The 47996-nt window shown below is 65.1% G+C and carries 37 protein-coding genes, 4 pseudogenes and 1 riboswitch; of the genes and pseudogenes, 24 read left to right on the forward strand and 17 right to left on the reverse strand.

The genetic code is table 11. The annotated features are described in order from the left end of the window. From SB4_RS06190 to SB4_RS06200, 3 genes and pseudogenes are all read left to right on the forward strand, one after another. Nucleotides 1-189, forward strand: a pseudogene (locus SB4_RS06190) (IS5/IS1182 family transposase); the annotation flags it as partial. A 234-nt stretch (nucleotides 190-423) separates the two neighbouring features. Beyond that, nucleotides 424-2451: a S8 family serine peptidase gene (locus tag SB4_RS06195; protein WP_058751857.1), complete on the forward strand. Its 2028-nt coding sequence runs from the start codon at nucleotides 424-426 to the stop codon at nucleotides 2449-2451. A gap of 132 nt (nucleotides 2452-2583) precedes the next feature. Beyond that, complete coding sequence (locus SB4_RS06200; protein WP_058751858.1) at nucleotides 2584-3252, forward strand: hypothetical protein; 669 nt, start codon at nucleotides 2584-2586, stop codon at nucleotides 3250-3252. A 112-nt stretch (nucleotides 3253-3364) separates the two neighbouring features. Here the strand turns inward: SB4_RS06200 and SB4_RS06205 are convergent, their stop codons facing one another. Both SB4_RS06205 and SB4_RS06210 read right to left on the reverse strand, forming a co-directional pair. Further along, nucleotides 3365-3991 carry a hypothetical protein gene (locus SB4_RS06205; RefSeq protein ID WP_058751859.1) on the reverse strand — a complete coding sequence of 209 codons (627 nt, stop codon included), beginning with the start codon at nucleotides 3989-3991 and terminating at the stop codon, nucleotides 3365-3367. Then, on the reverse strand, nucleotides 3988-4494 hold the full coding sequence (locus SB4_RS06210) for a hypothetical protein (RefSeq protein WP_058751860.1): 507 nt from the start codon (nucleotides 4492-4494) through the stop codon (nucleotides 3988-3990). Before SB4_RS06210 ends, SB4_RS06205 begins: the two co-directional genes overlap by 4 nt. Nucleotides 4495-5013: 519 nt before the next feature. Between SB4_RS06210 and SB4_RS06215 the strand changes: the two genes are divergently transcribed. Genes SB4_RS06215 through SB4_RS06225 form a run of 3 tightly spaced genes read left to right on the forward strand, consistent with a single transcriptional unit; the run spans nucleotide 5014 to nucleotide 8458 of the window. After that, on the forward strand, nucleotides 5014-6354 hold the full coding sequence (locus SB4_RS06215) for a hypothetical protein (RefSeq protein ID WP_058751861.1): 1341 nt from the start codon (nucleotides 5014-5016) through the stop codon (nucleotides 6352-6354). A gap of 53 nt (nucleotides 6355-6407) precedes the next feature. Beyond that, entirely contained in the window at nucleotides 6408-7409 is a 1002-nt protein-coding gene (locus tag SB4_RS06220) for an alpha/beta fold hydrolase (RefSeq protein ID WP_058751862.1), read from the forward strand. After that, a complete protein-coding gene (locus SB4_RS06225; protein ID WP_082670016.1) occupies nucleotides 7406-8458 on the forward strand; it encodes a serine hydrolase domain-containing protein in 1053 nt (350 codons plus the stop codon). The genes SB4_RS06220 and SB4_RS06225 overlap by 4 nt, the downstream gene beginning before the upstream one ends. Nucleotides 8459-8471: 13 nt before the next feature. On the opposite strand, the gene SB4_RS06230 is transcribed toward SB4_RS06225, so the two are convergent. After that, nucleotides 8472-9644, reverse strand: a complete 1173-nt coding sequence (locus SB4_RS06230; protein ID WP_058751863.1) for a winged helix-turn-helix domain-containing protein — start codon at nucleotides 9642-9644, stop codon at nucleotides 8472-8474. A 52-nt stretch (nucleotides 9645-9696) separates the two neighbouring features. On the opposite strand from SB4_RS06230, the gene SB4_RS06235 reads away from it, so the two are divergent. Further along, the gene (locus SB4_RS06235) at nucleotides 9697-10524 is read left to right on the forward strand and encodes a metallophosphoesterase family protein (protein ID WP_241488505.1); all 828 of its coding nucleotides are present in this window, start codon (nucleotides 9697-9699) and stop codon (nucleotides 10522-10524) included. 72 nt (nucleotides 10525-10596) lie between these two features. Here SB4_RS06235 and SB4_RS06240 read toward each other — a convergent pair whose 3' ends face one another. Continuing rightward, nucleotides 10597-11613, reverse strand: a complete 1017-nt coding sequence (locus tag SB4_RS06240) for an aldo/keto reductase (RefSeq protein ID WP_058751864.1) — start codon at nucleotides 11611-11613, stop codon at nucleotides 10597-10599. A 149-nt stretch (nucleotides 11614-11762) separates the two neighbouring features. On the opposite strand from SB4_RS06240, the pseudogene SB4_RS06245 reads away from it, so the two are divergent. The 6 genes and pseudogenes from SB4_RS06245 to SB4_RS06265 form a co-directional block, all read left to right on the forward strand. Further along, nucleotides 11763-12221: pseudogene (locus tag SB4_RS06245) on the forward strand (AraC family transcriptional regulator); the annotation flags it as partial. 226 nt (nucleotides 12222-12447) lie between these two features. Further along, a complete protein-coding gene (locus tag SB4_RS18825) occupies nucleotides 12448-12813 on the forward strand; it encodes a helix-turn-helix domain-containing protein (protein WP_082670018.1) in 366 nt (121 codons plus the stop codon). Between the two features lie 40 nt (nucleotides 12814-12853). Further along, nucleotides 12854-13771, forward strand: coding sequence for a bifunctional helix-turn-helix transcriptional regulator/GNAT family N-acetyltransferase (locus SB4_RS06250; protein ID WP_058751865.1), 918 nt, complete (start codon nucleotides 12854-12856; stop codon nucleotides 13769-13771). Next, nucleotides 13768-14316, forward strand: a complete 549-nt coding sequence (locus SB4_RS06255; protein WP_058751866.1) for a GNAT family N-acetyltransferase — start codon at nucleotides 13768-13770, stop codon at nucleotides 14314-14316. The genes SB4_RS06250 and SB4_RS06255 overlap by 4 nt, the downstream gene beginning before the upstream one ends. A gap of 86 nt (nucleotides 14317-14402) precedes the next feature. Further along, nucleotides 14403-14855 (forward strand): carboxymuconolactone decarboxylase family protein, encoded by a 453-nt coding sequence (locus SB4_RS06260; protein WP_058751867.1) that lies wholly within the window; start codon nucleotides 14403-14405, stop codon nucleotides 14853-14855. Continuing rightward, the gene (locus SB4_RS06265; RefSeq protein WP_058751868.1) at nucleotides 14848-15729 is read left to right on the forward strand and encodes a sigma-70 family RNA polymerase sigma factor; all 882 of its coding nucleotides are present in this window, start codon (nucleotides 14848-14850) and stop codon (nucleotides 15727-15729) included. The genes SB4_RS06260 and SB4_RS06265 overlap by 8 nt, the downstream gene beginning before the upstream one ends. Here the strand turns inward: SB4_RS06265 and SB4_RS06270 are convergent. Then, complete coding sequence (locus SB4_RS06270; protein ID WP_058751869.1) at nucleotides 15699-16862, reverse strand: MFS transporter; 1164 nt, start codon at nucleotides 16860-16862, stop codon at nucleotides 15699-15701. The two genes, SB4_RS06265 and SB4_RS06270, sit on opposite strands and share 31 nt — an antisense overlap. Before the next feature lie 13 nt (nucleotides 16863-16875). Beyond that, complete coding sequence (locus SB4_RS06275; protein ID WP_058751870.1) at nucleotides 16876-17910, reverse strand: aldo/keto reductase; 1035 nt, start codon at nucleotides 17908-17910, stop codon at nucleotides 16876-16878. A gap of 92 nt (nucleotides 17911-18002) precedes the next feature. Here SB4_RS06275 and SB4_RS06280 point away from each other — a divergent pair. Continuing rightward, nucleotides 18003-18918, forward strand: a pseudogene (locus SB4_RS06280) (LysR family transcriptional regulator). Here the strand turns inward: SB4_RS06280 and SB4_RS06285 are convergent. Then, nucleotides 18898-20343, reverse strand: coding sequence for an aminotransferase-like domain-containing protein (locus tag SB4_RS06285; protein WP_420893878.1), 1446 nt, complete (start codon nucleotides 20341-20343; stop codon nucleotides 18898-18900). The pseudogene SB4_RS06280 and the gene SB4_RS06285 sit on opposite strands and share 21 nt — an antisense overlap. A gap of 73 nt (nucleotides 20344-20416) precedes the next feature. Here SB4_RS06285 and SB4_RS06290 point away from each other — a divergent pair, with 73 nt between their 5' ends. Next, nucleotides 20417-21259, forward strand: a complete 843-nt coding sequence (locus tag SB4_RS06290) for a PhzF family phenazine biosynthesis protein (RefSeq protein ID WP_058751891.1) — start codon at nucleotides 20417-20419, stop codon at nucleotides 21257-21259. Then, on the forward strand, nucleotides 21259-21864 hold the full coding sequence (locus SB4_RS06295) for a DJ-1/PfpI family protein (RefSeq protein WP_058751872.1): 606 nt from the start codon (nucleotides 21259-21261) through the stop codon (nucleotides 21862-21864). Before SB4_RS06290 ends, SB4_RS06295 begins: the two co-directional genes overlap by 1 nt. A gap of 39 nt (nucleotides 21865-21903) precedes the next feature. Here the strand turns inward: SB4_RS06295 and SB4_RS06300 are convergent, their stop codons facing one another. After that, nucleotides 21904-22935: a zinc-binding alcohol dehydrogenase family protein gene (locus SB4_RS06300; RefSeq protein ID WP_058751873.1), complete on the reverse strand. Its 1032-nt coding sequence runs from the start codon at nucleotides 22933-22935 to the stop codon at nucleotides 21904-21906. A gap of 100 nt (nucleotides 22936-23035) precedes the next feature. Between SB4_RS06300 and SB4_RS06305 the strand changes: the two genes are divergently transcribed. From SB4_RS06305 to SB4_RS06325, 5 genes are all read left to right on the forward strand, one after another. Next, nucleotides 23036-23383, forward strand: a complete 348-nt coding sequence (locus SB4_RS06305) for a winged helix-turn-helix transcriptional regulator (protein WP_058751874.1) — start codon at nucleotides 23036-23038, stop codon at nucleotides 23381-23383. A 156-nt stretch (nucleotides 23384-23539) separates the two neighbouring features. Then, nucleotides 23540-24622 (forward strand): DNA polymerase IV, encoded by a 1083-nt coding sequence (dinB, locus tag SB4_RS06310; RefSeq protein WP_058751875.1) that lies wholly within the window; start codon nucleotides 23540-23542, stop codon nucleotides 24620-24622. Further along, nucleotides 24622-25182 carry an alpha-ketoglutarate-dependent dioxygenase AlkB gene (locus tag SB4_RS06315; protein WP_058751876.1) on the forward strand — a complete coding sequence of 187 codons (561 nt, stop codon included), beginning with the start codon at nucleotides 24622-24624 and terminating at the stop codon, nucleotides 25180-25182. The genes dinB and SB4_RS06315 overlap by 1 nt, the downstream gene beginning before the upstream one ends. 445 nt (nucleotides 25183-25627) lie before the next feature. Next, the gene (locus SB4_RS06320) at nucleotides 25628-26632 is read left to right on the forward strand and encodes a nucleoid-associated protein (RefSeq protein ID WP_058751877.1); all 1005 of its coding nucleotides are present in this window, start codon (nucleotides 25628-25630) and stop codon (nucleotides 26630-26632) included. Then, nucleotides 26625-27800 (forward strand): hypothetical protein, encoded by a 1176-nt coding sequence (locus tag SB4_RS06325; RefSeq protein ID WP_153006098.1) that lies wholly within the window; start codon nucleotides 26625-26627, stop codon nucleotides 27798-27800. The genes SB4_RS06320 and SB4_RS06325 overlap by 8 nt, the downstream gene beginning before the upstream one ends. 9 nt (nucleotides 27801-27809) lie before the next feature. On the opposite strand, the gene SB4_RS06330 is transcribed toward SB4_RS06325, so the two are convergent. The 9 genes from SB4_RS06330 to SB4_RS06370 form a co-directional block, all read right to left on the reverse strand. Further along, the gene (locus tag SB4_RS06330) at nucleotides 27810-28820 is read right to left on the reverse strand and encodes a phospholipase D family protein (RefSeq protein WP_058751878.1); all 1011 of its coding nucleotides are present in this window, start codon (nucleotides 28818-28820) and stop codon (nucleotides 27810-27812) included. Continuing rightward, nucleotides 28817-30592, reverse strand: coding sequence for a DUF262 domain-containing protein (locus SB4_RS06335; RefSeq protein ID WP_058751879.1), 1776 nt, complete (start codon nucleotides 30590-30592; stop codon nucleotides 28817-28819). The genes SB4_RS06330 and SB4_RS06335 overlap by 4 nt, the downstream gene beginning before the upstream one ends. A gap of 359 nt (nucleotides 30593-30951) precedes the next feature. Then, the gene (locus tag SB4_RS06340) at nucleotides 30952-34905 is read right to left on the reverse strand and encodes a PIN domain-containing protein (protein ID WP_058751880.1); all 3954 of its coding nucleotides are present in this window, start codon (nucleotides 34903-34905) and stop codon (nucleotides 30952-30954) included. Nucleotides 34906-35250: 345 nt separating this feature from the next. Further along, entirely contained in the window at nucleotides 35251-35562 is a 312-nt protein-coding gene (locus SB4_RS06345; RefSeq protein WP_058751881.1) for a hypothetical protein, read from the reverse strand. Continuing rightward, nucleotides 35559-37844: a TonB-dependent receptor gene (locus SB4_RS06350; protein ID WP_058751882.1), complete on the reverse strand. Its 2286-nt coding sequence runs from the start codon at nucleotides 37842-37844 to the stop codon at nucleotides 35559-35561. Before SB4_RS06350 ends, SB4_RS06345 begins: the two co-directional genes overlap by 4 nt. 387 nt (nucleotides 37845-38231) lie before the next feature. After that, nucleotides 38232-39164 carry a glutaminase gene (locus SB4_RS06355; RefSeq protein WP_058751883.1) on the reverse strand — a complete coding sequence of 311 codons (933 nt, stop codon included), beginning with the start codon at nucleotides 39162-39164 and terminating at the stop codon, nucleotides 38232-38234. Nucleotides 39165-39296: 132 nt separating this feature from the next. Further along, the gene (locus tag SB4_RS06360; RefSeq protein ID WP_241488506.1) at nucleotides 39297-42230 is read right to left on the reverse strand and encodes a TonB-dependent receptor; all 2934 of its coding nucleotides are present in this window, start codon (nucleotides 42228-42230) and stop codon (nucleotides 39297-39299) included. Nucleotides 42231-42308: 78 nt separating this feature from the next. Further along, nucleotides 42309-43271, reverse strand: a complete 963-nt coding sequence (locus tag SB4_RS06365) for a FecR family protein (protein ID WP_058751884.1) — start codon at nucleotides 43269-43271, stop codon at nucleotides 42309-42311. After that, nucleotides 43268-43777, reverse strand: coding sequence for an RNA polymerase sigma factor (locus SB4_RS06370; RefSeq protein ID WP_241488507.1), 510 nt, complete (start codon nucleotides 43775-43777; stop codon nucleotides 43268-43270). Before SB4_RS06370 ends, SB4_RS06365 begins: the two co-directional genes overlap by 4 nt. Nucleotides 43778-43978: 201 nt before the next feature. On the opposite strand from SB4_RS06370, the pseudogene SB4_RS06375 reads away from it, so the two are divergent. The 3 genes and pseudogenes from SB4_RS06375 to SB4_RS06385 form a co-directional block, all read left to right on the forward strand. Further along, nucleotides 43979-44404, forward strand: a pseudogene (locus SB4_RS06375) (IS5/IS1182 family transposase); the annotation flags it as partial. A gap of 381 nt (nucleotides 44405-44785) precedes the next feature. Further along, nucleotides 44786-44959: riboswitch (yybP-ykoY riboswitch) on the forward strand. Then, the gene (locus SB4_RS06380; RefSeq protein ID WP_478212454.1) at nucleotides 44942-45538 is read left to right on the forward strand and encodes a manganese efflux pump MntP; all 597 of its coding nucleotides are present in this window, start codon (nucleotides 44942-44944) and stop codon (nucleotides 45536-45538) included. It overlaps the preceding riboswitch by 18 nt. Nucleotides 45539-45890: 352 nt before the next feature. After that, on the forward strand, nucleotides 45891-47714 hold the full coding sequence (locus tag SB4_RS06385; protein WP_193753749.1) for a M48 family metallopeptidase: 1824 nt from the start codon (nucleotides 45891-45893) through the stop codon (nucleotides 47712-47714). Nucleotides 47715-47996 lie beyond the last annotated feature (282 nt).

The following is a 47996-nucleotide window of genomic DNA, read 5'->3' on the forward strand; positions in this document are numbered from 1 at the left end:
TTTCCCGGACGGCGAAACCGCAAACGCACGATCCGATATGATAAAGACAGATACCGCGGCCGCCACTTGATCGAGAACGCCTTCTGCCGTCTCAAGGACTTCCGCCGTGTCGCTACCCGCTACGATAAACTCGCCGTCAACTTCCTCTCAGGCGTCGCCATCGCAACCGCGCTCGCATTCTGGCTCTGATTGAGTCTCAGCCCTAGCCGCCAGTGGCGGAAAGCATTTGAAACATCATCGGTGATCTCGGCAGCCATGCTGCTTGCGGCCTGTGGCGGCGGAGGTGGTGGAGGCGTTAACTCGTCCGGATCGATCCCGACGCCTGCCCCCACGCCGACGCCCAGCCCGACACCGACGCCGTCTCCCACGCCAACCCCGCCGCCCAGTGCTGCAGATAGCGCCGAGTACAAGGCGTCCGCCGCGGTGGTCGGCGCCAAGGCCGCCTATGCCTATGCCTATGACAAGGGCATCACCGGCAAGGGCGTAACCATCGCGGTCATCGACACCGGCATCGCCACCAGCAACGCCGAGTTCGCCGGCCGCATCTCGCCCGACAGTATGGCGTTCGCGAACAAGATCGCACGTTGCGCGACCTGTGCACCGGAGATGGTGACCTTCTCGCTCGACGATGTGCAGGGCCATGGCACCGAGGTCGCCTCAGTCGCGCTGGCCGCGAAAAACGGCGCGGGCGTGCACGGCGTCGCCTATGACGCCACACTACTCGCCCTCAAGATCGCCGCCCCCGATCTCGAAGGCGTCACCGCCACTTCCGTCATCAAGGAGGCCGATGGCGCCAACCCATCGAATATCGCACCCGCAATCAGCTACGCGGTGGAGAAAGGCGCCTTCGTCATCTCGTTAAGCCTGAATGGCGAAGCAGGCGGTCAGTCCGCTACCGAACAACGTGCGGCGATGGACGGCGTCGTCAAAGCCGACCGGCTGTTGGTGCAGTCCGTCTCCAACTTCGTCGACGACAAGAGCACCGCGCTAGGTACGATCACCCGCAATTTTGCCGGCAGCAGTCTGGAGAACAAGAGCAATTTCCTGTTCGGCATCCGCGTCGACAGTGCGCTGCGCCCGCCCAGCGGGAACGGCCTGCCAGGCGATCTGGCAGACCGCACGCTGGCGGTGGTCGCGACGGACGTCAGCGTCGTCGGCAAGGACGGACAGATCACCACGGTCACCGGCAACAGCTTCGCCGCCCCCGCGATCGCCGGGGCGGCTGCGCTGCTCAAGCAATACTGGCCGCAACTCGGCGGCAAGGCGATCTCGCGCATCCTGCTCGATACCGCGACCGACCTCGGCGACAAGGGTGCCGACCAGATCTTCGGCGTTGGCTTGCTCAACGTTGAGGCCGCGATGAAGGCGCAGGCCCCCACCAGCGCTTTTGCCACCGCTGATATGGTGCTGGCGCGCTATTCCTCGCTCAGCCTGTCGGGCCCGTTTGGGAGCGGCGGGCAGCTATCCGATGCCGTGACCCGCATGACGGTGTTCGACCGCTATGGCCGTGACTTCGCCATGACCGGCAGCACCGGGCTACGGAGCCGGGCTTCGGGGTTGCTGGCGGGTGCCATGCTGGGGACGATCGATCCGCCTTGGCTGGCCACCACGGCCAACGACGCAAAGTTCGGTTTCACCTCCGCTGCCACCGGTCCATGGGCCGCGGCGCGTTCCGGCCACCCGGCCACCTTCGCCTTCTCGCCTGCCGCAGGTCAGACCGTCAGCTTCAGCGCCAATGTCGCGGTCGGGCAAGGCGCGGGCATCGCCGGCTCTGCCTTGCGTGGTGTTGTCGCCGCGCCGGTCGGCACGTCATCGTCGTGGAGCGGCGGCGGCTGGTCGGCGGGCTTTGCTTCCGGCGCGTCGCACGACGGCCGCTCTGCTTTGCGCAGTGTCAGTTTCGCAACGCCGCTGGGGCTTGGTGTAGAGCTGTCCGACCTGACCGAACATGGCCAAGTGCTCGGACTCCGCGGCCATGCTGGCTTTGCCCTCTCCGGCAGCCGGACGACGCTGACCACCCTGACGGCCAGCCGCAGCGTTGCTGGCGTGCTGCTGTCGGCACGTGCTACGGCCGCCACCACCCGGGTCGTTGGCGGATCGGACCTGCTGCGCTTCACCGGCCCGATGACCGGCACCGCCTTCGCGCTCGACGCGGCGTATCGTCTCAGCGGTGGCACCGTCACGTTCGGACTGTCATCACCGCTCCGGCTGGAACGTGCCCGTGCGGTGGTTGAGGCGCCAGTCGCCTACGATCTGATGACCGGCGTGCTGGCCACCCGCCTGACCAGCGTCGACCTGACCCCGACCGCACGCGAGATGGACGTCGAGCTTGGCTGGTCGGCCGCGCTGTCGCCCACCTCCTCGCTGCGGCTCGGCGTCGCCCACGCCTTCGATGCCGGCCACGTCGCCGGCGCACAGGACATGGCAGGCTTCGTCGCGCTGGTGCTGCGATGAGGCTCGCCGTCCGGGCCCGCTCGCCACCGGCAAGCCCAGCCCGCCCGTAAAAACATACCCCCCTCACGGACCTGCCACGCCGGGACGCATCTCGGCGAACGAACTCGCACGTCCAGAATACAAGGACATAACATGATGACGAAAATCACCGCCACCGCCGCGCTGGCGTTGCTCACCGCCTGCGGATCGGCCTCGGTTGCCGAGCAGGAGGCCGCCGCGCAGACGAAGACCGCGGCCGCACCGCTGACGATCGCGGGCATCCGCATCGGCATGACCGCGCCCGAGGTGCAGGCGACGCTTGCCCGTACCGGATGGAAGGTCGAGACGTCGGCGGGCGAGGACTGGGCCGCGACCGTCGACCATGAGGCCAAGCGGCAGCAGGGCGTCTTCCCGATTGAGGAGCCGAAACAGGGTGTGGCGGTGCTGAACGCGACAAAGGGCGACGAGAGCCTGATCGTCGAGTTCCGGCCGATGCCGACGGGTGACGCGGTCAAAATCGTCAAATATGTCGCGCCTGCCGCCGGACGGGCGCCCGAGCAGATCGGCGCCGAGATGGTCAAGCGCTACGGCAAACCCGGCACCTCGCAAGTTGCCGCCTCCATCTACGAGGCGAGCTGGTGCACGGGCGGTGACCCGTGTCGCCAGATCTGGGGCAATCCGCATCAGGGGCTTGAGGTCAGGCTCGATGTCTATGGCAAGTTGAACATCGCCCTCTCGCAAGGCGTGGCGGCGGAGCGGGCATGGCAGAATGCGGTCAGCCGTGCGGTCGGTGGAGGTACGGCCCCGAAGTCGTCATTCTGACGAGCCCTACCCAAGGGCGGTCAGTTCGATGGACGGGGCGCTGGGTCGTCCCGTCCATCGACATGGATCGATGCGGCACGCGGCATGTCGCGATACCGAAATTCCGCTCTGTTCACTGCCCCAGCGTCAGGGCCCAGCGTGCGGAGAAATCGGCCCAATCCTCTGCCCACATGGCATGCTCGCTTTCGGCGAGGTCGGGATGGGGCGGCCCCCAACCGGACGCCCGGTGGGTGCGACCAAGCACGATGGCGTGGGCATGCGGAGCTTCCTCTGCCAGTTGATCGCACGGCGCATGAGCGACGACGAGACTGGTCAGGCGACGCTCCCGACCGAACCGCAATGCCGCGTAGGACAGCACCGCTCCGAAGCCGTCATGCACGGGCACATCACGATCGAACGGAAAGGTGAAGACGGCGCCCAGAAGCTTTTGATGCGGTCGGACCGCCGCGTCATAGTCGCCAAACAGCCGCCCGATAGATGTGAGGTCCGGCACGCCGGGCGCCGGGATGATCCGGTAATCGCGGGCTGTCACCGGCCAGCCGCACGCCGTTCTCACCCCATCGTCGACCGGTTTGACCGGGTTGAGCTTGGCGAAGGCAATCTGGCTCATCGTATTTTCCAGTCCGCTGCGCCGCGGTCGGACAAGGCCGAAGCCGATCGCGCGACCGGCCTCGGCACGGACATCGAAAAGCCGGTCGGAGACCGTACCCGGTGCCAGCCACTCGGGGAGCGCGGTCACTTCGTCCCTCCCGCGAAGATGCCGGACAGAAGCGCGCGCCCGTCGGCCAATCCCGCTCGCCGATCCACCTCGCTATCCCAGGGCGCGCATTCACAACCACGAAGTCCCACCGGCAGCAGGGCGAAGCAAGTGCTTCCCGGCTCCGGCGGCACGAAATGACATGACGCCCCGGCACCCAAAAAGAGGTTCAGTCCGGATGTGTAAACCGGATCGTTGCCGGCGAGCATGACCGCGAAGGTAATGTCGTCGACGCTATCCCGCGAGGCGAGCGCGATCAGCACATCGGTGTCATATGCCCGAACGAGTTCCTCGACGTCTCGGCGGGCGGGCGGTACGATTGCCGGGACGATCAGCAACCGTGCCGCCGACGCGTGAAGATAGTGCCGCAGCCGAGTGGCGGGTATTGAACCCGCATCCGGATCGACAGGAAAGCGCAGTCCGGCGAGACGTGCAGGGGTCAGGGCGGCGGCGATCGCGACCGCCTCCAGTGTCTTGATGTGCATGGTCGACTTCTATCCATGGGGGCCGCGGGCTGTTCGCGGCGATCCTCCCTGGTTATTTCACCTCTCGGCTCAGCCGATCCGCTTCCCCGACCTGTCATCATCGACCTCGCCGCCATGCGGCGCTTGGGTGGTCTTGGCGGAGCATGCCCTTGGCCATGCGACCGGTCCCGCCTTCCGGAGGCACCGTCATCGCGGTGCCGGCGGACCTGGAGGCGACGCCTCCACCAGGAGCGCTTGCGCTCCCGGCGCGCACGCGCCGACGCAGCTAAAATGACACAAATATGAAATGCCACATTTTAGCGGTATTGCGCCGCAGTTTCTGTGCGGCCCTGCATGGGGCCGCTCTGCCTTCTTCTGTGAGGGCGCCCACTTCTTTCTGTGAGCTTTCCTCCACCTTTTGTGAGGCTGTGCACGCCGCCCTTACGGCGGCGTTTACTGCGTGTGAGGGTCTGCAAGGCTATGCCTGCATGGTGTCGCGAGCGGCGAGCGTCGGCCGTCCGCATCGATGGAGCGTCGAGGATGGATCTGAATGCCCTGCTTACCCCGGCCGAGCTGGAAGTGTATCGGCGTCACATGGCGGGCGGGCAGTATGGTGACGGCAGCCCCGAACAGGAGAAGGCCGCCGCCGCGAGCGTCACCAGAATGCTGGACCTTTTGGTGACGAAGGCGGGGCGCAACGCCGTTGGAGCCCTGGGCCCCGGACGCGGCTCGATCCTATCGGAGTTGATCGCGGTACTGCTCGGCCCAGCCCCCGATCCGCAAGCCTGGATCGAGGCCATCGCCGGTGGCAGCTTCGACCTCACCGGGTACAAGGCCTATGGCAAGCGGCCGAAGACGATCGACGGTAAGCAGCCCGCGATCGGATCGCCAGGTAATTTCCTGCCCCGTCTGCTGGATCGGTACCATAAGGCGGTGGGCCATCGTCCGCCGAACGCACGGGAAATTGCCGATCTGCGGACCGCGCTGGGTATCCTGATCGCGACGTCGCTGCTCAAAGAACTGCACAACGTCACCAATGAACGGGCCGCGCTCGGCAGTGCTTGGCCGCTCGTCAGCGCAGTCTCCGGGCGACCGCATGCGGAACTCCGTCGGTTCATCGCTGGCTATGGAGACGATCCGTCGTTTCGACATCAGCTCGCCGCTGACATCCAGCGTTCGGTGATCGACTGGGCGAAGCGCCATCCGGGCAGGGTCCTGCCGACGAACAAGCAGGTCGACAGCCAGGCACAGCAGACCGACATAGAGCAGCATTTTGCCAGTGAGGCGAACTCCGAGGAGCGCCGCAAAAACGCGCTGATCGCGTTCGGCAGAATCCTGTTGTCCGGCGACAGCGAAAACGACGATCCAACGATTGATGCCGTGCTCGGCACTCTCCGTGCCGAACCGGCTTACGCTTGGCTGCGCGACATGCCGGGGCACCCCGTGCCAGCAGATTACCCCGGTGGCGAGTCACCGATGCCAACCGAGCTGCTGCGGCGATTCATGCCGGTCGCCGCTGGCCCCAGTACGACCGAGCAGGTTCTGGGACGCGCTGCCATGGCGCCCATCGCGATCATGTCGCCACGTCCCCTACGGCTGACGGAAAGCGAAATGATCAACAAGCGGCTCGATGATCTGGCGCGGTCCATTCACACGCATGTCGAGACGAAGGGCCTGCCGCCGATGGAAACCCCCATCGAGCATCTGGCGATGTTCGAGGCGAGCGTCTGTTACTGGTCGCTCAATCCGGACTGGGAGGCCCGCCAGCCTTGGGAGGATATTGGCTTCAATCTCCATGCGCCATCCCCGGAGGATGAAGACGCGGCCTACCGATTGTGGGACATGGTTACCAGCCGTACGGAGACAAAGCGAACCATCTGACGACATCGTCGCGGCGTCAGGGATATTGGCGTCGCGGCTGGTGTTACCCTTTGATGCTTCGTCCCTTTCTCGCTGCCGTCGCCTGTTCGGCCCTGCTTTCAACCACTGCGGCTGCGCAAACGGTGCCGCTCGGCGCCGATCTGGAGCGGTTCGCCTATCCGGCCCCCGTGCACTGGTTCGAGGCGACGTCACAGGGCCATCCGGTTCGCATGGCCTTTCTCGACTGGCCGGCGACCGTCACGCCCAACGGCACGACGGTCGTCCTGCTCCACGGCAAGAACTTCTGCTCCGCGACCTGGGGCGATACCGCGCGCGGGCTGGCGGCTGCGGGCTACCGTGTCATAGCGCCGGATCAGATCGGCTTCTGCAAATCGTCGAAGCCGACCGGCTATCAGTACAGTTTCCATACCATGGCCGCGCTGACCGCAGCGCTGCTCGACCGGGTCGGAGCCGGCAAGGTCGTGCTGGTCGGCCATTCGACCGGGGGCATCCTCGCCACCCGCTTCGCGCTCCTCTATCCCGAACGGGTCGCGAAGCTGGTGCTGGTCAACCCGCTCGGCCTCAACGACACGCTGAGCGAGGGCGTGCCCTATACCGACCTCGGCAAGCTGCGCGACGAGGAGGCGAAGACGGACGCGTCGTCGATCAAGGCCTATCAGCTCCGTAACTATTATCATGGGGTCTGGCGGCCGGATTACGATCGCTGGGTCGCCATGCTGGCCGGGCAATATGCCAGCCCCGATGGCGACACGGTGCGCGACGCACAGGCGCGCCTGTCCGACATGATACAGGCCCAGCCGGTCGCCGCCGAACTGCCGCGCCTGACTGTCCCGACCACGCTGATCATCGGCCAGCGCGACCTGACCGCCTTTCGCGCAAGCAGCGCACCGGAGGATCGACGGGCGCAAGTCCGCACGGTGCCGCAAGCCGCCGAGGAGGCGGTGAAGCGCATCCCCGGCGCCCGCCTTATCCGCCTGGACGATCTCGGCCATTCGCCGCAGGTCGAAGCGCCCGCCGAGTTCCTGCAATCGCTTCGCTCTGCGATGACGCCGTGAAGCGATATGCCTGCGCGCTGGTGCTCCTCCTCGCCAGCGGTTGCGATGCTGAACCTGCGCCACGGCAAGCGGCCGTGTCCGGCCCGGTCGAGACGCGCGGTTTGGACGGCGCCATCCTGGCCGACACGGTTGCTCAAGCCAGCCGTCTTCCCCGGCTCCGCTCGCTGCTGGTCCTCCGCGACGGGCAGGTGCTGGCCGAGCAGCGCTTCAACGGCGGGCCGCCGCTAGACCGGCCGGTCAATATCAAGTCCGCGTCCAAGTCGGTCCTGTCCGCACTGGTCGGCATCGCGATCGCGAAAGGCGCGCTGACCGGCGTCGATCAGCCCGTGCTGTCGGTGCTCGGCAGCGATGCGCCGCCCGATCCCGACCCGCGTCTTGCCCGGCTGACCGTCGAGGACCTGCTGACGATGCGCGCGGGATTGAAGCGGACGTCGGGCGAGAATTACGGGCGCTGGGTGTCCAGCCGCAACTGGGTCCGCTTCGCCCTCGCGCGCCCGTTCGTCGATGAGCCGGGCGGCGCGATGCTCTACTCGACCGGCAACACGCATCTGCTGTCGGCGATGCTGACCCGCGCGTCGGGACGCGACACCCACGCGCTGATGCGCGACTGGCTGGCGGAACCGCTCGGCATCACCATCCCGCCATGGTCGCGCGATCCGCAGGGCATCTTTTTCGGCGGCAACGACATGCTGATGTCGCCGCGCAGTCTGGCGCGGTTCGGCGAGCTCTATCGCCTGGGCGGCGTGATCGACGGGCGACGGATCGTGCCTGCGCGCTGGATCGAGGAAAGCTGGACCCCGCGCACCGTATCGCCGTGGAGCGGCGGACAATATGGCTATGGCTGGTTCGTCGGCGCCAGTCGCGGCCATCCGTTGCGCTTCGCCTGGGGCTATGGCGGGCAGATGCTGTTCATCGTGCCGGACCTCAAGCTGACGGTCGTCATGACCTCCGATTCCAGCGGCGCGCGCGACAATGGCCATATCGCCGCGCTCCATGCGCTGCTCGACGATGGCATCGTGCCCGCCGCCGAGCGGGGTGGAGCAACGTGACGGGCGAAGACGCTCAACCGCGATGCACGACCGCGCCGATGCGGACGGCGTCCAAACCGAGCCATGCTGCCATCCGGTCCAACTCGACCTGAAGTTGGGGCAGCGTATCAGTGGGTGCTCCCGGTTCCAGCGTAATGCGGTGCGCGAGCAGCAGCCCGGCTTGCCGATCCGCCTTGAGATCGACCCGGCCGACCAGCGCCTCGTCCATTAGGAAGGGCAGCACGTAATAGCCATGCGTGCGCCGATCCTGCGGAACGTAGATCTCGATGCGATAGTGGAAGCCGAACAGGCGTTCGGTGCGGGCCCGCTCCCAGATCAACGGATCGAACGGCGCGAGCAAGGCAGCGCTGCGCACCCGGCGCGGCATGGTCGCGTCGCGATGCATCCATGCCTTCTGGCTCCAGCCCTCGACCCGCACCGGCACGAGCACTCCGTCTTCCGCCAGATCGGAGATGGCATGATCGGCTTCGGCGGGCTTCAACCGGAAATAGTCGCGCAGGTCGCTGGCGGTCGCGACGCCCAAGGCACGGGCGCTGCGTTCGATCAGCGCACGTTGCGCCGCCTCGACCGACGGCGTGGGCAGAGCCAGCACGGCTGGCGGGATAACCCGTTCGGTCAGGTCGTACAGGCGCGCAAAGCTGCCCCGCCGGGTTGCGGTGGTGATCTGCCCGGACCAGAACAGCCATTCGAGCGCGTGCTTGACGTGGCTCCATTCCCACCAGCCGCTGTGGCTGGACCCGTTCTCGAAGTCGGCCGCGGCCAGCGGGCCCTCGGCGGTGATGCGTTCGAGCACGGAGTCAGCCTCGGCCCGGCGTTCGACCGCGAACCGACGCAGCGCCTGATAGCCGATCTCGCCTCGCTCCGCCCGTGCCATGCGCCAGCGGAGCAGCGGGTGGAGGTCGAGCGGCAGCAGCGACGCCTCGTGCGCCCAATATTCGAACATGCGCCGCTGCCGTTTCGGCCCCCACGCATCGCCCTCCAGAAGAGCTCGGTCATAGCCACCGAGCCGCGAGAATGCGGGTAGATAGTGCGCTCGCGTCAGCACGTTGACGCTATCAATCTGGAACAGGTTGAGCCGCTCGGCGGTCCCGCGCAGGTGGCGAACGGACGGGCTGTCGGGACGCGTGCGACCGAAGCCCTGGGCTGCCAGGACGATCCTGCGGGCTTCGCGGAGGGAAACGCTCATAGTGGAGAGAAGGACTGTAATCGGGCGGGCGTCAATCCAGCGGGCCGGCAGCGTGCGCGGCGCTGCCCTGCATGGCGTTTTGAAGGAGCGTCTGCCAAGTTCCGCCCGGACGCCGCGTGTGTCCGCCGAGGAGGAAGCATTGAAGATCGGGGTCATTGCCGACGCACATGGAAATCTGGCCGCGCTGGAGGCTGTCCGCGACGCGATGACTGCCGCCGCGCCCGACATGGTGGTCAATCTGGGCGACCTCGTGTCCGGCCCGTTCGATCCTGGGGCAAGCGCCGAGCTTCAGATGCGTGCTGGCTATCACACCATCGCCGGCAATCACGAGCGGCAGTTGCAGGACGGCAGCGACGGTGCCTTCGACGTTCTGGCGCGGCCGCTTCTGACCCAAGAGCATTGGGCATGGATCGGGGGGCTGCCCGCGACGCTCACTCTTTGCGACGGCGATGTCTTCGCCTGCCATGGTAGCCCGGCAGGCGGGGATCTGGAATATCTGCTCGAGGACGTGACCTCTGGCCGCGCGACGCTGGATGCCGACGTCGCCATCCGGCCACGCCTGAAGGGGATCGGGTCGGCCAGTCTGGTGCTGTGCGGACATACGCACACGCCGCGGATGGTGGCGGTGGACGGCGTGCTGATCGTCAATCCCGGTAGCGTCGGGATGCCATGCTATCGGGATCGGGGCGCGACCCCGCACGTCATGGAGGCGGGCAGCCCGCTGGCGCGCTATGCCATCGTCGAGCGTCGCAACGCCGGATGGGCGGCCCAACTGCACGGTGTGCCCTATGACTATGAGATTGCGGCGCGTCAGGCGGAGGCTTTCGGATTTCCCGCCTTTGCCCATGCCGCCCGGACGGGTCGTATCCTGCCCGGCTGATCCGCCGTCTGTTCGAACGCTAGGTCGGAGTGGCGGGACGGTCGAGAAACCGTCCCGCCGATCCTGCGACCGTCAGGCGCGATAGCCGCCTTGGCGCTCCAGCATCCAGCCGGGATATTCCGCTGGCAGCTTGGTCACCGCATCGAGCGCGGTGAGATCGTCCGCGTCGAGCGACACCGCGGTTGCGGCGATATTGTCCGTGAGCTGATCGACCCGCTTGGCCCCGACGATCACGCTCGTCACCACCGGCTGATGGAGCAGCCGGGCAAGCGCGACCTGCGCGACGGTGCAGCCCTTCGCCTCGGCGATGCGGCGCATCTCGGGGATCACCACCGAGCCACGGGTGCGATCGACCGGCGGAAAGTCGAAATTCGCGCGCCGCCCGTCCGCCGCCTGGCCCTCGCCGTCATATTTGCCCGACAGATACCCGCCCGCCAGCGGGCTCCACACCATCAGCCCGATCTTCTCGGACCGCAGCATCGGCACAATCTCGCGTTCCAGGTCGCGGCCGACCAGCGTGTAATAGGCCTGGAGCGACAGGATCGGCGCGAGCCGCCGCGCCTCGGCGATGCCGACCGCCTTCGCCACCTGCCACGCCGCCCAGTTGGACAGGCCGAGATAGCGGACGTGACCATGACGGACGAGCGTATCGAGCGCCTCCAGCGTCTCCTCGATCGGCGTCGCGGGATCGAAGCCATGGATCTGGTAGACGTCGATATGGTCGAGCCCGAGCCGCTGGAGGCTCTGCTTGCACTGGCTGAGGATGTGGCCGCGCGAGGCGCCGCGCGCATTGGGACCATCGCCCATCGGCCCCAGCACCTTGGTCGCGATGACGACATCGTCGCGCGCGATGCCCAGGTTCTTGAGCGACTGGCCGAGAATGCGCTCGCTCTCCCCGCCGGCATAGACATTGGCGGTGTCAATGAAGTTGATGCCGGCATCGAGCGCGGTCCGGACCAGCGCGTCCGCCTCATCCTGGCGAAGCTGGCCGATCTGGCCCCAGATGCCCTCGCTGCCGCCGAAGGTCATGGTGCCGAGGCAGAGTTCGGACACGAACAGGCCGCTATGTCCGAGTTGGCGCATACGCATGGGATGATAATCCTGTTGGAAGGGACGAGCCGGAGATACGCCGCGAACGTTCGGCGCCGCGACGTCGATCCGATCAAAGTCCTGCCCGATCCTATCAAAGTCATTCGTAGACGGTGCTTTCGGCGCGCGGCGAAGCTACGATTTCTGCCATGACCACGCTGTCAGACCTTGCCCAACTGATCGAGCGCCATTGGTTCGTCCATGGTCGCGAAACGCCAATTCCGGGCCTGCTCATCACCCGCACGGAGGAGCCGACCGGCATCATCCGAACGGTCTATCGGCCGTCCTTCTGCCTCGTCGTGCAGGGCGCGAAGATGTCGATGCTGGGGCCGACGCCCTATCATTATGCCGAGGGTCAATGCCTGCTCGCCTCGCTCGACCTGCCGGTCACGTCACGCATCATCCGGGCGAGCGCGGCAGAGCCCTATCTGGCGCTGTCGCTGGCCATCGAGCCCGTGACGGTGGCAGAACTGGTGGCGGAGCAGGTGAGCGCGCCAGGCCCGGCCGCCGCCTTCAACGCACTGGCGACCAGCAATCATAACCCGGCGTTGCGCGATCCTCTCAGGCGGTTGCTCGATCTGCTCGATCATCCGGCGGATCAGGCGGTACTCGCTCCGTTGATCCGGCGAGAGATCGTCTGGCGGTTGCTCGGCGGCACGCTGGGACCGGCGCTGCGCCAGATGGGCCTTGTCGACACCCACGCCGCTCGGATCGGGCGCGCGACGGCGTTCATCCGCGACCATTATGCCGAGACGCTGCGCGTGGCCGACCTCGCCGCGCTGGCGGGCATGAGCGTCCCCGGCTTCCACCGCCACTTCAAGGCGGTGACGACGATTGGGCCTTGTCGACACCCACGCCGCTCGGATCGGGCGCGCGACGGCGTTCATCCGCGACCATTATGCCGAGACGCTGCGCGTGGCCGACCTCGCCGCGCTGGCGGGCATGAGCGTCCCCGGCTTCCACCGCCACTTCAAGGCGGTGACGACGATGACGCCGGTGCAGTTCCAGAAGCAGGTCCGCTTGCAGGAAGCACGCCGCCGCCTGGTCGCCGCCGAGGAGGTCGCGCGCGTCGGCTTCGCGATCGGTTACGAAAGCCTGTCGCAGTTCAGCCGCGACTATCGCCGCCTGTTCGGGGCACCGCCGGGGCGGGATGCGGCAGCGATGCGCGCGCAACTGGTGCCGGAGCCTGCTCTGTCCTAATACTTCACTCCGTCAAGTAAATTGATCCAGCATGGCGGACATGGATGATGCAGACGTCACCGCCATCCGCCGGTTCAACCGCTTCTACACCCAGACGATCGGCGCGCTCGATGCGCGGTTTTTGGGCACCGAGGCGAGCCTGCCCGAAGCCCGTTTGCTGTTCGAGATCGCCACGCGCGAGCCGGTTACCGCCAGCGTGTTGCAGGACGCGCTCGGCATGGACGCGGGCTATCTCAGCCGCTTGGTCGCACGCTTCGAGAAGCGCGGCTGGATCGTGCGCGTGCGTCGCGACGACGATGCCCGTGCGCGTGACCTGCGGCTGACCGAGGTGGGACGTGCGGCCTTTAGCACGCTCGACCACCGCCAGAGCCATGCCGTCGGCGATCTGCTCGCGGCGGTCGACGGACAAGCGCGGCGCGATCTGGTCGAAGCCCTGACGCGCGCGCGGCTGCTGCTGGATCCGGCCTCGGGTGGGCCGTTCGTGATCCGGCCCTTTCGCACCGGCGAGCCCGCGCTGATCGCAGCGCGCCAGTCGCTCCTCTATGCCGAGAGTCATGGCTGGGGTCGCGAACTGGAGGTGATCGAGGGCGAGGTCACCGCGGCGTTCCTGCGCGACTTTAATCCCGAGCGCGAGCAATGCTGGGTCGCCGAGATCGATGGGGTGATGGCAGGCGCGGTGTTCGTGACGGACGAGGGCGAGGGGATCGCCCGGCTGCGCCTCCTCCATGTCGAGCCCTTCGCCCGTCGCCGGGGCATCGGCGATGCGCTGGTCGGCGCTTGCGTCACCTTCGCACGGGAAATGGGCTATCGTGCGTTGACGCTGTGGACCCACACCGTACTGGAGTCCGCGCGCCGCCTCTATGCCGCGCATGGTTTCGCATGTGTCGAGACGGCCATGCATGAGCGGTTCGGCATTCCACTTCAGGGCGAAACCTGGCAGCTGGAGCTAGCGGCGTGAGCGGCGACCTGACGATCCGCCTCGCGACCGAAGCTGACCTCGGGGGGCTTCGCGACCTTATGACGTTGTCGATCGATCGCGGCCAGGCAGCGGTGCTGACCCCGGCGCAGATCGTCGCCAGCCGCTCGGTGATGGGGCTCGACACGCAATTGGTACGCGACGGCACGTACTTCGTCGTCGAGGACCATGGCGTGCCGGTCGGCTGCGGCGGATGGAGCCGGCGCGCGACGCTCTATGGTGGTGACCATAGCATGAGCCTGCGCGACCCGGCGCTGCTCGATCCGGTGAAGGACGCCGCTCGCATCCGCGCCATGTACACCCACCCGGATCATGTCCGGCGGGGTATCGGCCGGATGATACTCGACCACTGCGAGCAAGCGGCACGGGCGGAAGGGTTCGCCGCCGTTGAACTGATGGGCACGGCCGGCGGCGTGCCGCTCTACGCGGCCTGCGGTTACGAGCCGGTTGAGCGCGCCGATACCCAGGTCGATGGCGTCGTCGTGCCGTTGACCCGGATGCGGAAGCGGCTGCGCGATCCGGCGTAGCGCGGCAGCGGGCAAAAATTCTGGACCGGCATGTCACAACGGTTGCCGCCGTTTCGTCATGGTGTCGGAACTCAAGGAGACCGACCATGACACCCCGTATCGCCAACCCACACGCTCTGGTCCCGGAAGCGATCAAGGCCATGATGGCGCTGGAACAGAGCTTCACGAAAAGCGGCCTCGACCACGATCTGCTCGAACTGGTGAAATTCCGCGTGTCGCAGATCAACGGCTGCGCCTTCTGCCTGCACATGCATGCGACCGACCTGCGTCGTCATGGCGAAAGCGAGATGCGCCTGTACATGCTAAGCGCATGGCGGGAATCGACGCTCTATTCGGATCGTGAGAGGGCCGCACTTGGCTGGGCGGAGGCGCTGACGCTGCTCCCCGAGACGGGGGTGCCCGATGCGGATTATGATGCGCTCAAGGCGGCATTTTTCGATGCGGAGCAGGTCTGGCTGACCATGGCGATCGGGGCGATCAACACCTGGAACCGCCTCCAGGTGGCTTTCCGCGTCGCGCATCCGGTGGACGATGCCTGACGCCGCGTTGTTCGAGGCGGAGCGGCCGCGGCTCGTCCGGCTGGCCTATCGCATGACCGGCTCGCTCGCCGAAGCGGAGGATCTGGTGCAGGATGCCTGGTTGCGCTGGTCGCAGGTGGAAGAGGTCGAGGCACCCGCCGCCTGGCTGACCCGGGTCGTCACGCGGCTCTGCCTCGATCACCTGAAGTCGGCGCGGGTGCGGCGGGAGACCTATGTCGGCACATGGTTGCCCGAGCCGCTGCTCGGCACGACCGATCCGGACGAGGTGGCCGACGATCTGACGGTCACGCTCATGCTGGCCATGGAGCGGCTGTCACCGTTGGAACGGGCCGCCTTCCTGCTCCACGATGTGTTCGACGTCGCGTTGATCGAGGTGGCCAGGACGCTGGACCGCGCACCGGCCACCGTGCGGCAACTCGCCTCCCGCGCCCGGCGGCATGTCGCGGAGGCGCGGCCGCGCTATCCGGTCGATGCGCAAGAAGCGGCGCGGATCACTCGCGCCTTCTTCGCGGCGGCGCGGGACGGCGACGCGCGTGCCTTGTCGGACCTGCTGGCGGAGGACGTCGCCATCCATTCCGATGGCGGCGGGCGCGTCCTGGCATTCCACAACATCATCCGGGGTCTGGCAAAGGCGCAGCGGTTGTTCATGGGGCTACGTCGCAAATACGCCGACGCGTCGGTGGAAGTGATCCGCTTCGCCACGATCGACGGGCTGCCCGGCTATGTCAGCCGTGCGGGCGGCGGCGTACTCCAGACCACCGCGCTCGACATCCGCGACGGCCGGATCGCGGCGATCTACATCGTCCGCAATCCGGACAAGCTCATCCGCGTCGCAACCGCTCTTCACACCGGACAAGTCCTTGCACGCGGCTGACGGCGGAGCGCCAGCAGCAGCACGAGCGCAGCCACCGCCATCGCCGCACCGGCCAGCGACACGACCGGCAGTCCCAGCCCGGCGCCGATCACACCGCCGCCGAGCACCGCGCCAAAGGCATTGCCGAGGTTGAACGCGCCGATATTCATCGCGGAGGCGAGGTTCGGCGCGTCGGAGGCCGCGTCCATCACCCGCATCTGCAACGGCGGGACGATCGCGAAGCTGGCGATGCCCCAGATCAGGATCGCGATGGCGGCGGGCCATGGCCATTGCATCACGCCCGCGAACACGACGAGCACCGTGGCGAGCACCGCGAAGTTGCCGATCAGCGTCCGCTCGATCGACCGATCGGCCAGCCGGCCGCCAAGCGTATTCCCGATCGTCAGACCGATGCCGTAGAGCATCAGCATCGCCGTCACGAACCCGGTCAATGCGTGCGTCTCATCCCGCAGGATTGGGACGATATAGGTGAAGACGGTGAACATGGCACTCGCCCCGACCACCGTCAGCGCCAGTGCCGTCAGCACGGGCTTTCGCGTCAGCACACGCAGTTCGGCCCGCATGTCGCCGCCTTCGGCAGCGGGCAGCGGCGGCAGAGCAAGACGGAGCGACGGCATCGCAATCGCGCCAACGCCTGCGATCCCGGCGAAGGCGGTGCGCCAGCCGATCGCCTCGCTGACCCAGGTCGCCGCCGGCACGCCGCCGATCGTGGCGACGGTCAGCCCGGTAAACATCGCCGCCACCGCGCCCGCGCGCTTGTCCGGCGGCACGAGGCTGGCGGCGACCACGGATCCGACGCCGAAGAAGGCGCCATGGTTGAACGAGGTGACGATTCGCGCTGCCATCAGCATCCAGTATCCATCCGCCACCGCCGACAGCGCGTTGCCGAGCGTGAAGATGCCCATCAGCGCGATCAGCAGCGTCCGCCGGTCGATCCGCCCCGTGGTTAGCGTCATCAGCGGCGCGCCGATCAGCACGCCCATCGCATAGGCGCTGACCAACAATCCGGCGGCGGGGATCGACACATGCAGGTCCCCCGCGATGACCGGCAACATGCCCATCGGCGCGAATTCGGTCACGCCGATGCCGAAGGCACCGACCGCCAGTGCGAGCAATCCGAGGTTGAACTTCATGATCCTGGCTCCCTCAAACCATCGGCGGCGCTAGGCGGGCGAAACCCTCCTGCTGCCGGTAGGGGGTGTGCGGATAGGGCGGCAGCACGTCGCTTGCGGCGTCGAGCGCCGCCACCTGCTCGGGCGACAGCGCCCAGCCGATCGCGCCGAGATTGTCGCGCAGCTGCGCCTCGTCGCGCGCACCGATGATGACCGACGCTACGGTCGGCCGCCGCAGCAGCCAGTTGATCGCGACCTGGGGAACGGTCTTGCCCGTCTCCGCCGCCACCGCTTCCAGCGCATCGACGACGCGGTACAGATGCTCGTCCTCGACCGGCGGCGCGAACTGAGCCGTCTCATGGAGGCGACTGCCTGCCGGGATCGGCCGTCCGCGCCCGATCTTGCCGGTCAGCCGACCCCAGCCGAGCGGGCTCCAGACCAGCGCGCCGACACCCTGGTCCGCCGCCAGCGGCATGAGGTCCCATTCGTACGCTCGGCCGATCAGCGAGTAATAGACCTGATGCGCGACGAGGCGCGACCAGCCGTGACGATCGGCCAGCGCTTGCGCCTTCATGATCTGCCAGCCGGGATAGTTGGAGACGCCCGCATAGCGGACCTTGCCGTCGGCGATCAGCCGGTCGAGCGTGCCCATTACTTCCTCGGTCGGCGTGGACGCGTCGAAGGCGTGAAGCTGGAGCAGGTCGATCCGGTCGGTGCCGAGCCGCCGCAGCGCCGTCTCGACCGCGCCGATCAGTCGCGCCCGCGACGCGCCCCAGTCCTGCGGACAGTCACCTATCGGCAGGCCGGTCTTGGTCGAGATGAGGACGGCATCGCGCCGCCCCTTGATCGCTTCGCCCAGCACCTGTTCCGACGCGCCGTCCGAATAGACGTCGGCGGTGTCGAACAGCGTCACGCCCGCGTCGAGGCAGATGTCGACCAGCCGCCGCGCCTCGGCGGCGTCGCTTGTGCCCCAGGCGCTGAACAGCGGTCCCTTGCCGCCGAAGGTCCCCGCGCCGAACGACAGCGCCGGAACGCGCAGGCCGGACGATCCCAATTGCCGATATTCCATGACACCTCCTTTGCCGAATGTCATTGTCAGGCGCATAGATGGCCGGTGAAGCAACGTGGCGGAACCGCCCGCCGGTGCAAAGGATCTATGCCCTGGAAGCAAAGCTAACCGGCAACGACGATCGCGCCCGGTCGCTCGCTTGTTCGCGAGCGTGGTGGAGGAGGGCAGCTTTTCCGCCGCCGGTCGCACGCTCGGGCTGACGCCATCCGCGGTGGCGCGGGCGATCGACCGGATCGAGGCGCGGCTCGGCGTCCGGCTGCTGCTCCGCTCCACCCGCGCGCTGACGCTCACCGCCGAGGGGCAGGCCTATCTACTCGCCGCCCGGCGCATCCTCGCCGATCTCGACGATGCCGAGCAGCAGATCGCCGACCAGGGCGCGCCGCGGGGACGGCTGCGGATCAGTGCGGCGCTGGCGCATGGGCGACTGTGCGTCGTGCCGCTGCTCGGCGACTTCGCGAGCGCCTATCCACATATCTTGATCGACATCGCGCTGACCGACACGCTGGTCGATGTCGCGGCGGGTCAGGCCGATGTCGCGATCCGCTTCGGCCCGCTTGCCGACAGCGGACTGACCGCCCGCAAATTGTCCGAGGCGCGGCGGGTGATCGTGGCGTCGCCCGATTATCTGGCGCGGGCAGGCACACCGCAAGTGCCCGAAGACCTCCACGCCCATAACTGTCTGAACTTCAACTTTCGCCGCGCCGAACCGATCTGGCCGTTCCGCCGCGACGGCCGGGATTTCGCACTGTCTGTGGACGGCGGCATCGTCGCCAATAATGGCGAGACGCTCGGCCATCTCGCCGCCGCCGGTGTCGGCATCACCCGCGTCGGCCGTTTCAGCGTCGCGGCTGAGATCGCGGACGGGCGGCTCGTGCCGCTGCTCGAGGACTATAATCCGGGCGACGTCGAGCTGATCCACGCCGTCTTCGTCGGGGCTCCACCACGCCCGCGCGGGTGCGGGTGTTCGTCGACTTCCTCGTCGAGCGCCTAGCCAGCCGGTTCGAGTAGCGGGCGCGACACGGCCTTTTCCAGGAAAGCGTACAGCCGGTCGTCATCGCTCATCGCGACGTTGAAGCGCATGTGGTCGCGCCAGCCGCCGTTGGTACTGAACACCGGCCCCGGCGCCAGCACGATACCTTCCGTGATCGCCCGCCTGGCAAGCTCAACGGCATCGACGCCATCGGGCAATCGCGCCCACAGGAAGATGCCCGCCGCCGGATTGGTCCATGGCTCGATGCCAATGGCCCTGAGGCGTTTCGCCACACCCGCCGTCGCTCGGGCCAGCCGGGTACGAACGCCGTCAACGTGACGCCGATAGCTGCCATCGGTCAGCACCGCGTGCAGCAGGTTGGCGGCGAGCGGACTGCCCGCCATCGACGTCGCGATGCGCAGATCGGCCAGCCCGTCGATCCAGTCGGGTCGGGCCGCGATATGGCCACAGCGCACCGCTGCGGACAGGGACTTGGAGAAGCTGCCGATGCGGATCGTCCGGTCGAGCCCGTCGAACGCCGCCAGCCGTGGCGACGGCGTGTGCTCGAAGTCGGCGAAGATATCGTCCTCGACGACGACCATGTCATGGGCCTCGGCGATCTTGAGCAGCCGGTGCGCGGTAGCGGCGGCAAGCGTCGCGCCGGTCGGGTTATGGACGCCTGAGTTGGTCAGATAGAAGCGGGGACGATGCGTCGCGGCGGCCTCGGCCAAGGCGGTGACGTCCGGCCCGGTCGCTGTCATCGGCACGCCGACCACCTTGGCGCGGTGTGCCCGCAGAAGCGCCAGAAAGTTGAAATAGCACGGGTCGTCGACCAGCACGGTATCACCCGGCTGAAGCAGGAAGCGACACACCAGATCGAGCGCGTGAGTGCCGCTGTCGGTCAGCAGGATCTGGTCGGGTCCGGCTTCGATCCCCTGATCCGCCGTCCGCCTCGCCAGCAACGCCCTCAGCGGGGGCGAGCCCAGGGGTGACGCGTAGCCCGCCAGCGTGCCGTTCTCGTCCGACCGCGCCGCCCCGCGCATCGCTTTGCGGAGAGCATCGCCCGCCAGCCAATCATCGGGTAGCCAGCCGCATCCCGGCATCAGTTCGTGCCGCCGCTCGCCCAGCGACTGGCGCAGCATCCAGAGCGGGTCGACCTCGCGTTCCTGTGTGCTGGCCAGCCGATCCAGCGCCAGCGGGGCCAAGGGCGTGGCAACATAAAAGCCGGATCCCGGTCGCGACCGGATCACACCCTCGGCGGCGAGGCGATCATAGGCTTCGACCACCGTCGAGCGCGCGACGCCGCTCGTCTCAGCCATGGCGCGGATCGACGGCAGCCGGGCGCCGGGCGTCAGCGCGCGGGTATCGATCCGGTCGCGGATCGCGCGGACCACCATGCCGGTGCGGGTTTCGTCGGGGGCGCTCGCCATCGTACTGCCAATCTCACCAATACAGTTCGGCATGATCGTACCGATGTGTATCTGTCGGCGCCAGTCACACCGCGATAGGACCAGCCGTCATCAACAGGAGATGCCCGTGACCCGCCCCTTTCGCCTCGTCGACGTATTCGGCACCGATCCGCTGACCGGCAACCCGCTGGCGGTCATCGCCGATGCCGAGGGTCTGACGACGGACGAGATGCAGGCGATCGCGAGCTGGCTGAATTTTTCGGAGACGACCTTCCTGCTGCCGCCGACCGATCCATCGGCCGATTATCGTGTCCGCATCTTCACCATGGCGCACGAACTGCCCTTTGCCGGGCACCCGACGTTGGGCAGCGCCCATGCGTGGGCGGAAGCGGGCGGGCAGCCGAAGCAGGACGGCGTGATCGTGCAGGAATGCGGTGTCGGGCTGGTGACGATCCGCCGCGATGGCGATCAGCTTGCTTTTGCCGCCCCAGCGCTGCTGCGCGGGGGCACGCCGACCGAGGCGGAGATCGCTCAGGTCGCCGAGTTGCTGCGGATCGATCGCGCGGCGATCGTCGATGCCGCCTGGGCTGACAATGGCCCCGGCTGGATCGCGGTCATGCTGGCATCGGCCGAGGCGGTGCTGGCGGTCGAACCGGCGCGGCACCACGCCGAGCATATCGACATCGGCATCGTCGGACCACATGCGCCCCGTAGCGAGGTCGCGTTCGAACTGCGCGCGCTCTTCACCGACGCGCATGGCGGGCTGATCGAGGACCCGGTGACCGGTAGCCTCAACGCGTCGGTCGGCCAGTGGTTGTTCGCCAGCGGTCGGGCCAGTGGCAGCTATCTCGCCGCGCAGGGCACGCGCCTCGGGCGGAGCGGGCGTATCCATGTCTCGCAAGACGAGGCCGGCCAGGTCTGGGTCGTCGGAGCGACGCGGACTTTGTTCTCCGGGCGGACGCAAGGGTGATGCAGGTCGCGGTCCTGACCTTCGATGGCTTCAACGAACTGGATTCGTTCGTCGCCGCCGCGATCATCAACCGGCTGCGCCCGCATGGCTGGGCTGCGCATATTACCGCCCCGACTGAAACGGTGACGTCGTTGAACGGCGTCACCGTCCATCGCCAACGGCCACTCGCATTCATCGAGGAGGCGGATGCGGTGCTGATCGGCAGCGGTGTCCGCACGCGGGAGATCGCCGACGATCCGGCGATGCTCGCCCGGCTTCGCCTCGATCCAACGCGGCAGTTGATCGCGGCGCAATGTTCGGGGACGCTGCTGCTGGCCAAGCTCGGCCTGATCGGCGATTTGCCAGCCTGCACCGACCTCACCACCAAGCCGTGGGTGGTGGAGGCCGGCGTCACCGTCATCGACGCACCGTTCGCCGCTCAGGGCAATGTCGCGACGGCGGGCGGTTGTCTTGCCGCGCCCTATCTCGCCGCATGGCTGATCGCGCGCGGAGGCGAGCTCGAACTGGCGCGCGAGGCACTTCGTTACGTCGCGCCGGTTGGCGAGAAGGCGCGCTTCGTCGACCATGCCATGGCAATCGTCGCGGGCGAGTCGGCATTCGCATGACTCGCCCGCGCGCTCATTTCGTAGGAACCCCCGTCGAGCTTACGCCTGCGGGCTGTCCCAGCCCTCCAAGACGATCTTGCCCCGCGTGGTGGAGCTCTCGATGCGGCGGTGCGCCTCGATCAGATTGGCGGCATTGATCGGCGAGAGCGTGTCGGTCGCCGTGGTGCGAATGCGCCCTTCGTCCACCAGTTCGGCCACCGCGTCCAGCAGTCGACCCTGCTCGCCGACGTCCGGCGTGTCGAAGAGCGACCGAGTGAACATCAACTCCCAATGGACCGACACGGCCTTGCGCTTGAAGGCGACGATGTCGAGGCTGGCGGGATCGTCGATCAGCGCGAAGCGCCCCTGCGGCGCGATCAGCTCGGCGATGTCGGCCAGATGGCGGTCGGTGTGGGTGGTCGAGAAGACGAAGGCGGGCGCGCCGATCTCCAACGCGGCGATCTGCGGTGCCATCGGCTGGGAATGATCGATGACATAATGCGCGCCGAGGTCGCGGACCCAGCCTTGCGTCTCGGCGCGCGAGGCAGTGGCGATCACGGTCAGGTCGGTGCGGGCCCGCGCGATCTGGATCGCCGCGGAACCGACACCACCCGCGCCGCCGATGATCAGGACGGCACGGGCGCCGCCAGCCGGTTGGTCGTCGACCTTCAACCGGTCGAACAGGGTTTCCCAGGCCGTGATTGCGGTCAGCGGCAGCGCCGCCGCCTCCGCGAAGTCGATGCTGCGGGGGCGATGGCCCACGATCCGCTCGTCGACCAGCTGATATTCCGCATTGCTGCCGTCGCGCATCAGGTCGCCTGCGTAGAAGACCTCGTCACCCACCTTGAAGCGGGTGGATTCCGGGCCGACCGCCTCGACCACGCCCGCCGCATCCCAGCCGAGGATGCGCTCGTCACGCCCGTCGAATGGCGCGGCGCCGGTGCGGACCTTCGCGTCGACCGGGTTCACCGAGATGGCCCGGACCGCGACCAGGATATCGTGCCCGGTCGGAACGGGTCGTGGCAGTTCGACCTCGACAAGGGCTTCGTCCTGGTTAATCGGGCCGGGCTGGCGATAGGCTATGGCGCGCATGGGTCTTGCTCCTTTTGCTGACGCACGCGAGATAGGGACGGTGTCAGCTTATGTCGTAGGCACAAAAAACGCTCATAGTGTCGAAAAGGATACCGCCCCGATGGCGAAAGCCCGTCACTCCCGCCTCGATTGTACCCCGGGTTGTGCCGTCGAGGCGGCGGTGAGCCTGATCGATGGAAAGTGGAAGGCGGTGATCCTCTACCATCTGCAGGACGGACGTACGCGCTTCAACGAGTTGCGCCGCCGTGCCGGCGACGTGACGCCGCGTATGCTGACCAACCAGCTGCGCGAGTTGGAGGCCGATGGCCTGATCGAGCGCGAGGTCTTCGCCCAAGTGCCGCCGCGCGTCGAATACAGCCTGTCGGATCGTGGACGATCCCTGTCGCCGATCATCGCGGCGCTGAAGGCTTGGGGCGATGCGAATATGGACCTCTTCGCGCGGCGGTGATCATCCGGCTGATGCGGCGGCGACGTTCGCGGCATCGCTCGAACGCCGTCGTGCTCGAATGTACGCCAAGAGATGGGCAGGTGGGATAAGCGACCGATTTCCGACGTTTTTGCACAATATGTTCACATCCTGTTCTACATGCGTTAAAAGGTGCGCATGGCGGTGCGTAAGATCATTCACGTGGACATGGACGCCTTCTTCGCGTCGGTGGAGCAGCGTGACAATCCGTCGCTGCGCGGCAAGCCGGTTGCGGTCGGTCATGCCGCCGCACGGGGTGTGGTGGCCGCGGCCAGCTACGAGGCGCGCACGTTCGGCGTTCGCTCTGCTTTGCCCTCAGTCACCGCGCTACGGCGCTGTCCCGACCTGATCTTCGTGCTGCCCCGCTTCGAAGTGTATCGCGACGTCTCGCGCCAGATCCATGACGTGTTCGCGCGCTATACCGACCTGATCCAGCCCTTGTCGCTCGACGAGGCCTATCTCGACGTCACCGCGAACAAGCGTGGCCTGGAAACCGCATGGTTGACTGCCAAGGCGATCCGCGCCGACATTCTTGCGGAGACCGGCCTGACCGCGTCGGCGGGTATTTCGTACAACAAGTTCCTGGCCAAGCTCGCCTCGGATCATCGCAAGCCCAACGGCCAGTTCGCGGTCACGCCGGACATGGGCGCCGCCTGGGTCGAGACGTTGCCCGTCAGCCGCTTCCACGGCGTCGGACCGGTGACGGCGGAAAAGATGAAGCGGCTGGGGATCGAAACCGGGGCCGATCTGCGCGCCAAGTCGCTGGCGTTCCTGCAGCAGCATTTCGGCAGTTCCGCCGAATGGTATCACGCCATCGCGCGCGGGGAAGACGACCGTCCGGTTAATCCGAACCGCGTGCGCAAGTCGTCGGGGTCGGAAACGACGTTCAATCGCGACCTGACGGAACCCACTGAGATCGAGGCCGGCGTGCTTAAGATGGCGGACGACGTCTGGGACTGGTGCGAGGGACGGCAAACCTTCGGCCGCACCGTCACGGTGAAGGTCAAGTACGCTGACTTCCATCAGATCACCCGGCGGCGCAGCCAGCCTGTGGCGGTCATCAGTCGCGAAGGCATCCACAACGCCGCGCTCGACCTGATCCGGTCGGTCCTGCCGACCCAAAAGGGGATACGACTAGTCGGCGTAACGGTATCGAACTTCGTCGAGGCCGGGGCAGCGGCACCGACCGAATTGCCGATCTTCGCGGACGCGGCGGCGTGATGCTCGACCTCTTTGACGCGCCGCTCCTGCCGGGGCTCGCCACGCGGGCGAACCTGATCACCGCGGACGAGGAGCGCATGCTGATCGACCGGATCGACGCGACTGACCTCGAGCCGTTCCGCTTTCAGGGCTGGACAGGCAAGCGGCTGACAACGTCCTTCGGATGGAGTTACGACTTCGAGGTCGGGCGCCCGAAGGATGCGCCACCGATGCCGGACTGGCTTCTCCCCATCCGCGATAGGGCGGCAAACTTTGCCGGGCTAGCGCCCGAGGCGCTGATCCAAGCGCTGCTCATTCGCTACGACCCGGGCGCCGGGATCGGCTGGCATCGCGACCGGCCGATCTACGGCCATGTCCTCGGCATCTCCCTCGGCGAACCGTCGACGATGCGCTTCCGGCGGCGGCGCGCCGGCGGCTTCGACCGCGCGTCGTTGCCGCTCGAACCGTGGGGCGGCTATCACATGAGCGGACCTGCTCGGCATGAATGGGAACACAGCATCGCGCCGATGGAACGCCCGCGATGGTCGATTACGTTTCGCAGTCTCGTGAAACGGCGGTGACCACTAAGACGGATTACACCTGATGGGCGCCGGTCAATCATGTGGCATGCTGTTCGAATGCAAGCCCGTATCGGGCCTTTCCACCGCCTAGGTGGTCTACACGGGTGGCGGCAGTGGTGGGATAGAGGAATGGCCGCTTTCGGCATCCGTTGGGCGGAAGCTGCCGTTTGTTCAGGCTTGGCCTGACAGCAGCAGGGCGCCCCATAACCGTTGCGCGAGCCTACCATCCTCCAGTTCCGCGCCTCGCTGTAAGTCGTCCCCAAATTGCGGGCGACCGGTGTATATCATCGCTCGCCATAGAACACTCGTTCGGCCGCGATGAGACAATCGACCCCGTCATTGTTTCATACTTATTTGAAGCCGTTGCGTTCAGCGTCGCAAAGTTGCTACCGTGTTTCGCCAAAATGGTCTCTGCTAAGCGAGACTTGGTGCGGAGGGATCGGGCTTGAACGAGATTGTTGCACTAGCCGTTCACGACCTCGAACGGAAAGATGGCATCTACCAGATCAAGGCGGCGACGAAGACGCTGCCGGTCACCGAGACCACTCAGCGGGTGGTCGATGAACTGAACGACCTCTACAACCGGCGGGCGTCGAAGAGCTACGGCAAGTTCACGGCAGCCGAAGGCTATCCTACGCAGGAGCAGATCCGCGACTACATCGGCGATCCGCGGAAGGATTTTCTTCGGCTAACGACACGAATGATGGAGACGCTGCGGCAGCAGGCGCAGGCGCGCACCGCGTCGACCGGCGGACACGTCCTGTTCGAGCACTTTCGGCGGGACCAGAAGGACTTCCTGCTCGTCGCGATTGTGTCGGACAAGCTGAGCGCAATCCTGAAGGCGCAGGACGAGATGGAGGATGTGAAGCATCTCGATCTCGAGGGCTTTCGGTTCGCCGGGCGCATCAACCTGACCGCTTGGGCGGCGGGTGCCGAGCGCTATATCAGCTTCCTCAAGGGCAAAGGCGACGTGTCCGAGTACTTCCGCCTATTCCTGGGTTGCGATTCCGTCGTGGAGGCACGGGTGGACACGTCCAATCTGGTTACGGCGCTTAAGGAGTTCGTCACTGCCGAGAAGATGTCGGAGAAGGACGGCAACGAGTTCCTCGCTCGCGCGAAGGCGATATGCGAGCGCTCGTCGAACAAGCGCGAGGAGCTGGAGTTCGAGGCGCTCGCGAACGAGCTACTTCCCAACGATCCGAAGCGCCTGACCGACCACCTCGGCGACACCGACCGCGCACTAAGCGACCGATTCGTGCCGGACAAGCGCTCACTGGCCTCGCTCGTGCGCTTCAAGGGTGGGACCAAGCAGTGGAAGGTGGAGTTCGACCGCGACGCGGTGAGCAGCCGCGCGGTGATCTACGATCCGGAGGCGAACACCATCACCCTGACGGGACTGCCTGACGACTTGATCTCACAACTGCAGTTCGAAGGCTTGGGTCATGGCTGAGATCGCCTTCGCCGACCTCGTCGAAGTCTACCGGAACACCGTCTTCGACGGCGCGGGCGGCGGCGTCCTGCACGTGGCGAGCGACGCCGTGGCGGAGACGATCCGCACGATCGAAGCCGACGAGGCGCTCTACGAAACAACGCAGATTGCACTCGTCGCTCCGGGAGTGGTCACGGTCGGGGATCACGTCGCGATCACGATTAGGGCGCCCAATCACAGACTTGGATTGCTAGTTTGCGATCTCGACGCGCTCTTCAACGCTCCCGATGCGTCGTGGAACGAGCCTCCGGCCTACTATGTGATCGACGAGCATTTCGCCCGGGGCGACGCCGCCGTTCCGATAGCGCTTGCACGGTACAGGTCGCTTTTGACCGTTACCGCGGTACTTCGTGAAGCCGCCAACTACGTCAGCGACCTGCAGCGTGAACTGGTTTTCATCGACGATGAGAAGACGGTGGTGCCGGTCATCTTCTCGTCTAACGATCTGTCCGAGGGCTTGGTTGAAAACGCCGCCAGACTGAGGCGCATCTTCGGCGATCCGCTGCATGGCGACGAGAAGACAGAGCTGGTGTCGGCCGCCGTGATCCAGTTGGTTCGCAGCATACGGCGTGCGGAACGGTTTCGCCATCTGATCAGCCACCTCGACCAGCTCTGTGACGAGGTGGAGAAGGGCTATAGGCTCTTCGTATCGAGCTTCTCGTATTCCAAGATACGCAAGGAGATCGAGACGGCGCGCCTTGAGTATGTCGGCAAGATCCATAAGACCCTTGTCGACGTTCAGGGGCAGCTGCTCGGCATCCCGGTGGCCACCATCGTCGTCGCATCCCAGCTGAAGACTCCGGAGGGGTGCAATCTCGCATTCTGGGCGAACGCGGGCGTCGTGCTGGGAGCCTGGACCTTTGTCGGACTGCTATGGGTGGCGATCCGCAACCAGCAGCACACGCTCACCGCCATCGAGAAGGAGATAGACGGTCAGAAGTCGCGACTGGAGCGCGACTATGCAGCCGTTCGAGACGATTTCGTCGCCGTCTTCGATGATCTGGGTGGGCGAATCACTTGGCACAAACGGGTGCTCTGGTTCGTCTTGGTCCTGGCGCTGAGCGGAGCGACCGGGGCCACTTACGCGTGGCTCAGGTTGACCCCGTCGGCCTACATGGCGTGCCTGTGAGGTCGAGCCTCAGGCGTTGACCGCCTCAATCGCGGCGGCGAACTCCGCAGCCGTTCGAAAGACCTTCCCGTCGTTGGTGAGCAGCTTGGCGACGATTGCCGCGTCCTGCCGTTCCGCTTCACGGAAGTCCGGTAATCCGCCGGTCAGCATACTGCCCACCGCGCGCTTGCTCTTCCTCGTGAAGACGTTGCCTTCCACGGCGTGCATCGCGATCGTCGTACGGGCGTAGAGGTAGAGGCGATTCTTCGGCATCCACAGCTCTATGAAGGTCGTCGGCCAGCGGAGCACGTCCTTCCTGCCCCAGCCCACGAATATGTCGTTGTCGCTGGTTTCCTTGACCAGCTTCCGATCGATGCCCGCCTTGATGGCCGACTTGCGCGCGGCCGAGCGCTCCTCCTCGCTCGATGAGATCGAGGCGAGGACGAAACCAATGCCGTCGAAACGGTCCGGGTCTACGACGATCATGTCCAGCAGGGATCCAGGGCGGCCGGCGACGGGGGCATGAGGCGCACGACGTGGTCGAAAGAGGCGGGCGGCCCTGGCCAAAGCAGCTTCATCGACCTGCAGAGCGTCGGAGTGCAGGGCCTCGAACCAATCCGAAGCTTGGGCCCATGCCTTCGAGGCTACCGTATGGAAGGTTCCCGCCTCGACCAGCACGGCTCCGTCGGTGCCGAAGCCGACGCCGTTGTCCGAGGCGTTGGCTGAGCCGACGATGACGCCGCGATCCGACAGGTAGACCTTCGCATGCAGACCGTCATGATATCTGACGTCCGCGTCGTCCGGCGCCCCCAGCGATCGAAGCGCATCGGGGTGGCAGCCGCCCATGGATATGTCGCAGACTATCCGCAGGTCGTTTCCTTCGATGCCCCCATCGATGAGGTCGCTACTGCCCTTGCCCCAGAAGGCGACGGCACAGCGGCGATCGGCGCCGCCGAGCACGTGGCGGATGGCGGCGGACAGCTCGCTTCCGGCCAGGAACGAGCCATTGACCGGGGCGGCAGGCTTGGCCTTCCGGCTCATTCCGCGGCCTCGGGCAGCTGCTCGGCAGCCGCCCCCTCCAGAAGGGCCGACAGGCGGCCGCGAAGCGATTGGCGCCGTTCCTCGTAGAAGCGGTCGAAGTCCGCTAGGTCGACCGGGAGCGTGCCGAGGAGGTGTCGATCGCGGTAGTCCGCTCGGCTCGCCTCATCCATTTTGTAGCGAACGAGCCAATCCTCCGGCATGGAGGCACGCTTCTCCACGTTGGCCGCTCCTTCCAAAAGCTGAATGTTGGGCAGCTGGTTGGCCCGGTGCGCCAAGCGTTCCGCTTCCTCGTCATCGTAGCCAGCGCGTCGGAGCTTGGCGGCGCCGAAGCGGGAGATCGGGAAGACGTGGTCCATGTGAAAGTTGTTGCGCAGGTCCACGAACGGATAAAGCAGCGACAGGAGCGCGAACATGCGCCGGTCGCCGTACTCCATGTGGAGCATGTCCTCGATCTCGGCCGGCTCGAACGTCAGCGATTTGCCGCGTACCGACATAATCCGTCGGAGTTCCTCGAGGGGGAAGGTCTGGATGGGACCGGCTTGCATCGCCTCGCGCAGTGCGGTCAGCAACGTATCCAGACCGCTGCCCCAGATGCCGGACGGCTTCAGCAGCGATCGGATCAGCCAGCCGCGGATCGTCGCGCGGTCGGATGCGAACTGGGTGTGGGATACGTAGTTCTCCGGGGCGTTCCGCCGATAAAGATAGTAGGCGATCGGTAGCAGCGCGCTATCGGCACGGAGCGTCTGGCCGTTGAGGCCGAACGACGCCGCTAGCTCGACGGTCCGGACCAGCGCGGATCTGATCGCGGGCCAGTCGGCTTCGAGCTTGGCCATGTTTTCGCTGGTGAAGTTCTCCACCTTAAAGCCGACGCTCGCGATGTCGGCCAACATCAGCCCCGCCTTGAGGACGAAGTCCTGGCTGAAGGCGAAGCCCGTGCCCATCCGGTTGAGCTCGTCCACCAAACGATGGATTTCGGATCGCGCATCGATCTTCGTCCACTGGGCTACGGCGATGCTCAGTAGCAGGTCGGAATAGGACAGCACGGTGCCGCCGGAGTTCAGTCGGATGAAGATGTTGAGAACACGGTCCAGATTGGGCGTGTCCTCCTCGTAGTAGTGCACGAGGGGATCCGTGTGGATGACGCGGTATAGGCGTGACAGCAGGCGGAGCGCTCCCTTCAGCGCCTCGCCGCTAAATCCGGCGTCCACGAGCATGTCGTTGAGGTCGATGACGTCCTCGGTCGCCATAATGTCGGGCACGTTGAACCAGCGCGCCGTCTCGTCCTTCGCCGCCTGCTCGTCAGATAGGAAGCGGAACCGGTACACGGCTCCATCATCATCGGGGCGAACGGGAGCAAGCAGGTCTAGGCGAAGGACCCGCTCGGGAAAGGCGTCCGGGTTCGTCCACCACTTATTCGGCTGCTTCATCGCCATTGATCCGCGAAGCCCGATGTTCAGCGCGGTCAGACGCTGCTGGCCATCGAGAACGGCGGTGATGCTCTGATGGTGGAGCGTCCCCAGTTCCGGACAATGCGCGGCGTCACGCTGATGATAGCGTCGAACGAAGTCGTAGAACTTGAATTTGCCGCTGGTATCCGCCGGGACCTTCCAGAACAGGAACGTGCCGAACGGGTAACCCTGCATCAGGCTGTCGAAGAGCCGCTCGATCTGCTCGGGTTTCCAGACGAACTCGCGTTGGATGGCCGGTAGAACATACTGCTTCGATTGTATCCGACGAAGGGCCTCGGCAATCGTCCCACCTGGCTTGTACAATTGACCTCTCCCCTGCTCAATCCGACCATTGTGAAAGCCTCAGGCTTGCGAATCAACCAGCCTCTTCTCTGATCTCAGCGGGATCAGAAGAACATCGATCGACGACGCACCCGCATCAAAGAGCCGGGCAGATCCAATGAAGCGCGTTCCCCAGACCGAAAGTCGCCGTTTTGCGCTTAAGTCTCCTGAGAAGCCCGGAAGGAATTATAAGCAAGTGCAGCCTCCTCCTGGGCCCCCTCGTGTGCAAGCGCCCACGAGCAGAGCGCCTCCTGCTCTTTGAGCGTCAGGACGGGCGGGGGACGTCTTTCGCCATTCACTGTCTCCAGGGTCTTTGAGCCCTGCCGGGCGCGGACGATAATTTATGCGTTCAGCGTCAGACCACCGTTTTCCAACCGCTTGAACAGCTGCCCTGCCTCACCCCGCGCACTTTTCCTGGCGGCCAGCGTAAGGCTGACTGGCGAGTGCATATTGGTGGTCGCCATAAGTTGCGGCGGCAAGGTCACGCGATTGATGCTGCCAGCGAGCAGGTCCTGCGCCGCAGCGGCGACCAGAGCGTAAACCTCTTCCACGTCGTCGGGGCGCCCCGACGCGTGGCAGGCAGCGACATACTCACGGTGAAACGCTGCAAGGGCGGCATCGGTCGGGGCGGTTCGGCTGCTGTTGACCAGCAGGCGGGCGAGAAGGTTCCCGACGCTGGCACGATCGATCTCGGGACCGGTCATCACGCGCGCAAAGCTCTTCAGGCGATCGTTAACGGCCCAGCCGGACCCGAGAAGCTCGGCGAGCACCTCCACGTATCCGATCGGGGTGAAGCGATGATGCCGTTCCAGCAACGCGGCCAAGACCTGCCGGTATTCCGGATGGGATATCCCGCCTGGACGATGCCCGGCCTGCACGAACGCCTGCGTCCAGGTGCCTGCCGCGCCCGCCTCCTGCGCGATGGCCCGGATGCCGAGATCGTCAGTGAGAAACGCGCGCTTGGGCTGGAGTGAGGCGAGCAAAGTGTCGTGATAGGCCGGGTCCATGCCTTTAAGCATGTCGAAAATCTCTTCGGTCAGGGCATGGTCGGATTCCGCCGGCACAAGCATCAGCGACTCGGCAAAGTGCAGAGCTGCGGTGGCATCTGCGATCTGCTGCTCGATCGCCTCCTCGGATAGTTCGATGAGGTGATAGCGCTCGCCGTCCCAGCCGAACGTACCCAGCTTTTTGCCACGCTGCGCCTCACGCTCCTCGACGAGCTCACGCAGCACGTCGATCGTCGCCTGTACCACCGCGAGGCGATCGGGCGATTTGGCCAGGATCGCCGTGACCCCCATGCGGGTCCAGCCATAGAGCGTCAGGGGATCGACCAGCGTTATGCCTGCGATCGACGCAGTACGCCCTACATCGAACTCGCCGGGAACCCCGAGCGCGCATTTGAGGCCGAGCGTCGGGTTCGCCGAAAACGCCTCCCAGATATCGAACACCGTAGCGCCGCCAAATTTCGCCGCCATCGGCAACGGCAGGATATTCTCCCGATAGAGGGTCTCGATTTCCTGGCCCTGTGCCGCTCGATCCCTAGCGAGCGCGAACATCTGTTCGAATTTCTCGTTGCCCTTGCTCTCGTCGATCTCGAACGATCCGAACGCAGGATGCCCGGGAAACAGCCCGGGGAAGTCGCGAAGCGTGCGGTGGTGCGCGAACAGATATCGGCTCTGTAGCTCTGTCACCTTATGCGACTGGGGGCCGACGCCGACTTTGGCGATCTCGATCGTGTCGTCCAGTTTGAGCCCGATGAGTCGCTTGGCAAAGGGATCCGAAGGCGCGACTTCGCCCCGCTCGACAACCGGGTCCGGCGCCGTCTCGATGACTCGATAGATGAGCTCGCCGGTTGTCTCGTTGCGCAGCGTAAAACCCGCGCCGGGCCCGATCTCGTCAGATGCCGCCAGCGCAGCCTGATTTGGCCTGCCGTTGATGATCAGCCCGAGCGCATACCCCAGATGGATCTGCGGATCCTTGTAACCGGTTCGAAGCGCCCGGTAGCCGATGGCAAGCGCCTTGGGATCATCACCAAGATACCGATCGATGACCCTGGCGAGGCTCATCAGTTCACGCGGCTCGCCCGCGATGTCTTCCGGCACCACCTTGAGCCAGGTGTGGAAGGCGTCGTGGCGCCCCGAACGAGACAGCAGCTGCATCCAGCCCAGGCGGTTCGTGAGATTGTCGTCACGCTTCAGGGCGCGCTCGAGAAGGTCGATCGCCGGCTTGAGGAGCCCGACGCGCTCGTAAATGTTCACACCAGCAGAGACGTAGCCCGGTGCCGACCGCAGCGCGGGCGAAAGCGATTCGAATAGCCGACGCGCGTCCGCGCGCCGGTCCGCGTGGAGAAGTGCGTTAAGCCGCCGGCGCAGCGCATGACTGTCGGACGTGTCGTGGAGCGGTTCGAACAGGTCCGCCGCCAGCGAGAAATGACCGGCCTCGTACAATGTCTCCGCCGCGTGGATGCGCTCGCGAAGCGACAGGTCGGCAACGGCGAGCGCGCGGATCTCATCGACCATCCGGAGCCGCAGGGGATCCTCTTCGCCCAGATCGTCGAACAACACCGATCGCAACACGATTGCGTTGGGACTGGCCTCGATCGCTGCTTCAAAGGCCGTGTTTTGGTCGGCACCGGCGAGGATCGCCGCTCTCACGCGCAGCGCCTCGATCAGCTGGTCGCGTTCCGGAATCAGCGGCTCGGTGACGGCCTTTGCTGCCAGCCGTTCGCAAAACGCCGCAGCGGACACCGCGTCCTTCAGGATCAGGGCCGCCTGCGTCCGCATGAGCAAGGCATCGAACGACATCTCCGTCTCGGAGACCTGGTCGAGTGCCTGCGCGGCGCTCTTCCAATCCCCATCAGACGCGAAGCGCTGCGCCGCCCGGAACACAAGGGGATCATAGGTCGGGTTGGTGGTGAGCGCCTGATCAAGAACGACCATCGCCTCCTCGTCTCGGCCCAACAGGGAGAGCAGACTGACGAGGTTCGCAGCGACGTGCCGGCCCTGGAAGCTGGCATCCCGCTGCGCGAGGATCTCCCACGCCTTGCCATTCAGCTCTGTCGCCTTCTCGACATCTGCCCGAACATCGACCGGTATGACGTGCGTGAGCGCGAGCCCGTCCATCGCGACGAGGGGCTGCGAGTAAGCCTCCGCGACCGCGGACAAGGCCCGCCAGTCTTCCGGTGCAAGCGCCAGCGCCTCTTCCGCGAACCGGCGGTGAGACACTTCATCACCGTGCTCGTGCGCCCTGATAGCAAGATGCAGTTTGATCTCGAAATCGTCGAGCAGATCCGGGTGAAGAAGCGCGGTCAGCGCGTCGAGCGACATGTCCTTTGGCGCGGTATCGAGCACGATGCCGGCGGTTCGCGCCGATGTCGGATCCTCCGCGAGCGCGGCACTGGCCAACGCGAACGCTTTCTCGCGATCGCCCTCAAACAAGTGGACCACTGCCATCGTTGCGCGCGCGTTGGGGAACTCGGGATAAGCGTCATAGGCTTCGCGAAAAAACGAGATCGCGGTGGTCTCGTCTCCCAGCGCGTAATGGGCATTGCCCTTGCTCGCGAGCAGGCGATACTGGGCGAGCGGGCTCGCCGAAGCGCCTTCCTCGGCGACCAGGGCGTCCAGTCGTTTCAACGCCGCCTTGGGCGAGCCATCGGCGATCAGCTTGCTGACCTCGTTGACGCGCGTGGCGAGCTCGTCGGTCCCCGCCTTGTCGTCCCGCAGGTCGGTCACCATCCGCTGGGTCGACTGGAGCATCCGGGTCAACTGCGCTATGTCCTGGCGCTGCTCGACCTTCGAGGACTCAAGCGCCCCCACCACATCGACCGGCGCGAAATCCCGGAAATATTTGAGCAGCAGATCCTGATGGTCGGCGACGTAATGACGAAACGTATCCCAGCCCGTAACCCGAACCTCGAACAAGCCTTTACTGGCGTGATCGGCGGTAATCTTTCTGGCGATCCTTTGGATTGCGACGTCATTGGGTGCCGTCGTCAGAACGATATAGACGTCCAGAGGCGGCTGGAACATGAGCGCTTTTGCGACCTCGTCACGTAGCTCGGCCTCGGTCAGGGCACCGCCGTAATCGGCGTCCTTGCCCTTGCACTGGACACCGGTGAATTGCTTCTCGAGCCGGTTCGTACCAAAGACATCGACCCCAGCCTGCGGTTGGCCGGTCCGTCCGTGAAGGTCCGCATCCGTCGTCTGCCAAAGCCGACGATAGACGTCGAAGGCCAGACTCTCGAATTCTTGCCATCGTTTCGGGGCGGGGAGGGCACGCGACAGGACATCGGACATCCACACTCCATAGATGTTCGCGCTTTGATCTGAAAGGTTGGGGGCGTGAATTCGAATAGCAACCGAACTGTCACCGCCAAAAGGGGTTTTGGAATGGCAGCTATCCTGCGTCGGCTGCCCAAAAACTCTCAGACCGCAACCGGCCCAGCTTCAGTCGTAACGCCACGCCGAGCGGACAGCGGCCGAACGTCGGCTTATGAAAAGAGCAGCCGTTCGTCCTGTGAGGTAGGAATGACGGGTTTGTCCCACTTTCCGCCATCGCTGGTCGAGGCGTCGGGCTAATATGAATGGATGTCTCAAGTTGGGGAGCGCGAAACGAAGGCTGAATGTCGGTTCGTGGGTCTTTCAGCGCGCGGGCTGAGGTCCTTCAAGAGGTTCAGGCGCAAGGCTCGCGCTGCGATCGGCGCGCGCTGCCCGGACTGTTCGCCCCTGGACACCGACGGTCAGCGTAGCCAAACCGATCCCGGCCACGGCAACCGCGCTTCCCTTGACCCAGCCGGCCCACGCCGCATCGAGCACGACGGTGCCGGCGAGCGCCGCCCATCCGCTCACGATCAGGCTGGCACGCCCACGCTGCCGATCCGCCCATGCGCGCCGCAGCAGCGCGGCACCGGCCAAACCACCGATGACGGCGACGAGCGCGGCCAGGGCCGTCACATATGCAGTTCGAGACCGGCACCGAACGTCTGTGGGTCGCCGACGATGCCGCGAAGGCCGTCAGGGGTGCGGTACTGGAGGTAATCCTCGTCCAGCAAGTTCCGGGCGAAGGCGAACACCGTCCAGCGACCGGCGTCATAGCCGAGCCGCGCATTCACCACCGTGCGGCCGGACACGCGTGCTTGGTTCTGCGCGGTTCCGACATCGGTAAAGACGGCGCTGCGATAATTGGCGTTGACGTTGCCGGCGATGGCACCGACGCGGCCGTTGATCCCGCCCGCCAGCGTCCAGCGAGGCGCATAGGGGAATTGCGATCCGGCCAGGTTGACCGTGCTGGTCGAACCGGCTGGCAGATCGAAGCGATCGTACTTGGTCCGGACGTAGCCAGCCGAAGCATAAGCGTCGAACACGCGGTTGAGGCGGCCCTGAACCTCCAGCTCCCCGCCATAGAGGTGCGACTTGCCGGCGTTCACCGTGTTGTAGTCGTAAGCGTTGAGGCCGAAGAAGGCCGTCGTCTGCTGGTCCTTCCAATCGACGTAGAAGACGTTGGCATTGACCGTCAGCCTGCCGTTCAGCCAGCGCGAACGCAGCGAACCCTCGTAGTTCCAGCTATATTCCGGATCATAGGCGACGAGCGTCGCGCGCGCCGGGTTCTGGCTCGACCCGCCCGAGCGATAGGCGCGCTGCACGGTGAAGGCCGTGGTCAGGTCAGGCGTCCATTCCATGCTGACGCCGGCCTTCGGCAGGAAGGCGTCGAAGCTGCGGGCGTTGCTGGCCCGCGCCGATGCCGCCTGCGCGACCAGTCCGAGCACGCCACGATTGATCGCGTTCACTGCCAGGTTGAGCGGGGTGCCCGCTGCGCCAAATGCGGCCGGGCTCGGCAATGTGCCGTTGAAGGTCGCGATCGTCTCTGCGCCGTAGCGGTTGTCCTCGTGATCGTAGCGGAAGCCGGCGAGCAGCGAGAGGCGATCGGTCACGCGCAGGCGACCGTCGCCGAACAGCGCGGCGTTCTTCACCAGCAAGGGCTGATCGGCGCTATAGCGGACCGGGATCTGCGGCAGCGCGGTGGCATAGGCCGTTGCGATCTGCCTCGCAGCGGCGGCCGGGAAACCGCCCCTCTGCAACAGTCCGACGATCGTGGTGACAGGCGTCGCGATGTTCAGGCGGTTGTTGGCGTCGAGCCCGCCCGAGCGACGATAGGCCCAGGCGCCCAGCACGCCACTCAGCCGCTCGCCATCGTAGTTGAGGCGAAGCTCCTGCGTCCAGGTCCGATAACGACTGTCATTGCTGATGAACTGGACGTCGGCGGCCGTGCCGTCCGCGTCCGTCTGCGCCAACGTCGCGGTACGATTGAACGAGGTGACACTCGACAATCGCAGGCGGGGGGCGATCTCGTAACCGACGTTCAGCACCGCGATGTCGGAGCGGATATAGCCGCGGTTGGGCTGGTCGCTCGTCGAGCGGCGATGATCGTAGAAGTCCGGCGTGGTGAGGTTGGTATATTCGTAGAGATAGCCGCCATCGCGCCGGACGCGATTGTAGCTCGCCTTCACGTCGAGCCCGGGCAGGGACCGTGGCGTCCAGTGGAGCTTAGCGCGCAGGTTGAGCGTGCGCAGGCTGTCATCGTAACCACCTCGCACGACGTTGCGGATGATGCCGCGATCCGCGCGGCGTTCGGCCGACAGGCGAATGCCCAGCTCGTCGCGGATCAACGGACCGCCTGCTGCGGTCGAGAAGGTGCGATCGTTGCGGTCTGTCCACAGGATGCGTCCATCCGCACTGTAATCGGTCACGGACGCATCGCGGGTCGTCAGCACGATGGCACCGGCCAGCGCGTTCAAGCCCTGGATAGTGGATTGCGGCCCGCGCAGGATTTCGACCTGATCGATATCCCAGAGATCCGTAGGTCCCCCGAATAGCGCCTGGCGAGGGATGGGCGCGCCGTCCATATACACGGTCGCCGTGTCCGCATCGCCGCCGGCACCTACACCCTTATTGTTGATTCCGCGGATGGTGAAGCCGGCGGAGCCGTAGGTTTCCGAAACGTTGGCGGTGCGATTGTAGACATCTTGGATCGTCAGGATGTTCTCCTGCCGGATGCGTTCGGGGGTCGTGACCGCGACACTGGTCGTCGTTTCCTGAAGCGTCCGGTTCGACTTCTCGCCGGTGACGATGATGTCATCCGGTTGCGTTTCCTGCGTGGATGAGGGCGCCTCTTGCGCAAGGCAGGGTGTCGCAGCGAGCAGTGTGCCGGTGCATAGCAGGTAAGCGATCAGTTTCATTGTAGCCCCTTTTTCAGAGAGGCTACAAACAAGCCTAATGAGAATCAATAGCAAATGATCTCCGCATGCCTCGCGGCGTTTCGCCTTCCCACGAGCGTCGGAATCGTCCGGTTGTGACGCCAGTCCGCAGCCCGCGGTTTTCCGCAACGTTTGGGGCGTCAGAAATCCGCGTCAGATTGTCTGCGTGAGGAATGACCGGCCATCTGATACAGAACCACCATCTGCATTTGCTTCATACGGCCGAACTGAACGGGCGTCCGCTTCTGGGAAGGGGGAAAATGCTGGTGGATGACCGCAATTGGGTCATCAATCCAATAGCCATGATCGATCACATCCCGTCGCTCGGCAAGGCCGCGTCCGACGCGTCCTTTCGACAGGGGCCGGGCATCACGTCGGATCGAATACGGACCAACCCGTGCGCTGCACCAGCCGCTCCAAGGCCAGGGTGCCGAGCTGCGAGTTGCCGATCGCGTTCAAGCCGGGCGACCATACCGCGATCGCCGCGTGCCCGGGGGCGATGGCGAGAATGCCCCCGCCCACGCCAGATTTGCCCGGCAACCCCACGCGATAGGCGAATTCGCCAGAGCCGTCATAATGCCCGCACGTCATCATCAATGCGTTGATCCGCCTCGCACGTTGCGGCGACACCACCGATCGCCCGGTCGCGGGATTGATACCGCGCGCCATCAGGAACCGGCCGGCCGCAGCGAGCTGACGACAACTCATGGCGAGGGCGCATTGGTGGACGTAGGTTCCCAGCAACCGGTCGACGCCATTCTCGATCGTCCCGAAGCCCGCCATGAAGTGGGCCAGGGCGGCATTGCGATGTCCGGTGGTCAGTTCGGCCTGCGCGACGACATGGTCCACGGTGATGCCGTCGTCGTCCGCCAATTCCCGGACGAAGCGCAACAGCTCGCCGATCACCTCACGCGGTTCGTGGTTGCCCAGCAAGATATCGGCGACCACCAGAGCCCCGGCGTTGATGAACGGGTTGCGCGGAATGCCCCGCTCGGTTTCGAGTTGCACGATCGAATTGAAGGCGCTGCCCGAGGGTTCGCGACCGACGCGATTCCACAGCTGATCGCCGACCGTCCCGAGCGCTAGGGTGAGCGTGAAGACCTTGGAAATGCTTTGAATGGAGAAGGGGACGTCGGCATCCCCGCCCAGATGCTGTGTGCCGTCCGCTTCAATCACGGCGATGCCGAAGCGTGTCGGATCGACGTCGCGCAGCGGCGGGATATAGCTCGCCGGTGTCCCACGATCGGGCGCGGCCGCCATTTCGGCGGCGATGTCGGCCACGATGCGGGAAAGGCTGGTCATGCGTCGCCCATGGGAGATGACGCGGCTGACGGGAAGCCCGGTCCGGCGGACCGTGTCCCATCAGCCGATCGATCGCGGCGATACGGCGGTAGGAGGGCGGATGCCCCTCCACCGTCGTACCGCGGCAGGTCGTCAGTATTTTACGCGCAGACGCGTGTAATAGAAGCCGCCGTTGAAACCGAAGGGGCCGCCGTTGCGCGGATAGATCTGGCCATCCGCCGTGCCGCCCGTGATCGGGAAAATCTGTACCGCAGAGGTCGGCTTCAGCCTGTCGGGATGCTCGTCGGTGAAGTTCTGCGCGCCGACCGCCAGCGTGACATGGTCCGCGAACGTGTAGCTCAGTTCCAGGTCGGTGGTGAATTTTGCCCCGAATATCTGGTTTGCGACACCGTTGGTCTGCCCATAATCCTGCGCGCTGGTGAACGAGCTATAGTAGTTTTCGCGCACGGTGAAGCTGAGGTTGTCAAGCGACCAGCTCGCGTTGAAGACGGCCCTGTGCTTGGGTGCGAGATTCTCGGCGTCGATCAGCTGCGCATCGTCGATGATCCGGGCGTCGTATTGCCTGACCTTGGTCTGGTTGTAATTATAGGCGAGCGAGAAATTCAAAAGCGCTTCGCTCAGCTTGGTGCGCCAGGTGCCGACCACGTCGATCCCCCGGGTGCGCGTACGAAAGCCGTTGGTGAAATACTGCACCTCACCGCCTACGCCGACCGGCACCAGAGCCGACTGTGCCGCGATATCGGCCGCCGTGACGACGAACGGCGACGTCAGGCCGATCCGGTTACGCAGATCGATCTGATAGCCGTCGACCGTGATCGTCATGTTGCGGACCGGCTTCAGGATGATGCCGGCACCGTAATTGGTCGATTTTTCAGGGGTGAGCTGGGTCGCGCCGAAATAGCGCGCCACCGCCGTGTTGGTGGGGAAGGTGCCGCTCTGGACGCCGCGGAAGTTGGTGGTGATGATCGACACGTTGGACTGGCCCGGCGACGGCGCATGGAAGCCGGTGCCGATGCTGCCGCGCACCGACAATCCGTCGCTGAGCTTGTAGAGCGCGTTGACCTTGCCCACCCAGGCATCGCCGAAGGTGTTGTAATGTTCGTATCGGCCTGCCGCGCCGACGGTCAGGGCGTCCGTCAGGTCGGTTTCGAGTCCGACATAGGCGCCATAGGCCTTCTGCCGGAAACTGCCGGCCGACAACGGACTGGTGCCGGCATAGCCGCTGGCCCCCACGCCCTGAGCCGCGGTCGTGCCGGAGAAGGTGTAAACGCCCGGCGCGGTCTGCGTGTAGAGTTGCTGGGGCGCGCCATAGGGGCCTGCGGCGTAGGATTGCAGATCACCCGCGGTTTGTTCGTAGGTTTCCTGGCGGTATTCGGCCCCGGCGGAAATCGTCAGCGGTGCGGCAAAGCCGAGGTCTAGGGCATAGGTGAAATCGGCGTTGGCGTTCACTTCCTTCTGGATCAGGTTTCCGAATTCGAAGCGAGTCTGCGTCGCTGGACCGAACGAGAAATTGGCCGAATTGTACATCGACAAGGACAGCTTGTTCCGGGCCAGCGTGCCCGACACGTCATAGGTGAAGTCGCCGCTTTTCCCCTTGTAGCCCAAAACGCCATATGCCTCCTGCGTCCTGCCGACGAAGCGGGGCGTGAAACCGGCCGGATAGAGCTGTGCAAACCGAAACGTATTGGCATCGCGGACGAAACCGCCCGCGGGGCAGGTCGCATTGCCCGACGGGCAGGGCGTGAGGTAGAAGACGTTGTTGAACGCGGCGTTGGCGCCCAGTGTGCGCGTCACGCCGGTCGTATCCACCGCCGTGCTCGTCACCGATGCGCGGTAGTTGAAGCTCTGGTCGCCCTTGTTCTCGGCGTAATTCGCAAAGACGTAGATTCTGCTGTCGTCGGTAACGTTGATTTCCGAGTTATAGACGGTTTTGAAGCCGTGCGAGGGCGAATTGCCCCAGATCTGCGCCGGTCCCGGATAGTTCGGCAGCTGCGACGCCAGCGCGGGGAAGTTCAGCGCGAAATTCGCCGCTGACACGCGGGTCCGGCCACGGCTTGTCTGCCCGTCGTCGTCATATTCCCCCGTGACGTTGATGAACCCCCAGTCGCCCTTCACGCCGGCATTGGCCGCGATCTGATAGCTGTCGCCGTCGCCGGCATAGAATTGCCCGGCCCGGCCGACGAGTTCGAAGCCTGCGTCGCGGCGCAGGCCGTAATTGAGCACACCTGCGATCGCGTCCGAGCCATATTGTGCGGTCGCGCCTTCGCGCAGGACTTGCAGGCTGCCGATCGCCAGCGACGGAATGGCGGAAATATCCGGCCCCTGTGCGCCGCGGCCAAGGCCCGTGTCGCTGCCGCCATAGACCTGGACCAGCGCCGAGCGATTGTAGCGCTTGCCGTTCAGCATCACGAGGACCTGGTCGCCCGCCAGCCCGCGCAACGATGGCGAGCGGACGAAGGTGGAAGCGTCGGAAATCGAATTCTGCCCCGCGTAGAAGGACGGCACGATATTCTTGAGCTGATCCACCATGTTGGCGGCCGGCTGCGTCGTCAGTTCCGCGGCGCTGATCACGTCGACGGGCGACGGCGAGTTGGTGAGCGTACGGTCGGTGCGGCGGGTGCCGAGGACGACGATATCACCCGCGGGCTGCTCGGCGACGGCCGGGGCGGCTGCCGCGGCGGCATCCTGCGGATCGACCGCCGGTGCGGTGTCGGGCAGCGTCGTGCCGGCGGTTTTCACACGCTCCGCAGCGGCCGTTTGCGCCGGAACGATGGCGATGGCGCCGGTGGTATCGGTCTTGTAGGAAAAGCTGGTGCCGCTCAACAGGCCGTTGAGTGCGGCATCGGCCGACAGGAAACCCCGCACGCCGCGCGATCGGGTCGCGCGCAGATCGTCAGCCTTGTAGATGATCTGCCGCCCCGACTGATGAGCATAGGCGTCCAGCGCCGATTTCAGGCTGCCTGCCGCAATATCATACCGACGCGCCTGCACCTGTGCCTGAGCCGGTGCGGCCATGACGACGAGACATGTGCTGGCTGCCAGAGCCGCCACGACGTTCTTCCGCATTCGTTAGTCCCCCTTGCCCGTTCCCACCTGACGGGTCTCATCGGGAAAGACAAACAAGCGTCACGGAACCGTAATGTCTCAACTCGATATTTTTACGGTATCGCCGTCACGGCTGATCTTCAGGCCGTAAGCATCGCGCAGCAGCCGGGAAAACGCCTCGACATTTGAAGCACGAAACGATCCGCCGACGCGGATACTTGCCGCCTGCCGATCGGCAACGATGATCTTCAAGCTATTGTAACGATTGAACTCTGCTGCGGCATCCTCGAGCGGCGTCTCATCGAAGGCGAGAATGCCATCGCGCCAGGCCAAGCGTTTTTCCACCTTTTGTTCGGACCGCTGGGTGACGAGCATCGAAGACCCCTGGCTGATCGCGAAGGCCCCGTCGGTGAGCGTCGCCGAGCTGGCCGGCGCTGCACCGGACTCTTGCGCATCGTCGACGCGGACCCGCCCGTGCAGCACCGCCACCGTCACCTTGCCCGCGTCCCGGCGAACAGAGAATCGGGTGCCGAGGACGGTTACGGTCTTGGCCCCGGCATGGACAACGAACGGGTGGGCGGGATCACGGGCGATTTCGAAAAACGCCTCCCCGTCATCGAGCCACACTTCGCGGCGACTGCGCGACACGGCCGCTCGCACTGCCGTCTTGGTGTTGAGTTCGACCAGGCTTCCGTCCGCCAGCGCGACCGACCGGCGGGCGCCCAACGGCGTGTCGTATCGGGCCAGCGGCGTCGGACGATCGTGCGAGCGCCAAGCGAGCCCCACCGTTCCCAACCCGATCGCCAGCGCCAGGGATGCCGCCAGCGCTGCCGGCCACCAGGGGCGGCGGCGCTGCAATCGTTCGTCGGGCCGGACGCCGAGCGAACCGATCCGGTCCGCCTCGCGCCAGCTGTGCCGCAGGCGCCAATATGCGGCCTTATTGCCATCCGCTTCGGTCAGCCACGCATCGAGCATCGCCTGGTCGGCGTCGTTCCAGTCCGCATGCTCACGCCGGATGATCCACGCCGCGGCGGCGTCCGATGCCTCTTGCGCGCGGCTCACTGGTCGCCCCCGCGGCTGCGTCGGCGCAGGAAGCGTTGGCGGACGATCTTGCCGGTGCCGCCGAGCATGAAGTCGGCGAGCGCCTTCATGCCCATCGCGAGCTGCCGTTCCACCGCATCAATGCCGATCCCCAGATGGTCGGCCGTCTCGCGCGTGTTCAGCCCTTCGACCTTGCGCAGCAGTACGATCTGCTTCACCCGCGGCGAGAGGCGGTCGATCCCCTCCTGCGCGCGGCGGAGCGCGTCCCGGGCCATGACATGCCGCTCGGCCGTCAGCATATCCGGCTCGTGCTCCACCGCTTCCAGGTCCGCGACGAGTTCGAAGGACACGATCTTGGCGCGCCGCGCCCGGTTGATGAGATGATGGCGCGCGATCGTGAAGAGGAACGGCCGCGTCTGCGGCGGCAACCCTTTACGGGCGCCGGCGATCGCCAACTCGTAGATATCATGCCGCAGGTCGATCACGTCATCCGCTACCCTCCAGTTCCTGCGGATGAAATGCGTCAAAGCCGGTTCGAGAGGGAGCATCTCTCGGCAGAACCATGCTTCAAGATCATCATCATCCACCATACGAACGTTCGGGTATCTCCCTGTCGAGCCGCGTCAACGGGTTAGACAATCGACCGCGCGGGGGCCGTAATGCGATTCGAAAAAATAATTGTTTTCTCGTCTCGGACGCAGCCTAACACCCGATCTATTGCATTTCCGACGGTCGCGCGATGTATGGCCGAGGGGCGGCGAAGGGTTCGCGGTCGACGCCAGCCTGATCCGCGCGGACGCCCATCGTCAAACCGGCAGGCCGGGCAGCGACGGCGTGCCGCTGGACGCTGATAGCCGTGCGGTGCGCGAGTATCTGGCCCTTCTCGACGATGGCGCATTTAATGCACCGACACCGGTGGTGCCGAAGTATCTGACGCCGGCCAATCTGGCGTCGCGGTGGACCAGCGCGCGTCGTGGGCCGCCCTTCTATGCCTATTCGACCACCTACCTCATCGACCTCGACCACGCCGTCATCATGAACCTGCAAGCCAGCACCGCCGTCAGGCCGAGGTGACCGCGTGCAAGCGCATGGCGCGGGTGCAGGACCGCTTTCATGAGGCTCTGGCTGCGGGGATATGGGTCTACGGCCTAATCGTTGGCTGTTGACGTGCGATTTCCTCCCAATGCCGGACATTACTTTAGCGGAAGTGATCGCGGGTCAGCGACCGTTTGCGATATGAACGAACGGCAGAAGCCGGGGAGTGGGCATGGCGCGCCGAATGGCCTGAGGTGGGTCGTCGTTGCGGTATGGCAGGGTGGCTGCTTCCGCCCAAAGTTGACCCTAAGACATCTGCGTAAGCGGGGCGACTTCCTTTAAGGCCTGATTTGCGCGGTGTGCGACGAGCGATATGTCCTGCAACGCCCGTCAATCTGGTGATCCCCCCAATAGAGCGGAGGGGATGTGCTGCCCTCGATCAATCAGACCGAATTGATCGTATTTATCATTTGGTGGCAATCGACATCACCAGATATTGGGCCTGCGTCCTTGGGGAGTAGCTACCCGCAGTAGCGGGGTTGCCGTCAACATCCTTGAGCCATCGGCTCGTGGCGGTAGCAGCAGGTTCGCCCTGCCCGGCGAGACCAATGATGCAGCACTCCGCTTTGTGGCCACGGGTGCATGCATCGTTTGGTTTGCTGGCCCTGAGTAATGATGTGATGCCCGGAATTTTGACGCTTGGCGCTTTGGGCGCAAGCCTGTCTGTCGATGCTTTCGCGGCGGCGTTGGGCAAAGGGGCGACCGAAGGACGAGCCCGCCTTCGTGATGCGGTTAAAGTCGGCATTGTGTTCGGTTTTTTCGAGGCTCTGACGCCTGCACTCGGCTGGCTGCTTGGCTTTGCGCTGAATGACTGGATTGCCGATTACGACCATTGGGTCGCGTTTACGCTACTGTTCGCGGTTGGCGCCTATACGATCCGGGAAGCCTGGACGAGCGAAGGCGATGCAGGCCAAATTGACAGCGAGACTAAGCCCAGCATGCTGCGGCTCGCTGCAACGGCGATCGCAACGAGCGTCGACGCGGCGGCCGTCGGTGTGACCCTGGCCCTTATGGACGTCAACATCTGGGCTGCCTGCATGGTTATTGGCGGGACGACGACGTTGATGGCGACCATCGGCGTCATGCTGGGCAAGCATATTGGTCCCTACCTGGGCCGGTACGCTGGCATCCTCGGCGGCTTTGTCCTGATCGTCATCGGCGGACTGATCCTGGCTCAGCACCTGTCATCGTAAACGATAGTAAGCTGAGCTCTGGCAGGAACGCTCAATCCAGATCGCGCCACGCCATCCATCTGCGGCGCCTCTATTGTTGAGCTGGGCTCTACAGCCTGAAAGATCGACATCAATGAATGTCGGAAGTTGAGAAGCGGTTAGGGAGCGTTGAATGACTGCAATTGGGTCGTTCTCACCCTACGGGCGCCGAAACTGGCGCGATATTGCTACTTCGCGGGCAGCCTTGCCGGCTGCTGGACGGGCACCATAGCACACGGCATTGTCCTGCCGTGCATCTTCGACGGTGCAACTGGGGGGTAATGTGCGGTCAATTCAAGTCGAGGATGTCGCGTCGACCGAGTGGGGCGGGGCGGTGGCGCTGGAGCCGCGCTTTGCGCCGATGATCGAGCGGCTTGAGCGTCTGGCTGCGGATAGCCCGCGCGCCCATGGCTACCGTGTGCTGGCGGCAGGGATGCTCGGCTATGCCGTGCTTGCGGGCATTCTGCTTTTATTTCTCGGCCTTGTTATTGGAATTGTGGTGTTTTTGGTGTTGCATCCAGGCGCGGCGGCAGGCGGGATCAAGTTGCTGATCCCCATCGGCACCGTTGCGTTGAGCCTGATACTGGCGCTGCGTGTCGAGTGGCCTCAGCCGGACGGCATCGCAATTGGTGAAGCAGAGGCGCCTAGCTTGCACCGGTCCGTCAGCGCACTTCGGACTGCGACTAAGGGCCCTCGCATCCACGAAGTCCGTATCACCGGCGAGATGAACGCGGCGATCGCGCAATATCCCCGCCTATTGTTTCTGCCGTCCCGGAACATTCTCTTCCTCGGTTTACCCCTCCTTCAGGCTCTCGCGCCGAGAGAAGTCGAGGCCGTCGTCGCCCATGAAATGGGCCACTTTGCCGGCGCTCATGGTCGGACCGCGTCCTTCATCTACCATGTCCGTATGCGGTGGTCTCAGTTGGGTGAGCGCTTTTCCCGCGGTATCGTGGCTGGCGGGCTCCGGCGTTTCTTCCGCTGGTACGGCCCCTGGTTTGCTGCCTACAGCTTCGTGCTTGCTCGTCGGCAGGAATATGCGGCGGACGCGCTTGCGGCGAGGATCGTCGGCTCTGCCACCATGGGCAACGCGTTGATCAGGATCGCGTATCAGAGCGCGCGCTGGCATGAAGGCTGGTCAATAATCTGGAAGCAAGCAGTGGAGCGGCCCGATCCGCCCTCGTCGCCGTATTGCCTGCTTGGCGAAGTCGTGTCTGCCGAACCGGATGAAACCGCCTCCCAAGTGTTGGCGCGAGCTCTTGCCCGGCAACGAGATCTCGACGATACGCACCCGTCTTTGTCCCAGCGTCTTGCTGCATTGGATGTGGTGCCGGAGTTGCCGCCGCCCTTTGCGGAACCCGCCGCCGCCCTGCTGCTTGGGTCGGCCTTGACCACTATCGTTGGTCGGCTTGACGCTGAATGGCACAACACCGCCGATGAGAGCTGGGCAGAAGAATTTGGATGCCGTCAGGAGTTGCTGGCGGAGCGGCAGGCGTTGGAGGACCGCGCCGGGGCCGAGGGCCTCGATTACGAAGGACAGCACCGTCTCGCACAGTTGGTGGAGGTGATCGACGGTCCTCAACAGGGCGCTACTGCCTTTGCTACGGTTCTGGAAAGATTTCCCGACGCGCATTTCTCGCGCTTCCGACAAGGTGATGCCTTGCTTGATGCGGGAGACGAAGCGGGCGTTGCATCCTTGCTCGAAGCGGCACGGAGCGAGCCTGGATTGCTGACCGCGGCACTCGATCGCATCGTTCGCTACGGTTATGCTTCGGGACGCGAACAACTCATCGAGACGTTCGAGCCCCAGCTTGATGCCGCCATCGCAGCCGAGCAGGAGGCGCGATGGAGATCCTCGACCATTGATGAGTCTATCGCGCTTCGTGCGCTCGAAGCCGAGAAGCAGGACGAGTTGATCCAATTGACGGCCAGTGTCGCTGGTGTGAAGTGGCTTCTCGCGGGTGTGCGTGACTTGGCAAACGGGCAACAGATCGTCTTCGTTTTTGCAACCCAGCGTAATTTTACGGGCACAGAAGTGCTTGACGCCCTGATCGATGCGATGCTGCCCGCTGGTGATTTAATCGGCATTCAGCATTGTAATAAGCGGCGTTGGCTGACGAAGCGTTTGAGGCAGTTAACGACGGGCGTGATCCGCGCTTGAGAAATCCGCCGCAGTCCGCTCCAGTCGAGGGCCGAAATGCAGCCGACTTTCATGGCGAGTAATTTGATGCAGGAAGGATCTTCTAAAACCCGAACAAATGGCAGAATACAAGAAGCACGAGGGGCACACCCAATGACCGATTATGGTTCGTGGCGGCAGTAGGGCAGGGCGGCCCCTTTCGCCCAGTTTGCGGACATCTGCGTAACCGCTATTCTCCGCTCTATGATGAAGGAATATGTCCTTGATGGCACGAAGATCACATCGCTAGGGCTGAGACTCAAT

This window comes from Sphingomonas sanguinis (genome assembly GCF_001476905.1).
GTDB classification, from domain to species: domain Bacteria; phylum Pseudomonadota; class Alphaproteobacteria; order Sphingomonadales; family Sphingomonadaceae; genus Sphingomonas; species Sphingomonas sanguinis_B.

What these genes read in the sequence shown, in the direction of transcription:
- SB4_RS06200 (WP_058751858.1), top strand. Translation starts at nt 2,584, where the DNA reads ATGATGACGAAAATCACCGCCACCGCCGCGCTGGCGTTGCTCACCGCC.
- SB4_RS06210 (WP_058751860.1), bottom strand. Translation starts at nt 4,494, where the DNA reads ATGCACATCAAGACACTGGAGGCGGTCGCGATCGCCGCCGCCCTGACC.
- SB4_RS06215 (WP_058751861.1), top strand. Translation starts at nt 5,014, where the DNA reads ATGGATCTGAATGCCCTGCTTACCCCGGCCGAGCTGGAAGTGTATCGG.
- SB4_RS06220 (WP_058751862.1), top strand. Translation starts at nt 6,408, where the DNA reads ATGCTTCGTCCCTTTCTCGCTGCCGTCGCCTGTTCGGCCCTGCTTTCA.
- SB4_RS06230 (WP_058751863.1), bottom strand. Translation starts at nt 9,644, where the DNA reads ATGAGCGTTTCCCTCCGCGAAGCCCGCAGGATCGTCCTGGCAGCCCAG.
- SB4_RS06240 (WP_058751864.1), bottom strand. Translation starts at nt 11,613, where the DNA reads ATGCGTATGCGCCAACTCGGACATAGCGGCCTGTTCGTGTCCGAACTC.
- SB4_RS06250 (WP_058751865.1), top strand. Translation starts at nt 12,854, where the DNA reads ATGGATGATGCAGACGTCACCGCCATCCGCCGGTTCAACCGCTTCTAC.
- SB4_RS06260 (WP_058751867.1), top strand. Translation starts at nt 14,403, where the DNA reads ATGACACCCCGTATCGCCAACCCACACGCTCTGGTCCCGGAAGCGATC.
- SB4_RS06265 (WP_058751868.1), top strand. Translation starts at nt 14,848, where the DNA reads ATGCCTGACGCCGCGTTGTTCGAGGCGGAGCGGCCGCGGCTCGTCCGG.
- SB4_RS06270 (WP_058751869.1), bottom strand. Translation starts at nt 16,862, where the DNA reads ATGAAGTTCAACCTCGGATTGCTCGCACTGGCGGTCGGTGCCTTCGGC.
- SB4_RS06275 (WP_058751870.1), bottom strand. Translation starts at nt 17,910, where the DNA reads ATGGAATATCGGCAATTGGGATCGTCCGGCCTGCGCGTTCCGGCGCTG.
- SB4_RS06285 (WP_420893878.1), bottom strand. Translation starts at nt 20,343, where the DNA reads ATGCCGAACTGTATTGGTGAGATTGGCAGTACGATGGCGAGCGCCCCC.
- SB4_RS06295 (WP_058751872.1), top strand. Translation starts at nt 21,259, where the DNA reads ATGCAGGTCGCGGTCCTGACCTTCGATGGCTTCAACGAACTGGATTCG.
- SB4_RS06300 (WP_058751873.1), bottom strand. Translation starts at nt 22,935, where the DNA reads ATGCGCGCCATAGCCTATCGCCAGCCCGGCCCGATTAACCAGGACGAA.
- SB4_RS06305 (WP_058751874.1), top strand. Translation starts at nt 23,036, where the DNA reads ATGGCGAAAGCCCGTCACTCCCGCCTCGATTGTACCCCGGGTTGTGCC.
- dinB (WP_058751875.1), top strand. Translation starts at nt 23,540, where the DNA reads ATGGCGGTGCGTAAGATCATTCACGTGGACATGGACGCCTTCTTCGCG.
- SB4_RS06315 (WP_058751876.1), top strand. Translation starts at nt 24,622, where the DNA reads ATGCTCGACCTCTTTGACGCGCCGCTCCTGCCGGGGCTCGCCACGCGG.
- SB4_RS06325 (WP_153006098.1), top strand. Translation starts at nt 26,625, where the DNA reads ATGGCTGAGATCGCCTTCGCCGACCTCGTCGAAGTCTACCGGAACACC.
- SB4_RS06330 (WP_058751878.1), bottom strand. Translation starts at nt 28,820, where the DNA reads ATGAGCCGGAAGGCCAAGCCTGCCGCCCCGGTCAATGGCTCGTTCCTG.
- SB4_RS06340 (WP_058751880.1), bottom strand. Translation starts at nt 34,905, where the DNA reads ATGTCCGATGTCCTGTCGCGTGCCCTCCCCGCCCCGAAACGATGGCAA.
- SB4_RS06350 (WP_058751882.1), bottom strand. Translation starts at nt 37,844, where the DNA reads ATGAAACTGATCGCTTACCTGCTATGCACCGGCACACTGCTCGCTGCG.
- SB4_RS06355 (WP_058751883.1), bottom strand. Translation starts at nt 39,164, where the DNA reads ATGACCAGCCTTTCCCGCATCGTGGCCGACATCGCCGCCGAAATGGCG.
- SB4_RS06360 (WP_241488506.1), bottom strand. Translation starts at nt 42,230, where the DNA reads ATGCGGAAGAACGTCGTGGCGGCTCTGGCAGCCAGCACATGTCTCGTC.